53 protein-coding genes (2 of these 53 running past the window's edge) are annotated in these 56,371 nt (G+C 60.2%); 27 read left to right on the forward strand and 26 right to left on the reverse strand.

Annotated features, from left to right (window positions below):
• The 4 genes in view from Q1A20_RS10940 to phnN are tightly spaced (at most 7 nt apart) and all read left to right on the forward strand, a layout consistent with a single transcriptional unit that may run on beyond the window.
• Positions 1 to 824, forward strand: the 3' portion of a protein-coding gene (locus Q1A20_RS10940; protein WP_299916948.1) for an alpha-D-ribose 1-methylphosphonate 5-phosphate C-P-lyase PhnJ. The gene continues 31 nt to the left of window position 1, outside the view; the window shows 824 of its 855 coding nt (coding positions 32–855); its start codon lies off the left edge, out of view; its stop codon occupies positions 822 to 824.
• Between the two features lie 5 nt (positions 825 to 829).
• Complete coding sequence (gene phnK / locus Q1A20_RS10945) at positions 830 to 1,612, forward strand: phosphonate C-P lyase system protein PhnK (RefSeq protein ID WP_299916969.1); 783 nt, start codon at positions 830 to 832, stop codon at positions 1,610 to 1,612.
• A gap of 7 nt (positions 1,613 to 1,619) precedes the next feature.
• Positions 1,620 to 2,300 carry a phosphonate C-P lyase system protein PhnL gene (gene phnL, locus Q1A20_RS10950; protein ID WP_299407567.1) on the forward strand — a complete coding sequence of 227 codons (681 nt, stop codon included), beginning with the start codon at positions 1,620 to 1,622 and terminating at the stop codon, positions 2,298 to 2,300.
• Positions 2,301 to 2,843, forward strand: a complete 543-nt coding sequence (phnN, locus tag Q1A20_RS10955; RefSeq protein ID WP_299407569.1) for a phosphonate metabolism protein/1,5-bisphosphokinase (PRPP-forming) PhnN — start codon at positions 2,301 to 2,303, stop codon at positions 2,841 to 2,843.
• Here the strand turns inward: phnN and Q1A20_RS10960 are convergent.
• Positions 2,822 to 3,487, reverse strand: coding sequence for a DUF1045 domain-containing protein (locus Q1A20_RS10960; protein WP_299407571.1), 666 nt, complete (start codon positions 3,485 to 3,487; stop codon positions 2,822 to 2,824). The genes phnN and Q1A20_RS10960 overlap by 22 nt on opposite strands.
• A gap of 53 nt (positions 3,488 to 3,540) precedes the next feature.
• On the opposite strand from Q1A20_RS10960, the gene Q1A20_RS10965 reads away from it, so the two are divergent.
• Positions 3,541 to 4,686 (forward strand): alpha-D-ribose 1-methylphosphonate 5-triphosphate diphosphatase, encoded by a 1,146-nt coding sequence (locus tag Q1A20_RS10965; RefSeq protein WP_299407572.1) that lies wholly within the window; start codon positions 3,541 to 3,543, stop codon positions 4,684 to 4,686.
• A gap of 87 nt (positions 4,687 to 4,773) precedes the next feature.
• Positions 4,774 to 5,736 (forward strand): NADPH:quinone oxidoreductase family protein, encoded by a 963-nt coding sequence (locus Q1A20_RS10970; RefSeq protein WP_299916949.1) that lies wholly within the window; start codon positions 4,774 to 4,776, stop codon positions 5,734 to 5,736.
• A 45-nt stretch (positions 5,737 to 5,781) separates the two neighbouring features.
• On the opposite strand, the gene Q1A20_RS10975 is transcribed toward Q1A20_RS10970, so the two are convergent.
• Positions 5,782 to 6,759, reverse strand: a complete 978-nt coding sequence (locus tag Q1A20_RS10975) for a DMT family transporter (RefSeq protein ID WP_299407575.1) — start codon at positions 6,757 to 6,759, stop codon at positions 5,782 to 5,784.
• A gap of 123 nt (positions 6,760 to 6,882) precedes the next feature.
• Here Q1A20_RS10975 and Q1A20_RS10980 point away from each other — a divergent pair, with 123 nt between their 5' ends.
• The 11 genes from Q1A20_RS10980 to Q1A20_RS11030 all read left to right on the forward strand — a co-directional run bounded on the left by Q1A20_RS10980 (position 6,883) and on the right by Q1A20_RS11030 (position 16,219).
• Entirely contained in the window at positions 6,883 to 7,407 is a 525-nt protein-coding gene (locus Q1A20_RS10980) for a CoxG family protein (protein ID WP_299916950.1), read from the forward strand.
• A 116-nt stretch (positions 7,408 to 7,523) separates the two neighbouring features.
• The gene (locus Q1A20_RS10985; protein ID WP_299407578.1) at positions 7,524 to 8,462 is read left to right on the forward strand and encodes an ABC transporter ATP-binding protein; all 939 of its coding nucleotides are present in this window, start codon (positions 7,524 to 7,526) and stop codon (positions 8,460 to 8,462) included.
• Positions 8,459 to 9,220 carry an ABC transporter permease gene (locus Q1A20_RS10990; protein ID WP_298973389.1) on the forward strand — a complete coding sequence of 254 codons (762 nt, stop codon included), beginning with the start codon at positions 8,459 to 8,461 and terminating at the stop codon, positions 9,218 to 9,220. The genes Q1A20_RS10985 and Q1A20_RS10990 overlap by 4 nt, the downstream gene beginning before the upstream one ends.
• Before the next feature lie 69 nt (positions 9,221 to 9,289).
• Positions 9,290 to 10,087 carry a S49 family peptidase gene (locus Q1A20_RS10995; protein WP_299916951.1) on the forward strand — a complete coding sequence of 266 codons (798 nt, stop codon included), beginning with the start codon at positions 9,290 to 9,292 and terminating at the stop codon, positions 10,085 to 10,087.
• Positions 10,088 to 10,265: 178 nt separating this feature from the next.
• Positions 10,266 to 11,210, forward strand: a complete 945-nt coding sequence (locus Q1A20_RS11000) for a calcium/sodium antiporter (RefSeq protein ID WP_299407710.1) — start codon at positions 10,266 to 10,268, stop codon at positions 11,208 to 11,210.
• A 22-nt stretch (positions 11,211 to 11,232) separates the two neighbouring features.
• On the forward strand, positions 11,233 to 12,012 hold the full coding sequence (locus tag Q1A20_RS11005) for an SDR family oxidoreductase (RefSeq protein WP_299407582.1): 780 nt from the start codon (positions 11,233 to 11,235) through the stop codon (positions 12,010 to 12,012).
• A 292-nt stretch (positions 12,013 to 12,304) separates the two neighbouring features.
• The gene (gene uvrC / locus Q1A20_RS11010) at positions 12,305 to 14,182 is read left to right on the forward strand and encodes an excinuclease ABC subunit UvrC (RefSeq protein WP_299916952.1); all 1,878 of its coding nucleotides are present in this window, start codon (positions 12,305 to 12,307) and stop codon (positions 14,180 to 14,182) included.
• Positions 14,183 to 14,319: 137 nt separating this feature from the next.
• Positions 14,320 to 14,985 carry a CDP-diacylglycerol--glycerol-3-phosphate 3-phosphatidyltransferase gene (gene pgsA, locus Q1A20_RS11015; protein ID WP_299407584.1) on the forward strand — a complete coding sequence of 222 codons (666 nt, stop codon included), beginning with the start codon at positions 14,320 to 14,322 and terminating at the stop codon, positions 14,983 to 14,985.
• A complete protein-coding gene (gene moaD, locus Q1A20_RS11020; RefSeq protein WP_299407586.1) occupies positions 14,985 to 15,230 on the forward strand; it encodes a molybdopterin converting factor subunit 1 in 246 nt (81 codons plus the stop codon). Before pgsA ends, moaD begins: the two co-directional genes overlap by 1 nt.
• Positions 15,231 to 15,233: 3 nt before the next feature.
• Positions 15,234 to 15,677, forward strand: a complete 444-nt coding sequence (locus Q1A20_RS11025) for a molybdenum cofactor biosynthesis protein MoaE (protein WP_299407588.1) — start codon at positions 15,234 to 15,236, stop codon at positions 15,675 to 15,677.
• A gap of 95 nt (positions 15,678 to 15,772) precedes the next feature.
• Positions 15,773 to 16,219 carry a universal stress protein gene (locus Q1A20_RS11030; protein ID WP_298973403.1) on the forward strand — a complete coding sequence of 149 codons (447 nt, stop codon included), beginning with the start codon at positions 15,773 to 15,775 and terminating at the stop codon, positions 16,217 to 16,219.
• Here the strand turns inward: Q1A20_RS11030 and Q1A20_RS11035 are convergent, their stop codons facing one another.
• The 3 genes from Q1A20_RS11035 to ubiA are packed head-to-tail and all read right to left on the reverse strand — an operon-like array spanning position 16,220 to position 19,475.
• Positions 16,220 to 16,546, reverse strand: a complete 327-nt coding sequence (locus Q1A20_RS11035) for a hypothetical protein (protein WP_298973405.1) — start codon at positions 16,544 to 16,546, stop codon at positions 16,220 to 16,222. It lies immediately after the preceding gene.
• A complete protein-coding gene (locus Q1A20_RS11040) occupies positions 16,539 to 18,452 on the reverse strand; it encodes an OmpA family protein (protein WP_299916953.1) in 1,914 nt (637 codons plus the stop codon). The genes Q1A20_RS11035 and Q1A20_RS11040 overlap by 8 nt, the downstream gene beginning before the upstream one ends.
• A 60-nt stretch (positions 18,453 to 18,512) precedes the next feature.
• The gene (ubiA, locus tag Q1A20_RS11045) at positions 18,513 to 19,475 is read right to left on the reverse strand and encodes a 4-hydroxybenzoate octaprenyltransferase (protein ID WP_299407592.1); all 963 of its coding nucleotides are present in this window, start codon (positions 19,473 to 19,475) and stop codon (positions 18,513 to 18,515) included.
• 24 nt (positions 19,476 to 19,499) lie between these two features.
• On the opposite strand from ubiA, the gene Q1A20_RS11050 reads away from it, so the two are divergent.
• The 3 genes from Q1A20_RS11050 (at position 19,500) to Q1A20_RS11060 (ending at position 22,175) form a co-directional block, all read left to right on the forward strand.
• A complete protein-coding gene (locus Q1A20_RS11050; RefSeq protein WP_299407712.1) occupies positions 19,500 to 20,219 on the forward strand; it encodes a 16S rRNA (uracil(1498)-N(3))-methyltransferase in 720 nt (239 codons plus the stop codon).
• Positions 20,210 to 20,737, forward strand: a complete 528-nt coding sequence (locus Q1A20_RS11055; protein WP_299407715.1) for a hypothetical protein — start codon at positions 20,210 to 20,212, stop codon at positions 20,735 to 20,737. Before Q1A20_RS11050 ends, Q1A20_RS11055 begins: the two co-directional genes overlap by 10 nt.
• A 67-nt stretch (positions 20,738 to 20,804) precedes the next feature.
• Positions 20,805 to 22,175, forward strand: coding sequence for a glutamate--cysteine ligase (locus Q1A20_RS11060; RefSeq protein ID WP_299407595.1), 1,371 nt, complete (start codon positions 20,805 to 20,807; stop codon positions 22,173 to 22,175).
• Positions 22,176 to 22,227: 52 nt separating this feature from the next.
• Here the strand turns inward: Q1A20_RS11060 and Q1A20_RS11065 are convergent, their stop codons facing one another.
• From Q1A20_RS11065 to xdhA, 8 genes are all read right to left on the reverse strand, one after another.
• A complete protein-coding gene (locus tag Q1A20_RS11065) occupies positions 22,228 to 22,692 on the reverse strand; it encodes a cupin domain-containing protein (RefSeq protein ID WP_299916954.1) in 465 nt (154 codons plus the stop codon).
• A gap of 195 nt (positions 22,693 to 22,887) precedes the next feature.
• Complete coding sequence (locus Q1A20_RS11070; protein ID WP_298973423.1) at positions 22,888 to 23,967, reverse strand: BMP family ABC transporter substrate-binding protein; 1,080 nt, start codon at positions 23,965 to 23,967, stop codon at positions 22,888 to 22,890.
• Positions 23,968 to 24,019: 52 nt separating this feature from the next.
• Positions 24,020 to 24,940, reverse strand: a complete 921-nt coding sequence (locus Q1A20_RS11075) for an ABC transporter permease (RefSeq protein WP_299916955.1) — start codon at positions 24,938 to 24,940, stop codon at positions 24,020 to 24,022.
• Entirely contained in the window at positions 24,940 to 26,022 is a 1,083-nt protein-coding gene (locus Q1A20_RS11080) for an ABC transporter permease (RefSeq protein WP_299739676.1), read from the reverse strand. Before Q1A20_RS11080 ends, Q1A20_RS11075 begins: the two co-directional genes overlap by 1 nt.
• A 72-nt stretch (positions 26,023 to 26,094) precedes the next feature.
• The gene (locus Q1A20_RS11085; RefSeq protein ID WP_299916956.1) at positions 26,095 to 27,609 is read right to left on the reverse strand and encodes an ABC transporter ATP-binding protein; all 1,515 of its coding nucleotides are present in this window, start codon (positions 27,607 to 27,609) and stop codon (positions 26,095 to 26,097) included.
• The gene (gene xdhC / locus Q1A20_RS11090; protein WP_299739680.1) at positions 27,606 to 28,541 is read right to left on the reverse strand and encodes a xanthine dehydrogenase accessory protein XdhC; all 936 of its coding nucleotides are present in this window, start codon (positions 28,539 to 28,541) and stop codon (positions 27,606 to 27,608) included. Before xdhC ends, Q1A20_RS11085 begins: the two co-directional genes overlap by 4 nt.
• Positions 28,541 to 30,844 carry a xanthine dehydrogenase molybdopterin binding subunit gene (gene xdhB, locus Q1A20_RS11095; protein WP_299916957.1) on the reverse strand — a complete coding sequence of 768 codons (2,304 nt, stop codon included), beginning with the start codon at positions 30,842 to 30,844 and terminating at the stop codon, positions 28,541 to 28,543. Before xdhB ends, xdhC begins: the two co-directional genes overlap by 1 nt.
• A complete protein-coding gene (gene xdhA, locus Q1A20_RS11100) occupies positions 30,841 to 32,214 on the reverse strand; it encodes a xanthine dehydrogenase small subunit (RefSeq protein ID WP_299407610.1) in 1,374 nt (457 codons plus the stop codon). The genes xdhB and xdhA overlap by 4 nt, the downstream gene beginning before the upstream one ends.
• Before the next feature lie 221 nt (positions 32,215 to 32,435).
• Here xdhA and dnaE point away from each other — a divergent pair, with 221 nt between their 5' ends.
• Entirely contained in the window at positions 32,436 to 35,936 is a 3,501-nt protein-coding gene (gene dnaE, locus Q1A20_RS11105; RefSeq protein WP_299916958.1) for a DNA polymerase III subunit alpha, read from the forward strand.
• Here dnaE and Q1A20_RS11110 read toward each other — a convergent pair.
• Positions 35,933 to 36,127: a SlyX family protein gene (locus Q1A20_RS11110; protein WP_298973443.1), complete on the reverse strand. Its 195-nt coding sequence runs from the start codon at positions 36,125 to 36,127 to the stop codon at positions 35,933 to 35,935. The two genes, dnaE and Q1A20_RS11110, sit on opposite strands and share 4 nt — an antisense overlap.
• Positions 36,128 to 36,257: 130 nt before the next feature.
• Between Q1A20_RS11110 and hisS the strand changes: the two genes are divergently transcribed.
• Genes hisS through hisG form a run of 3 tightly spaced genes read left to right on the forward strand, consistent with a single transcriptional unit; the run spans position 36,258 to position 39,690 of the window.
• Positions 36,258 to 37,922, forward strand: a complete 1,665-nt coding sequence (gene hisS / locus Q1A20_RS11115) for a histidine--tRNA ligase (RefSeq protein WP_299407617.1) — start codon at positions 36,258 to 36,260, stop codon at positions 37,920 to 37,922.
• Positions 37,919 to 39,001: an ATP phosphoribosyltransferase regulatory subunit gene (locus Q1A20_RS11120; RefSeq protein ID WP_299407620.1), complete on the forward strand. Its 1,083-nt coding sequence runs from the start codon at positions 37,919 to 37,921 to the stop codon at positions 38,999 to 39,001. The genes hisS and Q1A20_RS11120 overlap by 4 nt, the downstream gene beginning before the upstream one ends.
• Positions 38,998 to 39,690 (forward strand): ATP phosphoribosyltransferase, encoded by a 693-nt coding sequence (gene hisG / locus Q1A20_RS11125; RefSeq protein ID WP_299407623.1) that lies wholly within the window; start codon positions 38,998 to 39,000, stop codon positions 39,688 to 39,690. The genes Q1A20_RS11120 and hisG overlap by 4 nt, the downstream gene beginning before the upstream one ends.
• A 3-nt stretch (positions 39,691 to 39,693) precedes the next feature.
• On the opposite strand, the gene Q1A20_RS11130 is transcribed toward hisG, so the two are convergent.
• Positions 39,694 to 40,146 (reverse strand): DUF1489 domain-containing protein, encoded by a 453-nt coding sequence (locus tag Q1A20_RS11130; protein WP_299499888.1) that lies wholly within the window; start codon positions 40,144 to 40,146, stop codon positions 39,694 to 39,696.
• A 112-nt stretch (positions 40,147 to 40,258) separates the two neighbouring features.
• Between Q1A20_RS11130 and Q1A20_RS11135 the strand changes: the two genes are divergently transcribed.
• Entirely contained in the window at positions 40,259 to 42,553 is a 2,295-nt protein-coding gene (locus tag Q1A20_RS11135; protein WP_299407627.1) for an adenosylcobalamin-dependent ribonucleoside-diphosphate reductase, read from the forward strand.
• A gap of 121 nt (positions 42,554 to 42,674) precedes the next feature.
• Here the strand turns inward: Q1A20_RS11135 and Q1A20_RS11140 are convergent, their stop codons facing one another.
• Positions 42,675 to 42,920, reverse strand: a complete 246-nt coding sequence (locus Q1A20_RS11140) for a helix-turn-helix domain-containing protein (protein ID WP_299407630.1) — start codon at positions 42,918 to 42,920, stop codon at positions 42,675 to 42,677.
• Positions 42,921 to 42,970: 50 nt separating this feature from the next.
• Between Q1A20_RS11140 and Q1A20_RS11145 the strand changes: the two genes are divergently transcribed.
• Together Q1A20_RS11145 and Q1A20_RS11150 are read left to right on the forward strand one after the other, a co-directional pair.
• Positions 42,971 to 43,426, forward strand: coding sequence for a hypothetical protein (locus tag Q1A20_RS11145; RefSeq protein WP_299407632.1), 456 nt, complete (start codon positions 42,971 to 42,973; stop codon positions 43,424 to 43,426).
• Between the two features lie 94 nt (positions 43,427 to 43,520).
• Positions 43,521 to 43,991 (forward strand): metallophosphoesterase, encoded by a 471-nt coding sequence (locus Q1A20_RS11150; RefSeq protein ID WP_367180887.1) that lies wholly within the window; start codon positions 43,521 to 43,523, stop codon positions 43,989 to 43,991.
• 331 nt (positions 43,992 to 44,322) lie between these two features.
• On the opposite strand, the gene Q1A20_RS11155 is transcribed toward Q1A20_RS11150, so the two are convergent.
• The 10 genes from Q1A20_RS11155 to Q1A20_RS11200 form a co-directional block, all read right to left on the reverse strand.
• Positions 44,323 to 46,128, reverse strand: a complete 1,806-nt coding sequence (locus tag Q1A20_RS11155) for an ABC transporter ATP-binding protein (protein ID WP_299407637.1) — start codon at positions 46,126 to 46,128, stop codon at positions 44,323 to 44,325.
• Positions 46,125 to 46,943 (reverse strand): ABC transporter permease, encoded by an 819-nt coding sequence (locus Q1A20_RS11160; protein WP_299407640.1) that lies wholly within the window; start codon positions 46,941 to 46,943, stop codon positions 46,125 to 46,127. Before Q1A20_RS11160 ends, Q1A20_RS11155 begins: the two co-directional genes overlap by 4 nt.
• Positions 46,943 to 47,884: an ABC transporter permease gene (locus Q1A20_RS11165; protein ID WP_298976896.1), complete on the reverse strand. Its 942-nt coding sequence runs from the start codon at positions 47,882 to 47,884 to the stop codon at positions 46,943 to 46,945. Before Q1A20_RS11165 ends, Q1A20_RS11160 begins: the two co-directional genes overlap by 1 nt.
• A 54-nt stretch (positions 47,885 to 47,938) precedes the next feature.
• Positions 47,939 to 49,483, reverse strand: a complete 1,545-nt coding sequence (locus Q1A20_RS11170) for an ABC transporter substrate-binding protein (RefSeq protein ID WP_299407643.1) — start codon at positions 49,481 to 49,483, stop codon at positions 47,939 to 47,941.
• Positions 49,484 to 49,558: 75 nt separating this feature from the next.
• Positions 49,559 to 51,205, reverse strand: a complete 1,647-nt coding sequence (locus tag Q1A20_RS11175) for an amidase (protein ID WP_299916959.1) — start codon at positions 51,203 to 51,205, stop codon at positions 49,559 to 49,561.
• A gap of 191 nt (positions 51,206 to 51,396) precedes the next feature.
• Positions 51,397 to 52,353: an acetamidase/formamidase family protein gene (locus Q1A20_RS11180; RefSeq protein WP_299916960.1), complete on the reverse strand. Its 957-nt coding sequence runs from the start codon at positions 52,351 to 52,353 to the stop codon at positions 51,397 to 51,399.
• Positions 52,354 to 52,382: 29 nt separating this feature from the next.
• A complete protein-coding gene (locus Q1A20_RS11185; protein WP_299916961.1) occupies positions 52,383 to 53,237 on the reverse strand; it encodes a DMT family transporter in 855 nt (284 codons plus the stop codon).
• An 11-nt stretch (positions 53,238 to 53,248) separates the two neighbouring features.
• Positions 53,249 to 54,661, reverse strand: coding sequence for a M20/M25/M40 family metallo-hydrolase (locus Q1A20_RS11190; RefSeq protein WP_298976889.1), 1,413 nt, complete (start codon positions 54,659 to 54,661; stop codon positions 53,249 to 53,251).
• 12 nt (positions 54,662 to 54,673) lie between these two features.
• On the reverse strand, positions 54,674 to 55,417 hold the full coding sequence (locus tag Q1A20_RS11195; protein WP_298976887.1) for an SDR family NAD(P)-dependent oxidoreductase: 744 nt from the start codon (positions 55,415 to 55,417) through the stop codon (positions 54,674 to 54,676).
• Positions 55,414 to 56,371 carry the 3' portion of a ketopantoate reductase family protein gene (locus Q1A20_RS11200; protein ID WP_298976885.1) on the reverse strand. It continues 62 nt past the right edge of the window, so the window shows 958 of its 1,020 coding nt (coding positions 63–1,020); its start codon lies off the right edge, out of view; its stop codon occupies positions 55,414 to 55,416. Before Q1A20_RS11200 ends, Q1A20_RS11195 begins: the two co-directional genes overlap by 4 nt.

Consider the following 56,371-nt stretch of genomic DNA (forward strand, 5'->3'; position numbering starts at 1 on the left):
AACAAACCAAGCGAATGATCCGGCGGGCGATTTTGAAAGGGCTTGCCGTGCCCGGATACCAGGTGCCCTTCGCCAGCCGCGAAATGCCGATGCCTTACGGGTGGGGCACCGGCGGCGTGCAGGTATCGGCCGCCATCATGACCCCCGCGGATCGTTTCAAGGTCATCGACCAGGGCTCGGATGACACCACCAATGCGGTCTCGATCCGCCGCTTCTTTGAACGCACCGCCGGCGTGGAGGTGACCGAGGCCACCACAGAGGCCACGGTCATTCAGACGCGACACCGCATTCCGGAAATGCCGCTGACCTCGGGGCAGATCCTTGTCTATCAGGTGCCGATCCCGGAACCTCTGCGCTTTCTGGAGCCCTCGGAGGTGGAAACGCGCAAGATGCACAGCCTCGAAGAATACGGGCTGATGCATGTGAAGCTCTACGAAGACATCAGCCAGCACGGCGCGATTGCCACCGCCTACGCCTATCCAGTCAAGGTGGAGGGGCGGTATGTGATGGATCCATCGCCCATTCCGAAATTCGACAACCCCAAGCTGGAAAGCCCGGCCATCCAGCTTTTTGGCGCAGGTCGGGAGCAACGGATTTATGCGCTGCCGCCCCACACCAGGGTGGTCAGCCTGGATTTTGAGGACTTCCCGTTTGAGGCCAGCAAGGCCGATGCCGCCTGCGAGCTATGCGCTGCTGATACCAGCTACCTCGATGAGGTGATCATGGATGATGCAGGCCACCGCATGTTCGTCTGCTCGGACACCGATTTTTGCGCAAGCAGGCGCGCGGCAGGGCACGCCGGTATTCAGGAGGCGGCGACATGAAGGACATGGCGCCGGACGCGGGCGTGCTGCTCTCGGTGCGCGGCCTCTCCAAATTCTACGGGCCTCGGGTTGGCTGCAAGGATGTCAGCTTTGACCTCTACCCTGGCGAGGTCATGGGCATCGTCGGCGAGAGCGGGTCGGGTAAATCGACGTTGCTGAATTGTCTGGCGGGACATTTGCCGACGGATCATGGCGAGGTGCTGTTTTCGGGCCGTGACGGCGGCCTGCGCGACACATTGCAAATGTCGGAACCGGAGCGTCGCATGCTGGGACGCACCGATTGGGCCTTCGTGCATCAGCACGCGCGCGATGGTCTGCGCATGAATGTGTCGGCGGGCGGCAATGTCGGTGAAAGGCTGATGGCCGTTGGCGCGCGTCACTATGGGGCGATCCGGGACAGCGCCATCGATTGGCTGGGCCGGGTCGAGATCGCAGAGGATCGCATTGATGATCGCCCAACGGCCTTTTCGGGCGGCATGCAGCAACGGCTGCAAATCGCGCGCAATCTGATCACCGGGCCGCGGCTGGTCTTCATGGATGAACCCACCGGCGGGCTCGATGTCTCGGTTCAGGCGCGTTTGCTGGATTTGCTACGTGGTCTGGTGCGGGAAATGGGGCTGTCGGCGGTGATTGTCACCCATGATCTTGCGGTGGTGCGGCTGCTGGCGGACCGGTTGATGGTGATGAAAGACGGCCATGTGGTCGAAACCGGCCTGACCGATCAGGTGCTGGACGACCCGCAACATGGCTATACGCAGCTGCTGGTCAGCTCGGTTTTGCAGGTGTGAGGCCGCTATGATTGAACTTCGCAATGTGTCTAAGGAATTCGTGCTGCACAATCAGGACAGCGCGGTCATCCCCGTCATGCAGGGGGCCGAGTTGCAGGTACGCCGGGGCGAATGTGTGGCACTGACCGGCAATTCAGGCGCGGGGAAATCCACCTTGATGCGCATGGTCTACGGCAATTATCTGGCTGATGGCGGGGCTATCGTCGTCGATGGCGTGGATCTGGTGAAAGCGGAACCGCGCGCCATTCTGAGCTTGCGGCGCCAGTCGCTTGGCTACGTCAGCCAGTTTTTGCGTGTGGTCCCTCGGGTGCCCACCTTGGAGGTCGTGGCCGAGCCATTGCTGCGGCTCCGGGGCGAGCGGGATGCGGCGATGGCCCGGGCTGAGGAGCTGCTGACGCTGCTGAACCTGCCGCAACGGCTATGGTCGCTCAGCCCCACCACCTTTTCCGGTGGTGAGCAGCAGCGCGTCAACATTGCCCGCGGGTTTGCCCATAGCTATCCGGCATTGTTACTGGATGAACCGACCGCGAGCCTTGATCCGGTGAACCGGGCCGTCGTCCTGTCGCTGATCGAAGCGGCAAAGGCACGCGGCGCGGCCATTCTGGGTATTTTCCATGACGCCGAGGCGCGCGCGCAGGTCTGCGACCGCAGCATCGACGTGTCACAATTCACCCCAAGGGCCGCGTAGATGGCGGGGCGGCTCATCGGTGTTGTCGGCCCTTCCGGGGTGGGCAAGGATTCCGTGATGGAGGGCCTGTGTGCCATGCGCCCCGATCTGCACCGGGTGCGGCGCTGCATCACCCGGGCCGCGGATGCCGGGGGAGAGGATTTCCAGGCCGTCACCCCGGAACAATTCGCACGTATGCAGGCGCGGGGGGATTTCACTCTGTGGTGGGGTGCCCATGACCTGCGCTACGGCATACCCGCCGGGGTGCATGACGTGCTGGCGCGCGGGCAGGACGCGATTGTGAACCTGTCGCGCGGCGTGTTGCGGGAGGCTCAGGCGAGGTTCGCGCATTTCCATGTGATTTCCCTGACCGCCGCTCCGGAGGTTCTGGCGGAGCGTCTGTCCCGGCGCGGGCGCGAGACCCCGGGCGACATTGCCAACCGGCTGGCGCGTGAGGCGCAGGTCTTGCCCAAAACGCTCGACATCGTCGAGATCCGCAATGACCGCCCGTTGGAGGCCACGCTGGCCGAGATCGCCGCGCTCTATTTTCCGGCCAATGTGTAACGGTGGATTTCGTGAAACATCCCCGCCTCCCCTTCGCCCACAAGTGTGAGGCTATCGACCCCGAAAGGCCGCGGCGGCAGATCGCCGAAATGCGCATTGGCGTCCGCCATCACCTTGCCCCTGAGTTCGCGGGGCAGGGGGCCGGTCAAGGTCATGTGGAATTTGAAGGCCTCCATCACATAAGGATAGCCCCATTGGCGCAGGTTTTCCTCTTGCAATTCGGTCAATCTGGATTGCTTGCGCCGCGCCAGTTCCGCATCGGTGGGGGGGGCGCGAAATGCGTCGAGATCGCGCACCACACAGGCCGCCATGCCCGCCAAGGCGCGCGTATCGCCCACCGGGGTCAGCGCAAGGAACGACCCGAGCTGCGTCAGCGTCAGCCCATCCAGCGCAATGGGTCGCAACGCCTGGCTCAACTGATCCAGAGCCGACATCAGCGCCTCGACGCTTTGCCCTTGCGCAAGCCGAAACGGTGGTTTGAGCGTGCCATGAAACCCGTATTTGCGGGGCCGCGCGGTGATTTCGTCCTCCGGCGCGCCAACGGGGTGCCCGCGCGCAATGTCCCACCCCAGCCAGGCGGCGCCAGCATCCGCAAAAGCCCCTGGGCGGGGCGTGAAATAGATGCCATAGCGGGTGAATTCCATCGGTCTTTGTCCTTCGTCTTCCCAACTTCCTTGCACGTCAGGTTAACACGCCCATGACATCTCAGACCATCTTCGCCAATGCCAAAATCGTGCTGCCCGACGAGGTGGTCCATGGCGCTGTGACCATTGAGGACACGCTGATCACGGCCATTGATCCGGGCGCGACGGTGCCCGCAGGTGCGATTGATTGCGAGGGCGACTTCCTCAGCCCGGGTCTGATCGAGTTGCACACCGACAACCTTGAGCGTCACCTGATGCCGCGGCCCAAAGTGGACTGGCCTCACGACGCGGCGATTGTCGCACATGACACGGAGCTTGCCGGGGTGGGCATTACAACCGTGTTTGATGCGTTGCGCGTCGGATCGATTCTATCCAAGTCCCCCAGCCGCTATCCGCGCTATGCCCGCAAGCTGGCGGATGAGATCGAAAACATGCGCGTCCGCGGCGCCCTGCGCATCTCTCATCATCTGCACCTGCGCGCGGAGGTCTGCTCCGAAACGCTGCCCGATGAACTCAATGAATTTGGCCCTGACGACCGGGTTGGCATCGTGTCCCTGATGGATCACACACCCGGCCAGCGGCAGTTTCGCGACATGGAAAAGTTCGAGGCCTATATCCGCGGCAAACGCGGCATGAGCGCGGATGATTTCCAGACCCATGTGGCCCATTTGACGGATCTGCGCGCCAGATTGGGCACCCTGCACGAAGAGGCCACGGTTTCTGCCACCGCTCGGCTCGGGGCCACCCTTGCCAGCCACGACGACACCACGGCGGGACAGGTCACCACATCTGCGGGGTTCGGCGTCAGCGTCGCCGAATTCCCGACAACGCTGGAGGCGGCGCAGGCCTGTCGTGACCGGCATATTCAGATCATCATGGGCGCGCCCAACCTTGTGCGTGGCGGATCGCATTCCGGCAATATCGCCGCCCGGTCGCTTGCTGAAGAAGGTCTGCTGGATGTCCTGTCGTCCGACTACGTGCCCGCCGCGCTACTTAAGGGGGCGGTGCAACTGGGCGCGATCTGGGGCGATATGGCGCGCGGCCTGGCCACGGTCACCTGCAACCCGGCGGCGGGCATTCATCTGGAGGACCGTGGCAGGATTGCGCCGGGGTTACGCGCGGATCTCACGCGGTTCTGCGTGATCGGCGATGCGCCGATTGTGCGCGGTGTGTGGTCGAACGGGCGCAGGGTCAGTTGACGGCAACGCGCGTCTGAATGCCTCTTGCCAATCGGGTCCGGCTCTGGCCTGATCCGCGCAATTCAGGTCGCTTGGAAGGATCACAGAATGCGCGCGATGCAAGTCACCGAACTCGGCCAACTGCTAAGCCTGCAGGACATTCCAAAACCCGCGCCAGCGGCAGAGCAGGTGCAGGTCAAAGTGCACACCTGCGGGCTGAACTTTGGTGATCTGCTGATCATCAAGGGCACCTATCAGGAAAAGCCGGAATTGCCATTCACGCTTGGCATGGAACTTTGCGGCACGGTGACGGAGGTTGGTGAAGGTGTCACCGATTTGCGGGTCGGACAGCGTGTCGCGGCCTATTGTGGCTTTAATGCTCTGGCGGATTTCGCCGCCATTCCCGCCAACATTTGCGTGCCGATCCCGGATGAGATGACCGACGAGGATGCGGCGGCCTTTCTGATTGCCTATGGCACCAGCCATATCGCGCTCGACTACAAGGCGCATCTGCAGCCGGGGGAGCGGCTCTTGGTTCTGGGCGCGTCGGGTGGCGTGGGGTTGACGGCGGTTGAACTTGGCAAACTGATGGGGGCCGAGGTCATTGCGGTCGCGCGTGGTGAGGACAAGCTGGCCGTTGCCAAATCCATGGGGGCCGATCACCTGATCAATTCGGAAACCGATGACATTCGGGAGGTGGTCAAGTCGCTGGGCGGGGCTGATGTGGTCTATGATCCGATCGGCGGCGATCAATTCAAGGCCGCCCTGCGCGCCTGCAACCCCGAAGCAAGACTCATCCCGCTTGGCTTTGCCTCAGGTGAGGTGCCGCAAATACCCGCCAATCACCTCCTGGTCAAAAACCTGACGGTCATTGGGTTCTATTGGGGCGGATACACACGCGTGAACCCCAAGGTGCTGACTGACAGTTTTGCAGAACTGACAAGGTGGTATGTCGCGGGCAAGATCAAGCCACATGTCAGCAATGTGCTGCCTTTGGAGCAATCGAACGAAGCGCTGGATTTGCTCAAAACCCGCAAGGCGACAGGGAAGGTCGTGGTTCGGGTGGACTGACGGGGGTGTTTTGCCTCCCCGCTGTGTAAGACAATTATCTCGGGATCACCGGCGTCGAACCGGCGCCCGCGCGACGATCCGTGCTTTCTGGCGCTCGCGCAGGAAGACGAACAGTCCCGATCCCAGGATCAGCGCGATGCCCGCCCAGACCTCCCACACTGGCAGCTCCGCAAAGATTGCCCAGCCCCAGAAAACCGCCAAGGGCAGTCCGACATACTCGAAGGGCGCCACCGTGGCGGCATCTGCCAGGCGATAGGCCTGGCTCAGGCAATAGCCGACGACGGCCGCATTGGCGCCCATGCCAATCATCCACCACCAATCCTGCTGTGTAGGCCAGACCCAAGCGCGCAGCAGAAACTGCCAGGACGGGTTATCGACACCTTCAGCAAAGCGGCCATCGCCCGCCACGACGAAAAAGCCCAGCGAGACCACAATAAACGTGGCCTGAATATAGACCGAAAGCGCGGAGGCCTTGCTTTCCACGCCCAGCTTTCGGGTCATCAGCTGGTTCAGCGCATAGGTCAGCGCGGCGAGCACCGGCAGCAGCAGCACCAGCCGCGAGGCCTGCAGGCTGTCCGCGTCTGCCCAGGGGCGCTGCATGATCACGACGCCTGCAAATCCAACGAGCACGGCGCTCATGCGTATGATCCCGACCTTCTCGCCCAGGATCGGGATCGACAGCACGGTGATAAAAAGGGGGGCCGCAAAAAACAGCGCCGTGGCATCGGCGAGCGGGATCGCGGCCAGCGCCACGAAATAACTCATATTGGCAACGACGATCAACAGGCCGCGTAGAATGTGCAGAAACGGCCTGCGGGTTTTCAGGATATGCCACCCGCCTTCCATCTGCACCATGATCAGCGAAAACAAGATCCCGATCCCGGAGCGCAGAAAGACGATTTCATGCAAGGGGTAGCCGCCAGATAACTGCTTGATCAGCATATCATTGATCGAAATCGCGGTTACCCCTGCCAGAACAAACAGGATCGCGAGGCTCGCGCGATTTTGGGGTTGAGCGGTCATGCGCAAGACCTATCAGGCCTGCGGGTGCTGTCGAGCGAAGAAACGACATTGCCGAAATCGCGTTGGCGCATCTGAAAGCTCTGGGCTAGAACGGTTCAAACGCCGCTTGAGAGGAGACAGCCCATGCAGATGTCCGATACCCGCCAGATTGCCGCAACCCCGGCAGAGGTCTATGCCGCGCTGCTCTCGCCCGAGGTGTTGGAGGCCTGTGTGCCCGGTGCCCAAGACGTCACGGGATCGCCCGAAGAAGGCTTTGAGGCGACGGTCGTGCAAAAGGTCGGGCCCGTGAAAGCGACCTTCAAGGGTGCGGTGACGCTATCGGACATGGTGCCGAACGAATCCCTGACCATTTCCGGCGAAGGCAAGGGCGGGGCTGCGGGCTTTGCCAAGGGCGGGGCGGAGGTGCGCATGGTGGCCAAGGATGGCGGCACCGAATTGTCCTATGATGTCCAGGCGAAAGTCGGCGGCAAGCTGGCGCAGCTTGGCAGCCGGATCATCGATGGCTTTGCCAAAAAGATGGCGGATCAGTTTTTCTCCAACCTGCAAAGCACCTTGGAAGGGCCTGCAGCGGAAGGTGAGGCGCTGGCCGAGGATGCCTCCGAAGAGGAGAAAAAGGGCTGGTTGAAGCGGCTGACCGGCAAGTCCTGAGCATCGTATCAGTGCGCAGAAGCGCAATGACGCAGCGTTGTCTGTGCATCGTTGCGCTGTTGTTTCGGCAGGGCGCGCATTAAGTTCCCGCGGAACAGGGAAAGGATCAATCCAGCATGGCGCCCATTCTCAATATTTCTGACCTGCGCAAATCCTACGCTGATGGGTTTGAGGCGCTCAAAGGTGTCAGTCTGCAGATCGAGACCGGTGAAATCATCGCCCTCCTTGGGCCGAATGGTGCCGGTAAAACAACGCTGATTTCCACCATTTGCGGCATCACCACGGCGACCTCCGGGTCGGTGACTGTGGGTGGTCACGATATTCTGAGCGAGTATCGCGCGGCCCGCGCGATGATCGGGCTGGTCCCGCAGGAGATCAACCTCGAACCTTTCGAGAAAGTGATCAACACGGTGCGGTTTTCCCGCGGGCTGTTTGGCAAACCAGCTGATGATGCGGCGTTGGAGCGTATCTTGCGGCAGCTGTCGCTCTGGGACAAACGCGACAACCAGATCCGCGAGCTGTCGGGCGGGATGAAACGCCGGGTGCTGATCGCGAAGGCGCTCAGCCATGAGCCGCGGCTGCTGTTTCTCGATGAGCCCACCGCCGGGGTCGATGTGGAGCTGCGCAAGGATATGTGGGAGATCGTCGAGGGGCTGAAGGCTGATGGCGTGACGATCGTGCTGACCACGCATTACATTGAAGAGGCCGAAGCGATCGCCGACCGCGTGGGGGTGATCGCCAAGGGTGAATTGCTGCTGGTCGAAGACAAGGCCAGCCTGATGGCCCGCATGGGGCAAAAACAGCTCGATGTGCAGCTATCGGAGCCGCTGGATGAGGTGCCTGCGGCCCTGGCCAAGTACAATCTGACCCTCTGCGACAATAACCGCACGCTGACCTACAGCTACGATACGCGGGCTGAACGTACCGGCATCACCAAACTGCTGTCGGATGTCTCTGCCGCCGGTCTGGTCCTGCGCGATGTGGTCACGCGGCAGAGCAGCCTGGAGGATATCTTCGTGGATCTGGTCCATGATGAAGAGGAGGCGGCGTCATGAACTGGACAGCGATCAAGGCAATCTATCTCTTTGAAATGGCGCGCTTCTTCCGCACTCTGGCGCAGAGTTTCATTTCGCCGGTACTGTCGACCTGCCTGTACTTCGTGGTCTTTGGCGCTGCCATCGGCAGCCGCATTCAGGAGGTGGATGGCGTCAGCTATGGGGCCTTCATCGTTCCTGGTTTGATCATGCTCTCGGTAATCACACAGGCGATTTCAAACGCGTCCTTCGGCATCTATTTCCCGAAATTCATCGGCACGATTTACGAGTTGCTCTCCGCCCCGGTGAGCTTTTTGGAGATCGTCGCCGGCTATGTTGGCGCCGCCGCCACCAAGGCGCTGTTCATCGGGGTCATTATCCTGATCACGGCGTTCTTTTTTGTCGACGTGAACATCGCGCACCCTGTCGCCATGATCGCATTCCTGGTGCTAACCTGTCTCAGCTTTGCGCTTCTGGGTTTCATCATCGGCATCTGGGCGGGGAATTTCGAACAGCTGCAACTGGTCCCGCTGCTCATTGTCACACCTCTGGTTTTCCTCGGCGGGTCCTTCTATTCGATCTCGATGCTGCCCCCGATCTGGCAGACGATTTCATTCTTTAATCCCGTCGTTTACCTCATTTCCGGCTTTCGTTGGTCGTTTTTTGGGGCGGCTGACGTGCCGATTGCGCTATCGCTCTGCGCGATTGCCGGGTTCACGACGCTGTGCCTTCTGATCATATGGTGGATTTTCAAAACCGGCTGGCGCATTCGACAATAAAGACGCAGGATCAAACTCAATGGGGTCGCCACCTTGTTTGACAGGGGGTGCCATTCTACATGGGGTCACATGAAACGCTGGATACCCTTTTTGAAATCGGACCCCGTGGTCGCCGTCATCCGCCTGTCCGGGGTGATCAGCGCGTCAGGTCGCGGTGCTTTGAATGATACAAGTCTTGCGCCTGTCGTCGAAAAAGCCTTTTCGCGCGGCAAGCCCTCAGCGGTTGTGCTGGAGGTCAATTCTCCGGGGGGCAGCCCGGTGCAGTCGTCGCTTATTGGCGCGCGCATCCGGCGGCTGGCGGAGGAAAAAGAGATTCCCGTGATCGCCTTTGTCGAGGACGTTGCGGCATCCGGGGGCTATTGGCTGGCGGCTGCGGCGGATGAGATTTACGCGGATGACAGTTCCGTGGTGGGCTCCATCGGGGTGATTTCCGCCTCATTTGGCGCGCATGAGCTGCTGGCACGGCAAGGGATCCAGCGCCGGGTCTATACCGCAGGCAAATCCAAATCCATGTTGGACCCGTTCCGACCGGAAAACCCCGAGGACGTTGAGCGTCTGAAAGGGCTTCTCGAAGATATCCACACCAATTTCAAGGATCACGTCAGCGCCCGGCGCAAGGGAAAGCTGCCCGAGGACCGTGATCTCTTCACCGGCGAAGTCTGGCTGGGTCGCCGTGCAATTGAGCTGGGGCTCATCGATGGCATCGGGCATTTGAAACCGATGATGCAGGACCGCTTTGGCGAAAAGGTCAAATTCCGGCGCTATGGGGTGCGCAAACCGTTTCTGTCGCGCTTCGGCGCGCGCATGGTCGGTGACGCGCTGCACGGGCTGGAAGAACGCAGCGCCTTCGCGCAGTTCGGTCTGTAGCCTTTATGATTTTCAAGATTGTCACCCTTTTCCTCGTCGTCATGGGCGTTCTGGCCATGTTTGGCAAAATGCATTGGCTTGGCGGGAAAAGACTGGCGAATGCCAAATGCCGCCATTGCGGGCGCTACCGTATCGGGCGTGGGCCATGCGGCTGCGGCAAGGGTGATAACGCATGATCATGCCGTGGTTTCTCTGCGGTTTTGGTTTGGTGCTTCTCCTGCTGGCAGGGGATGCGCTGGTCAAAGGTGCGGTTAACCTCAGCCTGCGCCTGGGCGTGCCCGCGCTGATTGTCAGCCTGACCATCGTGGCCTTTGGCACCTCCGCGCCGGAACTGCTGATTTCCATTCAGGCCATCAAGGACAATGCGCCCGGTCTGGCCCTGGGCAATGTCGTGGGGTCCAATACGGCCAATATTCTACTGGTCCTGGGCGTGCCTGCCTTGCTGGCGACCATGCACACCGCCGAGTGTAACACCCGCAAAACCTATAATTTCATGATCCTTGCAAGTGTGCTCTTCATCGGGCTGGCCTTTCGCGGGGTGTTTGATTGGATCGCAGGCCTTGTGCTGCTGACCGGGCTGGCGCTGATGTTGGGGGATGCCTTTCGCGATGCGCATCAGCACCGTCAGGCCTGCAAGGATGACCCGGAAGAAGAGCCGGAAGGCGCCGACCCTGACATGCCCTGGTGGCGCATCTTTGTGTTTCTGGTGCTGGGCCTCATTGGCCTGCCGCTGGGGGCGGATCTGCTGGTGGATAACGCCACGATCATCGCCAAGACCTATGGCGTCTCGGACACCGTTATCGGGCTGACCCTCGTTGCCATCGGGACGTCGCTGCCCGAACTGGCAACCACCGTCATGGCCGCGCTCCGCCGTCAGGCCGATGTGGCCCTGGGCAATGTCATCGGGTCGAACATGTTCAACCTGCTGGCCATCATCGGCATCGCCAGTTTCGTGGGACCCATCCCGGTGGATGCGGGATTCTTGACCTTTGATCTTTGGGTCATGCTCGGCGCCTCTGTCCTTTTGTTCCCGTTCGTCTATCTGTGCTGGAACATCACGCGGTTCTGGGGTGTGATCCTGACGGCCCTCTATGTGGCCTATCTGGTGATCGTTCTCAGCTGACACATCAAAGGGAGTATTCGGTATGGCCACAGCGCTTGTCACCGGGGCCGGCCACCGCATTGGTCATGCCATGGCACTTTATCTGGCGGATCGGGGGTACGACGTGGGCGTGCATTACGCCTCATCCGACAAAGGTGCGCGCGAAACCGTTGCCATGATCGAAGCAAAAGGGTGCCACGCCGTGGCCCTTCAGGCCGATCTGCTGGAGGATGCCCAGACGGAGGCATTGTTTGCCAAGACGGTTGAGCATCTGGGAGGGCCGGTCACCTGTCTGATCAATAACGCTTCGATCTTTGAATATGACACCGTGGAGAGCGCGACCCGCGCGACCTGGGACAAGCACATGCAAAGCAATCTGCGCGCGCCTTTCGTGCTGACGCAGGCGATGGCCGCACAGGGGTTGAAACCGGCTGAGGATGACGCGGGAGAGCCCGTGGCGACAGGATTGGTCATCAACATGGTCGATCAGCGGGTGCGCAAGCTGACACCAGAATTCATGACCTACACGCTGGCCAAGATGGGGCTTTGGGCGATGACGCGGACAACGGCGCAGGCGCTTGCGCCCGCCATACGGGTGAACGGCATCGGACCGGGCCCGACGCTGCAGGGCGGACGCCAATCTGAGGAGCATTTTGCCCAACAACGGGCAAATACAACCCTGGAACGAGGCTCAAATCCGCAGGATATGACCGCCGCATTGGGCTACTTTCTGGATGCGCCCGCAGTCACCGGACAATTGCTCTGTGTCGACGGTGGCCAGCACCTTGCGTGGCAGACGCCGGACGTTCTGGGCGTGGAGTAGGGGTGGGTTGCCGTGCAAGTTTTGCACCGTCTTAACAGGTGTTACAAAACCGTTACCAAAATGTCTTTGTTTTCAAAAACTTGCGCTGGGGAAAAGAAAATACTCAATGAAAACAGAGTGTTGAATATGTGCCTATTTTTTAGGCAAATCGCAGAAATGCCCAAATTAAAACGAAAATTTCCAAATGGCGGGAAGTTATCGTCAGAGTTATCCACACGAATAGTGGACAGCTTATCGCTTGCAGTTGGCTGCGCTAAAGTGCAGCGAAAGCCCAGAATCACCACAGGTTTACATGACAGAGTCGCGTGACACACAGCCCAAGGATGTGCCGACCGGCCATGAGGTAATTCAGGGTTATCTCAAGACCCTCGATACCTCGCCGGGTGTCTACCGCATGCTAGATGCTGAAAGCCGCGTCTTATACGTCGGCAAGGCGCGCAATCTGCGCGCGCGGGTCAGCAATTATGCGCGTCCCGCAGGCCATTCTGGTCGCATCGCGCGGATGATCGCCAATACCGCATCGATGATGTTTCTGACCACGCGCACGGAAACCGAAGCCCTGCTGCTGGAGCAGAACCTGATCAAGCAGCTCAAGCCGAAGTTCAACGTGCTGCTGCGCGACGACAAGAGCTTTCCCAGCATCCTGGTCACGGCGGATCACGATTTCCCTCAGATTAAAAAGCACCGCGGGGCCAAGAAGCAGAAAGGTAGCTACTACGGACCGTTCGCCTCCGCCGGAGCGGTGAACCGGACGCTCAACCAATTGCAGCGGGTGTTCTTGCTGCGCGATTGTTCCAACGCGATGTTTGAGAGCCGGACACGGCCCTGTTTGCAATATCAGATCAAACGATGCTCCGCGCCCTGTGTGGGCAAGATCACCCCGAAAGACTATCAACAGACCGTGCGCGATGCGGAAAAGTTTCTGACTGGCAAGACCACGGATATTCAGGCGCGGTTGGCCGCTGAGATGGGGGCGGCATCGGAGGCTATGGCGTTCGAACGGGCGGCGGCCCTGCGCGATCGGATCAAGGCACTGACGCAGGTGCAGACGGCGCAGGGCATCAACCCCAAGGGCGTCACCGAGGCGGATATCATCGCCCTGCATATGGATGGGGGACAGGCCTGCGTGCAGGTGTTTTTCATTCGCGCCAATCAGAATTGGGGGAACCGGGACTATTATCCGCGGGTCGGTGCGGATGTCGATGCGGCCGAAGCGCTGGAGGCATTCATCGGTCAGTTTTACGACACGAAGGAGCCGCCGCGGCAATTGATCCTGAGCAATGATATTGAAAACCCGGATCTGATGGCCGAAGCCCTGAGCGGCAAACTGGGGCGCAAAGTCGAGCTGGTGGTGCCCAAGCGGGGCGAAAAAGCGGAACTCATCGACGGCGCCTTGCGCAACGCACGCGAATCCCTTGCGCGCAAGATGGCGGAGACCGCAACGCAGGCGCGCCTGATGAAAGGCATTGCTGATGCCTTTGACCTCAGCGCGCCGCCGGAGCGGATCGAAGTCTATGACAACTCGCACATCCAGGGCGCATTCGCGGTCGGCGCGATGATTGTGGCGGGACCCGAGGGGTTCATGAAGAACCAGTATCGCAAGTTCAATATCCGCGGCGACGATCTGACGCCGGGGGATGACTTCGGTATGATGAAAGAGGTGCTGACACGGCGGTTCAAACGCCTGATCAAGGAAGACCCGGATCGCAAGGAGGGGCACTGGCCAGATCTGCTGTTGATCGATGGGGGCGCAGGTCAGGTAAGCGCGGTGCGCGCAATCATGCGGGAATACGGGGTCGAAGACATTCCGATGGTGGGTGTGGCAAAGGGGATCGACCGGGATGCGGGCAAAGAGGAATTCTACCGGACCGGCAAGCCAGCCTTTGCCCTGCGCCACAATGATCCGGTGCTTTATTTCGTGCAGCGCCTGCGGGACGAGGCGCATCGGTTTGCGATTGGCACCCATCGCGCCAAACGGTCAAAAGCGGTTGGGGCAACACCGCTTGATGATGTGCCGGGCGTGGGGGCGGCGCGCAAACGCGCGCTCCTCGCGCATTTTGGATCTGCCAAGGCAGTGGCACGGGCCAACCTGAGCGACCTGAAAGCGGTGGAAGGGGTGTCCGGGGCGCTCGCGGAAAAAATATACGACTTTTTTCATGAGCGCGGTTGATCCGAAGGCCGCGTGTGCCACGCGACACGATGTTTGATTTTGGCGCAGGCTGGAACGGCGCGGGTCCTGTCGCAGAATTGCGCCGGGCTGTGCCGTTGTCGCTTTCACCCCCATTTGCGGCACTGTAAGGTGGGCGCATGACTTTGACGTTGCCCAACCTGCTGACCATCATCCGCCTGATTGCAGCCCCTATGGTTGCGGTCATGTTTTTATATTTCACAAGACCTTATGCGGATTGGTTTGCGCTGGTGCTTTTCGTCTCAGCCGCGATCACCGACTGGTTTGACGGCTATCTTGCGCGGGCCTGGAAACAGGAGACAAAACTCGGCGCGATGCTGGATCCGATTGCGGATAAGGCGATGGTGGTGATCGCGTTGATGGTCATTATCGGGTTTTCCAGTTGGTCACCCTGGCTGGTGCTGCCCGCGACGGTGATCCTCTTTCGTGAGGTCTTTGTCTCGGGATTGCGTGAATTCTTGGGCGACACAGCAGGCACGCTGAAGGTCACCAAACTGGCGAAGTGGAAAACCACCTGCCAGATGGTTGCCATTGCCGTGCTGTTTTCACACGGTGTTTTCGAGCATTATCTGGGGATGTCGGCCTACGGCATGGATCAGACCATGGTGAACGCGATTTTCGCGGGCACGGAGCCGGACCTGCAAGGTCTGCGCTGGAAACATGCTGCGATGGAATGGGCGGGCAGTTCTGGCCTGGTGCTCTTGTGGGTCGCCGCGACGTTGACGCTGATTACGGGCTTGGATTACTTTGCGAAGTCACTGCCTTATCTGAAGGATGATCGTTGATGGATGTACTGTATTTTGCCTGGGTGCGCGAACGCATCGGGCTGCCCCGCGAGAAGCTGGACACCTCGGCGCAAACCGTCTCTGATCTGGTGGATGAACTGGTTGCGCGGGAGGATCGCTATGCGATGGCCTTTGCGGATCGGTCCGCCTTGCGCGTGGCACTTGATCAGGAATTGAGCGATTTTGACGCCAAGTTGGACGGTGTGCGAGAGGTTGCGTTTTTCCCGCCGATGACAGGGGGCTAAGGCATGCGCGTTTCGGTTCAGGAAGCGCCATTTGATCCGGGGCAGGAGGTCAACGCCTTTGCAAAGGGTCGCAAGGACGTCGGCGCCGTGGTCAGCTTCACCGGGGTGGTGCGTGATACCGGGGACGAAGCCCTGCACGCCATGGAGATCGAGCACTATCCGGGCATGACCGAAGCGGCATTGACCGACATTGCCAAAGAGGCGCTGGCGCGCTGGTCTTTGGGAGATGCGCTGGTGATCCACAGATACGGGCGGCTGGTGCCGGGTGAGATGATCATGATGGTCGCAACCGCCGCCCGGCACCGAAAGGACGCCTTTGAAGCTGCGGAATTCCTGATGGACTACCTGAAATCCCGTGCGCCTTTTTGGAAACGGGAGGTGACCGAAAAAGGCGCCTCCTGGGTCGCGGCACGTGACGAGGATGAGGACGCGCTGAGCCGCTGGTGACAGGCGCCAACCCGGCCTATTGACGTGTATCAAGGCGGTGATCGGGCGCGATTGCTACTCTGAAGTCATCAAATGACAACAGAGGAGACAGTTGAATGTTCAAGACAATTACAGTCGGTTTCGATGGATCTGGTCCGTCGGAAAATGCACTGCGCCTGGCGTGTGATCTTGCCGCAAATTACGATTCCGAAATCCATATTGTGCACACGCCAAAGCCTGAAACGGTGGCTTTCGCGATGGGGGCCGTGGCGGGGTATCACGTGGCGACAACCATGCCGTCGCACGAAGAAGTGGCTGAAAGTGCACAGAAACTGCTGGATCAGGCCAAGAAAATCACCGCTGAGGCCGGCCAGACGAAGGTCACCACCGAAGTTGGCGAAGGCGACCCCGCGCAATCCCTCTTGGATCACGCAAATAAGGCGGGGTCAGACCTGATCGTGACCGGGCGGCGGGGCTTGGGCAATCTGACTGCGATGGTTTTGGGCAGCACATCCCAACGTGTCGGCCATCTGGCGCAATGCGCGCATCTTACCGTGATGTAGCTAGCCTGCGCGCTGCCGATCAATGTGCGCGCGCAGCTCTTCGGCCTCGTGGCGCGCGTCGCGCAGGCCATCCATTGCGGCCCTTAGCTCGGCCTCGGTCTGCGCCAGCTGGTTTGTCAGTTCCGCTTCGCGTTGTTGCAGGTAGGTGATCGCCTGATCCCGTGTCTCCTCGGCCTCGTGCAACTCCTGGCTCATGCGGTCCAGCTGTGCGACGTCATCTGCAGCAACGCGGGTGAACCGATGCACGATCCAGTTTGCGAACCATCCCAGACAGAAGGCGACAAACAGGATGATCGCGGTCGCAATGACAAACTCTGTCCTACTCATCGCTGTTTCCTTCCGCCTCGGCGTCCGCGCCGTCACCCTGCGTCCCTATATCACTGGATTCTGCGACGCTTTCCAGTGCTGATTCACCTTCGGGGATAGATGGTTCCGGCCGGATCAGGCGGAATTCGATGCGCCGGTTGGCTTCGCGCCCGTCTTCGCTGTCGTTTTCCGCGATAGGCCGGGCTTCGCCGTAGCCCTTCGCGACGAAGGATCCGGTCAAAACCCGCCGCGCGCGCAATTCGTTCAGCACCGATTCAGCCCGCGCCTGGCTGAGGGCAAGGTTCATCTCCTCGCGGCCCTGGCTATCCGTATGGCCTTGCACTTCGAGCCGCATGTCGCCGCACTCCTGCAACACCTCGGCGATGCTGTCCATTGTGGACAGCGCTGTGGCATCGATGGTGGCGCTTCCCGGCTCGAATACGATCTTGGCCTGCGAGATAATATCGGCAATGGCGACTTCGCATTCTTCCGGTGTTGGTATCGAGGCGACGGGATCCAGCTCTTCGACGTAGCGGATGTCGATCTCGAAGGTGCTGTCCTGACCCAGTTTACTGGCCATCAACTGGGCGACAATCGCACTGGCATTCTGATTGCCCGACTTGCCATTCAGCGTAATGGCATCCGGGGTCACGGTCACGGCGCCGTTGTTGAGGAAAGCCAGCGCCTGAATGCCTGTCAGCACGCGGGCGGACCAATCGGCGGGCAAATCAGGGACAACGCGCGCGGCGGTATAGACGTTTTCAGAACCAAACTTGGCCCGTGCAAAACTGTCCGCGACCTCGCGCATTTTTTCATCCGAAATCCGACCGCGCAATTGCACCTGACCTTCCGGGCTCAGCGTTGCAACGAATTCGGGTGGTCCAATCGCAGGATCCGGCGTTTCCGGCAGGATCGGAAAGAGCGCAAAGACATCCGGCAAACCGGTCTCCAACTCTCCGGTCACGCGGTCAAACAGGCGTTGGTCGGTGCCTTCCGCAGCCACAAGGGTTACATCCGCGTTTGAAAAGGTGATGCTGCCTGCGCCCAATTCGGCCAGCGCGGCGATGGCCCTTTCGACGGCTTCTGCCCAGTTCGCCGATGGCACGCCCATGCCGATCGTGCAGCGACCGGGGCCGGTCAATCCGGCCTCGAAGGCGGCAGTGAGAATGCGTCGCTGGCTGGCATCGGTATCCGCCGAGCAGGCATCGAAACGAGCCCCCGCCTCGTCCATGACAAAGCGCAGGGTAAAGGGCGTGATCACCGGGCGCGGTGCCGTGATGTTCAGCGAGAGGCGCAACGCTGGCGGGGCGGAGCGGATCAGGGTTTGTTCCATCTCGGCCTTGGCCTCGGCGCTGTCGGCGATGGCGGTGATTTCCACGCGCCCGGCGGTGACGGACACCTTTGCACGCGGCAAATCTTCAATCGCGCCGATGGCAAAGGCCAGCGCATCTTCCCAGCCGCTTGGGGGAGGATAGTCGGCGGTTTCCAGCAGGTCAGTGACCGGCAGGTCGCTCATCGCGCTGAAGCCTTCCACCAGCGCCTCCCGATCCGTCGCTTCGGGGATCAGGCCAATGATCGACAGCCCGGCGGTGTTGCGCAGCACTTCTGCTGAAAACCGCGGGGGGGGAATGGCCGCAACCGCCTCGACTTCCATCAGGTCAATCACGCGCGCGGCATCCACAACCGACCCCGCCACGCTCAGCGCCTGAAAGCGCAGCGCCTCGGTTGGCGCGGTTCCGGCCAGGGCGACACGCAGCCCGTCCGCCTCGACCTCGGCCCAGATCAGGCTGTTTTCATCCAGGGCGGTCCGCACGCCGATTTCGGAGGAATCCTCAATCAGTTGCACAGAGGAATTGGCTGCAACCAGAGATACCGCAGCGGCGGCAACAAAGGCAGAAGCGATCATTGTGTAGTAGGACAGGCGCATGTCACCCTGTGGCTGAAACCGAGTCCCCCACGTGATACGCCCCCTGAGGTGTGGATTCAATCACACCACAAGCGCTGCCACAAAAAAGAACAGCGGGATCATGCCTGTATCCCGGTTGGCGCGGAAAAGCTGCAGCAGTTTCGCATTGTCTTCGATGTCCAGACCGCGCAGCTGCCAGGCCATGTGCCAGCCCATGGCCCAGGGACCGGCCAGCACCAGCACCATGGCCATGACGTTCGCCTGTGGCAGCGCGGTGAAGATGACTGCAAGCCCCATCAGCCCCACAGTGGCCATCAGAAAACGCCGCAGCCACGCCGGGCTCTTGTCGCCAAAGAGGCGCGCGGTGGACTTTATGCCGATCAATGCGTCGTCTTCGGTGTCCTGATGCGCATAGATCGTGTCGTAAAACAGTGTCCACGCGATCCCCGCGAGGTAGAGGACAACCGCAGGCGCTTGCAATGCGCCGCTATGGGCGGTCCAGGCCAGCAATGCGCCCCAGTTGAAGGCCAGCCCCAGAAACACCTGCGGCCACCATGTAAATCGCTTGGCAAAAGGGTAGATCGCCACCGGCAGCAGGGCCAGAATGCCCAGGGCAATGGCGGCCAAGTTGAAAGTCAGCAGAATGCCGAAGGCCAGCAGCGATTGTAGGCACATCCAGATCACGGCCCCGCGCACGCTCACCTGACCGGAGGGGATGGGGCGTGAGCGTGTTCGGCCCACGCTGCCGTCGAAGTCGCGGTCGGTGATGTCATTCCAGGTGCATCCGGCGCCGCGCATCAGCCAGGCGCCGAACCCGCAGCCCACCGCAATCCACAGATCATGCCAGCTCGCCTGCTGGTCGTGCAGCATCGCGAGCGTCAGACCCCACCAGCAGGGCAGCAGCAGCAGCCATGTGCCAATCGGTCGGTCCGCCCGGCTGAGGCGCAGGTAAGGGCGTGTCCACGCGGGCGCCGTCGTATCGACCCAATTGTCTTTTACCGCATCTGCAACTTGACCATCTGGTGCTGCCTTGAGGTCTTGCATATGTATCTCTCCATGGACCGTAACGTGATCGCCAAAATCAGGCTTTATGTAGAGCACGCATTGGGGCAGGGGCAATCTGTTCCAGTGTCGCGGGAGCAGGCGCATTATCTCTTTGGTGTCATGCGCCTTGGCGTCGGCGCTCAGGTGCTGTTGTTTGACGGGCAGAGCGGCGAATGGCGTGCGGAGGTCGTGGAGGCCGGAAAACGCGGCGGCACATTGGTGGTTTCGGAGCAGACCAAGCCGCTGCAGATGCCCCCCGATCTGTGGCTGATCTTTGCGCCGATCAAGAAGGCACGCACTGATTTCATTGTGGAAAAATCTGTCGAAATGGGCGTGTCGCGTATTTTGCCAGTGCAGACCGACTTCACCAACGCGGGCCGCATCCAGCGGGACCGGCTGCAGGCCCATGCCGTGGAGGCTGCGGAGCAATGTGGGGGCACCTACGTGCCGGATGTGGCGGAGATGGTCCGGCTTGATCGATTGCTGGCGGATTGGGACAAATCCCGACAGATCATGTTTTGCGACGAAGCAAAGGTGGCCTCAAAGCCCACCTTACCGGCGTTGGCGAGCCCCTGGGCGGTTCTGATTGGGCCCGAAGGCGGGTTTTCCCCGGCAGAGCGGGATCGGCTGCAGCGCCTGGCTCATGCTCATCCCATCTCGTTAGGGCCGAGGATTCTCCGCGCCGATACGGCGGCGGTGGCGGCGCTGACACTCTGGCAACATCAGTTGGGGGACTGGCAGTGATACGCCCGGAGGCCAAAGCGCAGCTTTTGCGCTGGCGCGAAGCTTTGGCGGGGATGTGCCTTGCCGCGCTTGGGGCGTGGTGGCTCCTTGGGCCCGGTCGATTGTTAACGCTGCCCGCCATTGGCCTGCTCGTTGCGGGGCTGGGGCTGATTTGGGTGGGCGTCCAGCGCGCACGGTTCAGAAGCAGCGGCGATGGGCCCGGATCGGTCCGTGTGGATGAGGGGCAGATCACCTATTTCGGTCCGCTCACAGGCGGCGCTGTTGCCTTGCGAGAGATGTCACAGCTCACGCTCGACAAGGCGCTTTACCCGGCCCACTGGCGTTTGCAGCAGCCCGGTCAGCCGGAATTGTTGATCCCGGTAACGGCAGAAGGGGCCGACGCCCTTTTTGATGCCTTTGCGACGCTTGCGGGCTTGCGCACGGAACGGATGCTGCACGCGTTGCACGAGGAGGGCAAACACCAGATCGTGATCTGGCAGCGCGCCTCCGCGAAAAATGCACACCTTTCTCTGCATTGACACCCTGGAAAAATCATCCCATCCCTGACGGTTCAAACGCATCAGTTGAACGAACGGAGCCTCCGATATGTCCATTCCTCAGTCCGGCGGCGGCCCGATCACATCCCATGACCAGCTGGCGCAATATCTCGCCGACGGATGCAAGCCAAAAGACCAATGGCGCATCGGCACCGAGCACGAGAAATTCGGATATTGCAAAGACACCCTGAAACCGCTGCCCTATGAGGGGGAGCGCTCCATCCGGGTGATGCTCGAAGGGCTGCGGGACATGCACGGCTGGGCGCCGGTGACCGAGGGCGGGCTGCTGATCGGGCTGGAAAAGGATGGTGCCAACATCAGCCTGGAACCGGGCGGGCAACTGGAACTCAGCGGTGGGCCGCTGGAGACGATCCACGAGACCTGCGACGAGGTGAACACCCATCTGCGCGAAGTTCAGGACGTGGCTGACAAGATCGGTGCGGGGTTCATTGGGCTGGGGGCCGCGCCGATCTGGACCCATGACGACATGGATCTGATGCCCAAGGGCCGCTACAAGCTGATGAACGAATACATGACCAAAGTGGGCACGATGGGCCGGGTCATGATGCGCCGCACCTGCACGGTTCAGGTCAACCTCGACTTCGCCTCCGAGGCGGATATGGTCAAGAAGATGCGTGTGGCGCTCGCCCTTCAACCTATTGCCACCGCGCTTTTTGCAAATTCTCCCTTCTTCGAGGGCAAGGTGAATGGTCACAAATCCTGGCGGTCCCGCGTCTGGCGCGATCTTGATGCCGCCCGCACGGGCACGTTGCCCTTCGTGTTCGAAGACGGCATGGGGTTCGAGGCCTGGGTCCAATACGCGCTGGATGTGCCGATGTATTTTGTCTATCGCGATGGCAAATACATTGACGCGCTGGGCATGTCTTTCCGCGATTTTCTCAAGGGCCAGTTGCCCGCATTGCCCGGCGAGATCCCGACGCTTTCGGACTGGGCGGACCATCTCACCACCGCTTTCCCCGAGGCGCGCACCAAGAAATACATTGAAATGCGCGGGGCCGATGGTGGTCCGTGGCGCAGGCTCTGTGCGCTGCCCGCGTTCTGGGTGGGCATGATGTATGACGAAACCGCGCTTGATGCCGCCTGGGACATCGCCAAGAGCTGGGATGCTGAGACCCGCGAAGGGCTGCGTGTGGCGGCTTCCGTGGACGGGCTGCAAGCGGAAGTGAATGGCATCAAAATGCACGATATCGCGCGGGAGGCCGTGGCGATCAGTCACGCAGGCCTCAAGGCGCGCGCCCGTCCCGGCGCGGGCGGCATGGTGCCCGACGAGACGCATTTCCTGAACGCGCTGCATGAGAGCATCGAGACGGGTAAAGCGCCCGCAGATGAGTTGCTCGACCACTACCACGGCGACTGGAACGGTGATCTCACACGGATCTACGCGGAATACTCGTATTGATGTCTTGCAGGCGACCTGTGACCACCTGTAGCAACGCTGACCTTGCTGCTGTCTAGAATTTACCGACAAGCGGCGATCCGTCAGTCCGCGTGAAGGTTGACCCGTGTTTATCATGCCGTTTGATCACATCATGATCAGGATAGTGGACCGCGCCTGCTTCGGCCCGCGTGCCCAGAACCAGCATCACCGCGTCGCTTGTCGAACGGTTTTCCAGACAATGGGCTGTCGGTTCCCCGGCCTTCCACCCCGCAGCGTCCCCGGCGTTGAGGGCGGTTTCCTCATCTTCAATCAGCACGAGTTCTCCTGATATCAAATAGATCAACTCGTCTTCGGTCTCGTGCCAATGGCGATGCGACGATCGCGAACCGGGAGGAAGCCGCTCCAGCCGCACGCCGACCTGGGTTAATCCCACAGCATCGCCCAGATGAATTTCTGCATAAGGGCCATCATCCTGTCCGGAGGTCGGGTTTGGCGCGCCGTCGTGCTCGGACCATTCACGGCCAGTGATCTTCGGCATGGCGTCATTTGCTCCACATGTGATTTGTGAACATAGCCTACCAAACACCGCCTGCGCGGTCACCAAGGCACAGAACGGATCGGCGCCTGCCCGCAGAGATATTGGGGCGATGGCAGAATTGTCGAAACTGTTCGCAGGAACGAAAAAGCCCCGGAAGGTACTCCGGGGCTTTCCTATTCTCGCAATGGTGGCGGTCTACTGCGGGATTTCGCCCGTCAGACCTTCGACGTAGAAGTTCATGCCCGCGAGGGTGCCGTCATCGGCCACCTCACCATCCGCCAGCCAGTCGCTGCCGTCCTGCTTTTTCAGTGGGCCGGTGAAGGGATGATAGGAGCCATCGGCAATCGCGGCCTTCATCGCCAGCGCTTCCTCTTTCACATCCGCTGGCACCGCGTCGGAAATCTCGCCGATGGCTACCATGCCAGCGCCGATGCCGTCCCAGGTGTCGGTGCTTTCCCAGGTGCCGTCGATCACCGCCTGCGTGCGCGCGATGTAGTAGGGCGCCCAGTCATCGATGATCGAGGAGACGCGCGGGAAGGGCGCGTATTGGCCCATGTCGGAGGCCTGACCGAATGTCACCACATTGCCCGCTTCTTGAGCGGCAGCCTGTGGCGCGGTGGAATCGGTGTGCTGCAACACCACGTCGGCACCTTGTTCGATCAACGCGCGGGCCGCATCGGCCTCTTTTGCCGGATCGAACCAGGTATAAGCCCAGATGATCTTGAACTCGACATCCGGGTTGACTTTGGCCGCGTGGATATAGGCGGCGTTGATCCCCCGGATCACTTCCGGGATCGGGTAGGAGGCGATGTAGCCGATGATGTTCGACTTGGTCATCTTGCCCGCGATGTGGCCCTGAATGGCGCGGCCCTCGTAGAAACGTGCCGAATAGGTCGAGACATTGTCAGAGCGTTTGTACCCCGTGGCATGTTCGAATTTCACATCCGGGAATTTCGCGGCGATGTTGATCGTCGGATCCATGTAGCCAAAGGAGGTGGTGAAGATCAGATCGGCACCGTCCAACGCCATCTGCGTCATCACGCGCTCGCTGTCCGGGCCTTCGGCGACATTCTCGACGTAGACGGTTTCGACCGCATCGCCCAGGGCTTCTTCAACCGCCAGACGGCCCTTGTTGTGTTCATATGTCCAGCCACCGTCGCCGATCGGACCGACAAAGACAAAGCCGACTTTGGTCTTCTCATGGCCATCCGCATAGGCGCCAGCGGCCAAGCCGAGTGCCACCGCGGCACTGGCCAGAAGGGTTTTGATTTTCATTTCAGGTCTTCCCCATGTTGAACCGCCCCTTATCCGAGGCGTTGATTGGCCCCTAGTGAGAGGCGTGGAACGTTCGGCCCAAAGAGCCGGGTGCAGCACTCTTGTCTGCAGATAAGACGACGAGCACAATGATCGTTATGACGTACGGCGACATTGCCAGATATTCCACCGGAATGGCAACGCCAGCGCCTTGCAGATTCAGTTGCAATTGTGTGATCCCGCCAAAAAGATAGGCACCCAGCAGCACGCGCCAGGGCTTCCAACTGGCGAAAACCACCAGGGCGAGAGCAATCCAGCCGACACCTGCGGTCATCCCTTCGGTCCATTGCGGGACGCGAATGAGGCTGATGTAGGCGCCGCCCATGCCCGCGCAGGCCCCACCAAACATGATCGCTAGCGTCCGGATGCGCACAACCTTGTATCCCAGCGCATGGGCCGCATCGTGATTTTCACCAACCGCGCGCAGGACCAGACCGGCGCGGGTGAATTTCAGAACGGCCCAGACCATGGCGACTAGCAGCAGGCCGAAATACAAAATGGGATCATGCGAAAACAGGATTGGGCCGATCACGGGAATATCCGCCAGGGGACCGAAATTGAAATCGGCCATGCGCGGGGGTTTGATCCCCACATACCCCTGGCCCAGAAGGGCGGACAGTCCCAGCCCAAAAAGAGTGAGCGCAAGCCCTGACGCGACCTGATTGGCCAGCGTGATCTGCGTGAGAAAGGCGAAAAGCAGGCTCAGCACGGCACCGCCCAGAGCGGCAGCGATAAAGCCCGTGAGCGGCGAGCCGGTTTCCACCGCAATCGCAAAGCCGCAAATGGCGCCGAGGATCATCATCCCCTCGACCCCAAGGTTCAGCACGCCCGCGCGTTCCACCACCAATTCACCGGTTGCCGCCAGCAGAATGGGCGTGGCCGCGCTCATCAAAGCAGCGACCAGCAGGATCGGGTTGATCACGGACAAATCCATTACGCTGCCTCCGTCCGACCGAACTGCAGCCGGTAGTTGGTGAAAAGATCGAGCGCCAGAAGGAAAAACAACAGCATCCCCTGAAATACCTGAATGGCGGCGGCGGGCAGGCCAAGCTGGCTCTGCGCGATATCGCCGCCAATGTAGGTCAGCGCCATCAGCAATCCGGCCAGCACGATGCCAATGGGGTGCAACCGGCCCAGAAAGGCCACGATGATCGCGGTAAAACCATATCCGACATTAAAATCGATGCTGACCTGACCCGCCGGCCCTGAAACCTCAAACAGCCCGGCAAGACCCGCAAGCATGCCCGATGTGCCCAGACAAAAGAGCAGCAAACGGCTGGGGTTCACACCGGAAAACCGCGCAGCGCGCGGGGCTTCGCCGGTGACGCGAACCGCGAACCCAAGTCGGTGCCGCGCCAGGAGGACATAGGCAAAGATCACGGCGATCAGGGCGGCCACCACCCCCCAATGCATGCCCGATCCGGCGATGATCTCGGCATTATGCGCGGACGCATATTGTTGCAGGTTGCGACTGCCGGGAAACCCAAAACCTTCGGGGTTTTTCAATAACCCCAATGACATGGAGGCCAGAAACTGCTCCGCCACATAGACCAGCATCAGGGAGACCAGGATTTCGTTGGTCCCGAATTTAACCTTGAGAAGCGCCGGGATCATCGCCCAGGCCCACCCGCCAAAGGCACCTGCCAGAACCATCGCAGGAAAGATCAGCACGCTTTCCGTTGGATAAAACGCCAGCCCCATGCCCGCCCCGAAAAGCGCGCCCATGATATATTGTCCTTCGGCCCCGATGTTCCAGATGCCCGCTTTGAATCCAAGGCTCAGCCCAATTGCGATCAACACCAGCGGCGCGCCTTTGATCAGCAATTGGGGGCGGTAATAAAACGCAAACTCACCAAACAGCGGTTCCCAGAAAATCGTCATGATCGACTGCACCGGGTCCTTGCCGAGGGCGGCAAACAACAGCCCGCCAAACAGAAATGTCGCCAAAACCGCCAATATAGGGGTGACATACGCAAAAAACCGGCTCGGCTGTGGCCGCTTCTCCAACCGGATCATGAGATCGGCCCGCGTTTCTTCTGGCCGGAAATATCCTTGCCGAAGGCAAGAAAACTCTTTTGGTGCAACAGGCTACACATGCGCCACCTCCATCCCATGCGCGCCCCCCATCAGCAGGCCAATCTCTTCCACCGTGAGCCCATCCGTGCTGCGAGGTTCTGACAACCGCCCTTCGTTGAGCGCAGCAAAGCGGTCGGAGATTTCCATCAACTCGTCGAGATCCTGACTGATCACGATCACCGCGGCCCCATCGGTCGCCAGATCCAGCAGTGCCTGACGAATGGCCGCAGCAGCAGACGCATCCACCCCCCAGGTCGGTTGGTTGACCACCAGCACCTCCGGGCGCTGCAACACTTCCCGCCCGATCACGAATTTCTGCAGGTTACCGCCGGACAGCGAACGCGCTGCATTCCCCGCGCCGGGCGTGCGCACATCGAAGGTTTCGATGATCCTATCGGCAAACCCGCGCGCAGCGGGCCAATTGAGAAACCCTTTCTTTTCAAGCCCCTCTCGCGCGACACCGGTCAGCATTGCGTTTTCGGTCAACGACATGTCAGGGGCCGCAGCGTGTCCCAACCGCTCTTCTGGCGCAGCCAGCAGACCGGCAATCCGGCGCGCATTGGGACCCAAAGAGCCAATGTCCACGCCCTTCAGATGAACCATGCCTTCAGGCGCGCGCATTTCGCCCGAAAGAGCGGCAAGCAATTCATCCTGACCATTGCCCGCAACCCCGCCGATGCCCAGCACCTCGCCCTTGCGCAGAGACACGGAGATATCGCGCAACGGCATCCCGAAGGCCGAGGGTGAGGGCTGGGACAACCCGCGCAATTCCAGCAGTGTGTCGCCCAGAGTGACGCTTGGACGGGTAGGCGTGCTCAGCACCTTGCCCACCATCATCTCGGCCATTTCCCGTGCCGTCGTGTCGCGCGGAATACATTCCCCAACAACCTTGCCCAACCGCAGAATGGTCGCGGCATCGCAGAGCGCACGAATTTCCTCAAGCTTATGAGAAATATACAGAATTGCGGTGCCCTCTGCGCTGAGCTTGCGCAGTGTTTCAAACAGAATGTCCACCTCCTGCGGGGTCAGAACGGAGGTTGGTTCATCCATGATCAACAGCTTGGGATCCTGCAGAAGACACCGAATGATCTCGACCCGCTGGCGCTCACCCGCGGACAGATCGCCGACGATCCGGTCGGGCGCAAGCGGCAGCCCGTAAGTGTCGGACACCTTTCTGATCTGTTCGGAGAGGGCGCGCAGTTTTGGCGCATTCTCCATGCCCAAGGCGATGTTTTCCGCAACACTCAGGGCGTCAAAGAGCGAAAAATGCTGAAATACCATGCCGACGCCGGCAGCGCGCGCGGCGCGGGGCTCGAGCGGTGCATAGGGCGCGCCGTGCATCTGCATCGTCCCCTGGTCCGGTTTCACCAACCCGTAGATCATTTTCACCAGGGTCGATTTCCCCGCGCCATTTTCACCCAGCAGGGCGTGGACTTCCCCCGGTGCAATCGAGAGCGACACGGTGTCATTGGCCACGACGCCTGGGTAGGCTTTGGTCAGCCCCTCCAGAGCCAGTAGGGCAGTCATGCGCGCGTCTCCCATGCGGTGGCGTTTGCTTGCCGGGCCGCTATTAGCTCGGAGGCGACGCCAATGGCAATCACATGCGGATGCTTGCCCAACGTCGGTCGTCCAATCGGGCAGGTGATCCGGGCGATCTGGTCAGGCCCATGCCCCAGGCCGCGCAGTCGATTGCGAAACCGTGCCCACTTCGTCGCAGACCCTATCAAGCCTGCAAAGGCGAACCCATGCCCCAGTAGCCGGTGGCACAGTTCCAGATCCAACGCATGTGAAAACGTGACAATCAAATGCTCCGCGTCATGTGGTGCGTATGGTATCAGATCTGCGGGCTTCTGGGCGCAAAGCTGCGTCACGCCATCGGGCATGTCGGCTGGAAACCGTTCGGCTTGCGTGTCCACCCAGGTGATCTGAACATCCGGAAGCGGGTGCAAAACAGCAATCAATGCCCGGCCCACATGCCCCGCCCCCCAAATCCAGATCGCGCGCGTGGGCTGGCTGACGGGTTCCACCATCCAACCATCGCGATATGCCGGTACTGGTCGCTGGCCACTGTTGCGCAACTGGCTGCGTGCCCGTGTGACGCTGAGCGGTTCCGGCCCTTTGCCGCGGGCGATCATGTCCTGCGGCAGCGCCTGCGCGCGCGTCAAATCGTAATATTCCGTCAGCATTTCCACCGCACCTCCGCAACACTGACCCATGTCGGGGCCAAGTGCGTGGCGCGTTACGCTATCCGCGCCGGTTTCCAGCTGCTGGCGTGCCGTCTGCGTCAAGGCGTGCTCCAATGCACCCCCACCCACTGTGCCCGATTGTCCGTCGCGCCACACCAGCATGGACGCCCCCACTTCGCGCGGCGCGGAGCCTTTGACGCTGGCGACCACCACACGCGCCACCCTGCCATGCGCCCGACAGGCCTCGATCAATGTAGCGCGGTCAAAAGACATCAGATGTCCCCCCGTGCCCGCTCAACGCCGGTCAGAACAGCCTCAGCGGTGGCGGGTGTCTGCAGATCGGCATAATGTGGACCACAGGATTGCACCGCATCGCATAGGGCCGAATAGGCGGAGATGCCCAGCATCAACGGCGGCTCGCCCACCGCCTTGGATCGGTAAACGGTTTCCTCGCGATTTTCGCCGTCCCAGAGCGCGACGTTGAAAATATCAGGGCGATCAGAACAGGCCGGGATCTTGTAGGTCGAGGGCGCATGCGTGCGCAAACGCCCGGCGTCGTCCCAGACAAGTTCTTCGGTTGTGAGCCAGCCTGCGCCCTGCACATACCCGCCTTCAATCTGGCCAATATCAATGCTGGGGTTCAACGATGCGCCCGCGTCATGCAGGATATCGGCGCGCAGGATCCGGTTTTCCCCCGTGAGCGTGTCGACCACCACTTCGGTGACCGCCGCGCCATAGGCGAAGTAGAAAAACGGCCGACCTTCTCCCTTGATCCGGTCCCATTCCAGCTTGGGGGTCTTGTAAAATCCGGTCGCCGACAGGCTGACACGCGCGAAATAAGCCATCCGGGCCACCTCGGCGAAACTGTAGGTGGCCCCCGCCACCAGCACCTCACCGTCCACGAACCGGACCTCCATGGCCTCGCACTGATGCCGTTCAGCCAGCAGATCGGCCATACGCGCGCGGATCGTGTCGCAGGCGGCCTGCACTGCCATGCCATTGAGATCGCTGCCGGAAGAGGCCGCCGTGGCGGAGGTGTTGGGCACCTTACCTGTATCCGTCGCCGTGATTTTCACCTGCCCCACATCGACACCAAATCTCGCGGCGGCGACCTGGGCAACCTTCTGAAACAGACCTTGCCCCATCTCGGTGCCACCGTGGTTCAGATGGATGGAGCCGTCCTGATAGACATGCACCAGCGCACCCGCCTGATTGAGATGCGTCAGCGTAAAGGAGATGCCGAATTTCACGGGCGTCAGCGCGATGCCTTTTTTCAACACGGGGTTTTGCGCGTTCCAGTCCAAGGCCGATGCGCGCCGCGCCGCGTAGTCGCTGCTGTCAACAAGGCGTTCGATCATCTCGGGCAGGACGAAATCCGCGACCTCCTGACCGTAAGGCGTGGTGTTGCGTTTCTTCTGGCCGGAAATATCCTCGCCGAAGGCATAGAAGTTTTTCTGCCGTACCGCCAAGGGATCCAACCCCAGATGTGTGGCGATATGGTCCATGACCCGCTCGATCCCCAACATTCCCTGCGGCCCGCCAAACCCGCGAAAGGCCGTTGCACTTTGAGTGTTGGTTTTCAGCCGGTGACTGGTGATGCGCACGGCGGGCAGGAAATAGGCATTGTCGGCGTGCAGCATGGCACGGTCCGCCACTGGCAGCGACAGATCCTGCGCCCAGCCGCACCGTGCATAATGGGTGAAATCAATGCCTTCGATCCTGCCATCGGCATCAAAGCCCACGGTGTAGTCGATGCGAAAATCATGGCGCTTGCCTGTGATGATCATGTCGTCATCCCGATCATATCGCATCCGGCAGGGGCGTCCCGTTTGCGCGGCCACCACGGCGCAGGCCACGGCCAGCGCATTGCCCTGACTTTCCTTGCCGCCAAACCCACCGCCCATGCGCCGGGTTTCCACGCGGACGGCGTGCATGGGTTTGCCCAGGGCCTCTGCCACCTTGTGCTGGATTTCCGTGGGGTGCTGGGTGGAGCTCATCACCACCATATCACCCCCCTCCTGGGGCAGCGCGAGCGCGGCCTGGCCTTCGAGGTAGAAATGCTCCTGTCCGCCCGCATGCAACCGGCCTGTGATGCGGTGGGATGCTTGCGGCAAGGCCGCCTCGACATCGCCGCGGGTGTAGACACGGGGGCCGTCCTCAAAACGGCTGTTCTGCGCCATCGCATCGTCAATGGTCAGGATCGCGGGTGTCTCGGTGATGTCGATCTGCCCCAGCCGCGCGGCCTGTCTTGCGGCCAGATGCGAGCGCGCGGCCACCACAAAGAGCGGCTGCCCCACGTAGTGCACGCGGTCCGTGGCCAGCAGCGGTTCATCATGGTTCGACGGCGATACGTCATTGTCAAACGGCAGGTCCGACGCGGTCAAAACGGCAACCACACCGGGGGCATCGCGCACCGCAGTCAGATCCATCCCCTTCAACTGTCCCGCTGCCACCTGCGACATGCCAAACGCCAGATGCAACGCGTCTTTCGGCACAGGGATATCGTCGATGTAACGTGCAGCCCCCGTTACGTGCAAAGCGGCGGCGTCATGGGGCAGGGACTTGGCCACGCTCATGGCATCACCTCAAGCGCATTTGCCGCAACGCCCTGATCTTCATGCCAATATCTCAGCAGCATGTTCTGCGCGGTTTTCATCCGGTAGGTCGCGCTGGCGCGCATGTCTGACAGGGGCTCGAAATCCGATGCCATGGCCCGCATCGCGGCGCGCACGGTCGCCTCAGACCAGGGCGCGCCGATCAGAGCCGCCTCGGCACCAGCTGCCCGTTTCGGGATGCCGGCCATGCCACCAAATGCAATACGGGCCGCAGTGACGCGCCCGTTTTCTGTGGTGATCGAAAAGCATCCGCAAACGGCGGAGATGTCCTGATCATAGCGTTTCGACAGCTTGTAGCACTTCAGGCGGCCCGGGCCGCGCGGGATTGTGATGGCTTCGACGAATTCACCAGGTCGGCGATCCTGCTTGCCATAATCAATAAAGAAGTCTTCGAGCGGCATATCCCGCCGCTCACTTCCCAACCGCAAGTGCACGCGCGCGGCCAGCGCGATCAGCGCCGGGGGGCCGTCACCAATCGGCGAGCCATTGGCTATATTCCCGCCGATGGTGGCGGCATTGCGCACCTGAACCGACCCGTAGCGCCGGATCAACTCGGCGAATGAGGGGTGATGCCGGGCAATGGCATCTTCCAGTTCAGTCAACGTTGTCATCGCGCCGATGCGGATGGCGTCGTCTGTCTGCGCGATGCCGCGCAGGTCGGCACATCCGTTCAAAAACGCCACAGGGCTCAGCGGACGGAATTCTTTTGTCACCCAAAGACCGACATCCGTTGCACCGGCGATCAGGGTGGCATCGGGATGGACCTGATACCAGGTGGCCAGATCATCGCTGGTTTCAGGTTGGAAGAGGGCATCGCTACCTTTGTTTTTAGATTTTGCGACCGGCACATCCCGCATATGATCAGGGACGGGTGCTGCCTCTGCCGCCTCCGCGGCGCGCACAATCGGGGCATATCCGGTGCAGCGGCACAGGTTGCCTGCAAGCTGCGTGTCATGATCCTTGCGATGGTTCAAATGGGCCGTGGCCATGGAGACCACAAATCCCGGGGTGCAAAATCCGCATTGGCTGCCGTGATGGTCAATCATCGCCTGCTGCACCGGATGCAGCGCGCCATCTGGTGCGGCGATCCCCTCGATGGTGCGCACCGCTTTGCCGTTCAACTGCGGCAGGAACAAGATACAGGCATTGAATGTCCGGGCACCGTGCGCATCCGTGATCATGACCGAACACGCCCCGCAATCACCCTCATTGCAGCCCTCTTTGGTGCCTGTCAGTCCGCGGGCCTCTCTGAGCCAGTCCAGCAAGGTGGTGGTCGGCGCCACATCTCGCAGCACCACTGTTTCTCCGTTCAGGCGAAACGTTATCTCCATTCGGTCAGATCCGCCGCGGTACCAGGGGCTCTTGATGCCCGTCGTTCGATGCGGCGTAGAACGACAGACGAGTAGGACGATCCAGAGGCTAAGCGGGTGCGCAGTTGATTTGCAAGGGAAAAGGCGTCCGCCCGGCGCGCGCAGCAGGCTCAATGTCTAAAATTACGCGTGGCCCATTCTTGGTACTGGCGGGTCGGACATGGCTGATCTAGGTTTGACGCATGAGCACATCCCCCCGATTCATTCACCTGCGCAGCCACTCGGAATATTCCCTGCTGGAAGGGGCGCTGCGCCTGAAGAAACTGCCCGGATTATGCGCCGATGCGCAGATGCCGGCGCTGGCGCTGACCGACACCAACAACATGTTCGCAGCTCTGGAGTTTTCAGTTGCGATGTCCGGCGCCGGGCTGCAGCCCATCCTCGGCTGCCAGGTAGATGTTGCTTATGTCGAGACCCGCCCGGGTGAGAAGCCCCGCGCGCCTGCCGCACTGGTGTTGCTGGCACAGTCAGAGGCCGGGTACGAAAATCTGATGAAGCTCAACTCCTGTCTCTACATCGACAAGGGCGGGGCCTTGCCGCAGGTTTCGCTGGATGAATTGCAGGCCCATGCGGCGGATGTGATCTGCCTGACCGGTGGGCCGGAGGGGCCCGTGGGCAAGTTGCTGCAGGCCGGGCAACGCCCCGCGGCACAGGATCTGATGGACCGGTTGAAATCCGTCTTTGCCGACAGGCTCTATGTTGAATTGCAGCGTCACCCGAACGAGGGGGGCCAGCCGGAAGCGGAGCGTTTGACGGAGCGCGGGTTTGTCGAGATGGCCTATGCGATGGATGTGCCGCTTGTGGCGACAAATGATGTCTATTTCCCCAAATCGGACATGTATGAGGCACATGACGCGCTGATCTGTATTGCCGAAGGCGCCTATGTCGATCAGCAGGATGCGCGCCGCCGTCTGACCGCCCAGCACTATTTCAAATCACAGACCGAAATGGTGACACTTTTTGCCGATCTGCCTGAAGCGATCGAGAACACGGTTGAAATCGCAAAGCGTTGCGCGTTTCAGGCCTATCGGCGCGATCCGATCCTGCCGAAATTCGCGGATAATGAGATTGAGGAGCTGCGCCAGCAATCCCATGCGGGCCTCAGGGACCGGCTGGCGGTCATCCCGCATGCGGCCAGCGTTGAGGAGTATGAAAAGCGGCTCGATTTCGAGCTTGGGATCATCGAGGGGATGGGGTTCCCCGGATACTTCCTGATCGTTGCGGATTTCATCAAATGGGCCAAAGACAATGACATCCCCGTGGGGCCGGGGCGGGGCTCGGGTGCGGGTTCGCTGGTGGCCTATGCGCTGACCATCACGGACCTCGATCCGCTGCGCTACAACCTGCTGTTTGAGCGGTTTCTGAATCCCGAACGGGTATCCATGCCCGACTTCGATATCGACTTCTGTATGGATCGGCGTGAAGAGGTCATTCGGTATGTTCAAGACAAGTATGGCCGTGATAAGGTTGGGCAAATCATCACTTTTGGTGCGCTTTTGTCAAAGGCTGCGGTGCGCGATATTGGCCGCGTACTGCAAATGCCCTATGGTCAGGTGGACCGATTGTCCAAAATGATCCCGGTGGAGGGCGTCAAACCTGTATCCATCGAAAAGGCGCTGGCCGACGAGCCCCGCCTGCGTGAAGAGGCGCGCAACGAAGAGGTTGTTGCGCGGCTTCTGGAATATGGTCAACAGGTCGAGGGGTTGCTTCGGAACGCTTCGACCCATGCGGCGGGTGTGGTGATCGGGGACAGGCCGCTGGACGCGCTTGTCCCGCTCTATCAGGACCCGCGTTCGGACATGCCTGCGACCCAGTTCAACATGAAATGGGTGGAGCAGGCCGGGCTGGTCAAATTCGACTTTCTGGGCCTGAAAACGCTGACCGTGATCCAGAATGCGTTGGATCAGATCAAGGCCTCGGGCCGGCATTTGCACATCGCTGCAGATGGGACGGAGCTCTTTGAGCCGCCCGAAGGGTTGGAAGACGATATTGGCACCATCCCGCTGGATGATGAAGCCTCTTTCAAGCTCTATGCCTCCGCCAAGACGGTTGCAGTATTTCAGGTGGAAAGCTCGGGCATGATGGATGCGCTCAAGCGCATGAAACCCACCTGCATCGAGGACATCGTGGCGCTTGTGGCGCTCTACCGGCCTGGCCCGATGGAAAACATCCCGACCTATTGCGAGGTCAAGAACGGGTTGAAGGAGCGCACCTCCATCCATCCGCTGATCGACGACATTCTCGAAGAAACGCAAGGGATTATCGTTTATCAGGAACAGGTGATGCAGATCGCGCAGGTTATGGCGGGCTACAGCCTGGGCGGCGCGGATCTGCTGCGCCGCGCGATGGGCAAGAAGATTGCGGAGGAGATGGCCAAGGAGCGCCCGAAATTCGAAAAGGGCGCACAGGAAAACGGGGTGGACAAGAAAAAGGCCACCGAAGTGTTCGACCTTCTGGAGAAATTCGCCAACTACGGTTTCAACAAGTCCCACGCCGCGGCCTATGCGGTCGTCAGCTACCAGACGGCCTGGCTCAAAGCGAACCACCCGGTGGAATTCATGGCCGGGGTGATGAACTGCGATATCCACCTCACGGATAAGCTCGCGGTTTATTTTGAGGAGGTGCGCAAGCGGTTGGAGCTGCCTTGGGTGCCGCCCTGCGTGAACCGGTCGGATGCCACGTTCAAAGTGGTCGATGGCGCGCTGGTCTATGCATTGGGCGCGCTCAAGAACGTCGGTGTTGAGGCGATGAAACTGATCACGGACGGCAGGGGGGATAAACCCTTTACCACGCTCTTTGATCTCGCCCGCCGGGTGGATTTGAAGCGCGTTGGCAAACGTCCGCTGGAGATGCTAGCGCGGTCCGGCGCTTTCGATCAGTTGGATCCCAACCGCCGCCGTGTGTTCGGCGCGCTTGATCCGCTGGTCGGATATTCTGCGGCCATTCACGAGCAGAAAGCCTCCAACCAGGTGTCGCTTTTCGGCGAGGCAGGCGATGACCTGCCCGAACCGCGGCTGCACCCCGTGGACGATTGGTTGCCCGCCGAGCGGCTGAGCGAAGAATTCAAGGCCGTGGGCTTTTACCTCTCCGGCCATCCGCTCGATGACTATATGGGGCCGCTCAAACGCAAGGGCATCCTGACGCTGGATGAGGTCATGGCCAAAGCCGAAAGCGGGCCGATGAACGCAAAACTGGCGGGTGTTGTTGCCGGGCGGCAGGAGCGCAAATCGGCGCGTGGCAACCGGTTCGCGTTTTGCCAGATGTCCGACACAACCGGTGCCTATGAGGTCACGCTCTTTTCTGAAACGCTGGAAAAATCCCGCGAGCATCTGGAAACCGGTGCCAAAGTCGTGGTGGCGGTGGAGGTGACGCTGGAGGCGGATCAGCTGAAGCTGCTGGCGCGGTCGGTGTCGCCCATTGATGCGGTGGCAGCAGATGCGGGCAGCATGGGGATCAAGGTCTTTGTCGACGCGCCGGAAGCGATTTCGGCCGTGGCCAGTGTGCTTGAAGGCGCGGCGAATGCGGTCAAAACCGCCGGGCGTGGTCCGGTTGAGTTTTGCCTGATGGACCCGACCCTACCGGGCGAGGTCGAGGTCGCACTGGGGCAGGACTTTGTGGTGAACCCACAAATCAAGGGGGCGATCAAATCCTTGACCGGTGTGCTGGAGGTGGAGGACCTCTAGTAATGCGGCGGGCGCTCATCGCCCACCACGATGCCCCCTGAGGATTGCGCCTCGCGCTCTCCTTCGCGCTGCATCAGCATGTGGACCCGGCGTGTCAGGGTCGCAATCTCCGCTTCCTGTCTGGCAACCACATCGGACAGGTCATCGACGGTCCGCGTCAAATGCGCAATCTGTTCTTCGAGCTTTTCCATGGCGATGTCCTTTTTGACGCCCTGCGCCTACCACGCGGTGTGGATGCGATAAAGAGGTCGCATCGCCGCCTTGTCTGTACCAGCCCCATCCGCTAGACCGCGCGCGAACCCAAAAGCCAAAGGTAGATCCATGGCCAAGCCCAAGAAGACCCCGCGCCCCAAGGCAGAGACGCCCAAGGGTTTCCGTGATTATTTCGGTGCTGAAGTGACACAGCGCACCGAGATGCTGCGCGCGATTGCGGGGGTCTATCATCGCTACGGGTTTGATGCCTTTGAAAGCTCCGGGGTGGAAACCGTCGAGGCTCTAGGCAAGTTCCTGCCCGATGTGGACCGCCCCAACGAAGGTGTGTTCGCCTGGCAGGAGGACGCAGAAGGCGACAAACCCGGCGATTGGCTGGCGCTGCGTTATGATCTGACAGCGCCTTTGGCGCGCGTCTACGCCCAGCACCAGAACGACCTGCCAAAACCCTATCGCCGCTACGCAATGGGTCCTGTCTGGCGCAACGAAAAGCCGGGGCCGGGGCGGTTCCGCCAATTCTATCAATGTGATGCGGATACGGTTGGCGCGCCTTCGGTGGCCGCTGACGCCGAGATTTGTGCCATGCTCGCCGATTGCCTCGAAGAGGTTGGCATACCGCGCGGTGACTACGTGATCCGCGTGAACAATCGCAAGGTGCTGAACGGCGTCCTCGAAGTGGCAGGCCTCTCCGGCGACGACAAGGAACGTGAGCGTGGCATCGTGCTGCGCGCCATCGACAAACTGGACCGATTGGGCGTTGAGGGTGTACGCGCCCTGCTGGGTCAAGGCCGCAAAGACGAGAGCGGGGATTTCACGGCAGGTGCCGGGCTGAGCGACAACCAAGTAGACACAATACTATCGTTCGCAGAAGCCAAGCAGCGCATTGGGCAGAACTTGGGGCGCGTCGCAGGAGAAACTATCGAACGCGGCGAACCCCACAGTCGCCTTACAAGGGCCTATTACTCAACAGTTACGGAACAAGGTGACTCAAGTTTCGTTCCGACTGACCCAGAGTCCGAGCAGTATCGATTTGGAGCCACAATCGCGTACCTGAAAGAAATTGTAAGTGACTCGAAAGTTGGAGAAGAAGGCGTTGCCGAACTCGAAGAGATTTCTGCACTCCTTTCCGCCGCCGGCTACGGCCCTGACCGCATCGCCATCGACCCGTCAGTCGTGCGCGGCCTTGGCTATTACACCGGCCCGGTCTACGAGGCGGAACTGACCTTCGACATTCAGGACGAGAAAGGCCGCACGCGCAACTTCGGTTCTGTCGCGGGCGGCGGGCGTTACGATGATCTCGTCAAGCGCTTCACCGGGCAGGAAGTGCCCGCAACTGGCGTTTCCATCGGCGTCGACCGGTTGCTTGCTGCCTTGCAGGCCAAAGGACGGATGACCGCCGCTGACGCAGGCCCGGTGGTCGTGACCGTCATGGACCGTGACCGCATGGCGGACTATCAGGCCATGGTGGCGGAGCTTCGGCAAGCGGGCATCCGCGCGGAAGTCTACCTCGGTAACCCGAAGAACTTCGGTAACCAGCTGAAATACGCGGACCGTCGGGGCAGCCCCGCGGCGGTGATCGAAGGCGGCGATGAGAAAGCCAAAGGCGTCGTTCAGATCAAGGATCTGATATTGGGCGCAAAAATTGCCGAAAGCGCGACATTAGAGGAATGGAAAGACCGCCCCAGCCAGTTTGAGGTGCCACGCGATCAGCTGATCGCGAAAGTCCGCGAGATACTGGCGCAACATGATCAGGCGGCGGGCGACGCGGGGCCATGATCACCCGGGCCGAGACCCTTGCGCGGGCGGCTGAACTGCGCCGGTATTTCGAAAATGCCGGGGCGCAACCGGTGGAAACACCGATCCTTCAGCCAGCACGCACCCTGCTTGACCTCTATGGCGAGGACATTCGCGCGCGGGCATATGTGACCTCGGATGCCTTGCGCGGCGAGCAGATGCTGCGCCCGGATTTCACCGTGCCGGTTGTGCAGATGCACATGGCGCATGGGGCCGAGCCTGCGCGCTACACCTATGCTGGCGAGGTTTTCCGGCGGCAGGAGCATGATCCCGACCGGGCCAACGAGTTCGTTCAGGTGGGCTATGAGGTGTTTGATCGCGCTGACCCCGCGGCAGCAGATGCCGAGGTCTTTGCCCTGATTTCGGATGTGACCGCGCCATTGAACTTGCGCGCTGCCACCGGTGACATTGGCGTCTTGATGGCAGCGGTGCAGGGGTTGCGCACGACCGAGCCGCGCAAGGCAGCGCTTTTGCGTCACATCTGGCGGCCGCGCCGGTTCCGGGCGTTGCTGGACCGATATGCAGGCCGCGTGCCCGTGTCGCAAGAACGGCAGGATTTGCTGGCCAAAGCCGATGTTCGGATCGAAGCACCGGTGATTGGGAAACGCTCCGCCAGTGAAATCATGGCGCGGATGGAGAGGCTGCGGGCGGATGCACAGGCACCATCGCTCAGTTCAGGGGAAGTCGACCTGCTGGACGCCCTCCTGAATGTCCGGGAGACCATCCCCTTTGCCTTGGAGCACCTGCGCGACATCGCAGTTGATCTGTCGTCGATTGTCAGCGCGGTGGAGCGTATTTCCAGACGGGCCGACGCCCTTGCATCGCGAGGTGTGGATATCGAAAGCCTATCATTCGAGGCCAATTTCGGGCGGACATCCATGGAATACTACGACGGGTTTGTCTTTGGCTTCTTCAATCCGGCGCGCCCCGACCAGCCCGCCATTGCCACCGGCGGGCGCTATGATGCGCTGACCCGGCGTCTGGGGCAGGGGACGGAAATTCCTGCTGTTGGCGGTGTGCTGCGGCCCGGCCTGATCTTGGAACTGGAGGCGCGGCCATGACGATCAAGCTGGCTGTCCCGTCCAAGGGCAGGTTGATGGAAAAGACATTCGACTGGTTTGGCGAGCGCGGGATTGTGCTGACGCGCACCGGATCGGATCGGGAGTATGCCGGGGCCGTTGAAGGGATCGAGGGTGTGTCGCTGGTCTTGCTTTCAGCAGGCGAGGTGCCGCGGGAATTGGCGGCGGGGCGCATTCATTTTGGCGTCACGGGCACTGATCTTGTGCAGGAAAAGCTGCCCCTGTGGGAGCAGCAAATCGAATCCATGACGGAATTGGGGTTCGGGCAGGCGGATCTCGTTCTGGCGGTGCCGCAGGCCTGGGTGGATGTGGACACGCTCGATGATCTGGATGCGGCGGCAACGGCGTTTAGGAGCGTGCACCACATGCGGCTACGGATTGCGACCAAATACCACCGCCTCGTGCGTGACTACCTGCGGCATGGCGGGGTGGCCGATTACGCGCTGGTCGATAGTCAGGGCGCGACCGAAGGCACGGTGGCCAATGAAACCGCAGAGGCCATCGCCGATATCACCTCCAGCGGTGAGACCCTGCGCGCCAATCACCTGAAGATTCTGACCGAAGAGCCGATCCTGCGGTCGCAGGCTACGCTGTGGCGCAGCCGAACCGCGGAGGTTGCTGAAGCAGACCGCGGGGTAATTTCGGAATTTGTCGAGCGGCTGTCGGGGTAGCTGTCAGAGCACGCCGATTTCTGCGAGCGCCCGGTTCAATTCCACCGGTAGCGGTTCTTCGGAGGATCGGCCTTTGGGCAAATCCGGTGGCGCGTCGCTGACCGGCAGGTAACGCCAGCCCTGAAACGGACGCTTGAGGCTACCCTGGGTGCGGATCACTTCCGGGTCCAGCACGATGGCACAGCGACGGATGCCGTCGTTACCGATCACCTCGTCAAGGCGAAGCACTTTCTGACGACACTGCACAACGCCCTTCACGACCCAATAGATGGAGCCGCCGTTGAGAATTTCCGCCTCGCGCTTGGGCCACATACGGGTGATGTGACGCGGCAAACCGTCGCCGCCCTGCGCACGTTTCGTTGCTTGCCAGGCGATCAGGCTTTCCACATTGTCCGACCCGACCGAGAGCTTGATCAGGTTGACCACCGATTGGTCGCGTTTTTGCTGCTTCGCCATTGATTGATTCTGCTTGCTCATGCTGTATATTGTAGTTCGTAACTTCAAAGCCTCAATGGTTAGTAGTTTTTTCCACAGCGATCTGTGGATAACTCAGCAGGAGACAGCATAGATGTCAGCTTTTGCGGCGCCCATCGCCGAACAGATCTGGGATATGAAATACCGCTTCAAAGAGGCGGATGGCACTCCGAAGGATTTGACGGTTGAAGACACCTGGCGACGTATTGCGCGGGATCTGGCGCAGGTTGAGAAGGACCCGAGTGTCTGGGAAGACCGGTTTTACGCAGCCCTTGAGGACTTCAAATATCTGCCTGCCGGGCGGATCACGGCGGGCGCTGGCACGGCGCGGTCGGTGACATTGTTCAACTGCTTTGTGATGGGCACGGTGCCGGACAGCATGGCAGGTATTTTTGACATGCTGAAAGAGGCCGCCCTGACCATGCAGCAAGGCGGCGGCATCGGCTATGATTTCTCGACCATCCGGCCCAAGGGTGCGGACGTCAAAGGGGTAGCCGCGGATGCCTCTGGCCCTTTGAGTTTCATGGATGTCTGGGACGCGATGTGCCGGACAATCATGTCCGCAGGCTCTCGCCGTGGGGCGATGATGGCCACCATGCGGTGTGATCATCCGGACGTCGAAGACTTCATCGCCGCCAAATCCGACCCCGCGCGCTTGCGCATGTTCAACATGTCTGTCCTGATCACAGACCCGTTCATGGAAGCGGTGAAGGCGGATGCGAGCTGGGATCTGATCTTTGACGGCAAGGTCTATCGCACAGTACAGGCGATCGATCTGTGGAACCGCATCATGCAGGCGACCTATGATTATGCAGAGCCCGGGGTGATTTTCATCGACCGGATCAATGACGCCAATAATCTGAAATATTGCGAAACCATTGCCGCGACAAACCCCTGCGGCGAGCAGCCCTTGCCGCCTTATGGCGCTTGTTTGCTGGGATCGATCAACCTGTCGCGGTTGGTGGTGAACGCATTTGAAGACGCGGCGGCGCTGGATGAAGCGGCGCTTGGCGATCTGGTCGCCACGGCGGTGCGCATGATGGACAACGTCGTCGATGTGTCGCGGTTCCCCCTGGACGCACAGGCGGGCGAGGCGCAGGCCAAACGGCGGATTGGCCTAGGGGTGACAGGTCTGGCGGATGCGCTGTTGATGGTGGGATTGCGCTATGGGTCCGACGCGGCGGCGCGTCAGACCGAGCGCTGGCTGCACCAGATCGCCCGCGCCGCATATCTGGCGTCGGTGGATTTGGCGAAGGAGAAGGGCGCTTTCCCGCTCTTTGACGCTGAGGCCTATTTGGCGTCGGGCACCATGCAGGCGATGGACGATGATGTACGTGATGCAGTCCGCAAACACGGTATTCGCAACGCGCTGCTGACGTCGATTGCGCCGACCGGCACGATCAGCCTCTATGCGGGCAATGTGTCTTCCGGGATCGAACCGGTGTTCGCCTATGCGTATAATCGCAAGGTCCTGCAAAAGGACGGATCGCGTACCGAAGAAGAAGTGGTGGACTATGCGGTGAACCTGTGGCGCGAGAAATTCGGGGGGGCCGAACTGCCCGAATATTTTGTGAACGCCCAGACGTTGGCGCCGTCAGATCACGTAAAGATGCAGGCCGCTGCCCAAAAGTGGGTGGACAGTTCAATCTCGAAGACGATCAATTGCCCGGAAGACATCAGTTTCGACGCCTTCAAAGATGTTTACATGCAGGCCTGGGACACGGGCTGCAAAGGCTGTACCACCTATCGGCCGAATGCCGTCACCGGCTCTGTTTTGAGCGTGTCGGAGGAAAAGCCGTCCGCAGATGCACCGGAAGTCATCACCAATTCAGACGCAGAACCGGCAACGCCGCATGGCGATGTCATCTATATGTCGGAGCCGCTGGATCGTCCGAATGGGTTGGAGGGCAATACCTATAAGGTCAAATGGCCTGACAGCGAACATGCGCTTTACATCACCATCAATGACATTGTGATGGGCGGGCGCAGGCGGCCCTTCGAGGTGTTTATCAACTCCAAGAATATGGAGCACTTTGCGTGGACTGTCGCCTTGACACGGATGATTTCGGCGGTGTTTCGTCGGGGCGGCGATGTTTCATTCGTGGTTGAGGAGCTAAAGGCCGTATTCGATCCGCGTGGCGGGGCGTGGATGCAGGGGAAATACATTCCCTCAATTCTCGCGGCGATTGGCGGTGTGATCGAGCAGCATATGATCGCAACGGGCTTCATCGAAGGTGAAGGTATGGGCTTGAAGTCCGACCCCCAGGCGCAGGTTGTTGGCCTGGATGCACCGCGAGGTCAGGCGTGTAGCAGTTGCGGCCAATACGATCTGCGCATGGTTGAGGGTTGCATGACCTGTGGGAGCTGTGGGTATTCCAAGTGTAGTTAGCCAGCTGGGAGGTAATTGTAGCGAAACGGGTCATGAGACATGGCGTTTTGGGTCACGAAACGGCCTCTGGCGCAAGTGTCCATAGTCGCTGAAGCTAAAAAGCCATCTTTTTTTCAAGCGATTAGGTTTCGCGAAGCAGCTCTTCGATCTCGGAGACAAGCGTAGTCATTGTGGTCTCAAGTCCTACGCTGAGCCCATTTATCGCATCAAGCGTAGGTTGGTGCATTTGCGTCTCCAAAAGAGATATGTAGCGCATCGAGACACCTGCCCTGTGGGCCAGTTCTTCTTGAGTAAGACAAAGTTCGACCGTGCGCCTGCGCACCGCAAATGTAAATGAACTGAGTAACTTATCCGATTGCTCTTCCATGCAATCGGCTTCTTGGGTCTCTACGATTTCGTCTATGAAGTATACTGTGAATGAGCGGAATTGTTTGCCTAGCTGGCCTCTCGGTTGAAGCTCCGATAAGGCTCTGTTTGCGGCAGTTTCGGGAACAAAAAACAGCGAAATTTGGTAAACGTAAAACCCCGCAATCAGCACCAGTTCTTGGGGGGAAGCTCATGACTCAAAATGATTTCGAGACCAGGTTTGCCCCAGTATTTGCGCTGAAGGCTGTCGCTGGTTCCATTTCACGCGAAGCCAAGCGGCTGAAATCACAGGAGAGGCAGCGGCGTTGGGACGTGTTTATGGAAGCATTGCCAACCATACTGTCAAAGTGTTCAGGGATAGATTTTCACCCAGAGAATGCCGACTACCCGAACCCGCGGCGCTTTTGGGACTTTTTGAACGGTCGTGAGATACTGGTCAGTTCCAACAAACGAGATGACTATGATCTCAGTATCAACGCCGAAAGTGGGGAGTGGACCGAAACTTAGCCACCGCTAGATCTGATCTTACTGAAGTTGCTGGTCCTCTATTAAACACCGGAAGAACCCGGGCTTTCCAAGCTTAGCATCGACTGATTTCTTAATGGCAATTTGGTACACAGCCGACACTCATTTTGGGTATGAGAATGTCCCACGCTTCTGCCAGCGCCCATTTTCTTCAGTGGCGCAAATGGGCGACGAACTTCTTGAAAACATGTGGAAGGTTGTCGGCCCCGAGGACCAGCTTTGGATACTTGGCGACTTCGCATTCGGACCCAGAGCCAAGGATCGAGGCTTTGTAAATGGCGTGTTCGATAAACTCCCTGGAGCCGAAAAGCATCTGGTAATTGGGAATCATGATAGCGAGGTGACACTCCAATTGCCTTGGAACTCAATAGGCCACTTTGCTGAGGTGCGCGATGGCCCCCAGAACCAGCTCAATACCTTGTGTTATTATCCAATGATAACCTGGAACCATGCATGTTGTGGTGCTCTGCAGTTCTTTTGTCATGTGCGCGAGAACTGGCAGGGTTCCAGAAACTCGGTCAATGTTGGAGTGGATGTTTGGGACTAAAGACTAATTAATTATACGCAGATTGCCGACCGAGCGGCAGCACTGCCGTTAAACAAGCATTGGGATGATGTAGAGCCTGCTACTGACTTTGCACGATGACGGGTCTGTGTGTTGCGTTTGCCCGTTTGATGTTTACGCACACGACTCTCTGTTTTTCTTGAGAAACGGCGGAAAGCGGAAGTTCGCTGCAGGCTCACTAAGGCCAGGCACTAACGTGCTGAACGGACATTAATCTGATCCGAAAGGAACTTTGGATACTGGGCATCTGATGCTTGGCAAGATCAAGCACAATGGTTTGGAAAACGCAGCCGCGCGATGCGGTTCCGAGACTTTAGGAAACGCGCAGGACTTTGTGTTCTGGCGTGATCTCTTCGTACTGTGAGGGATCGGGGGTAAAGGTCAAAGGATGGATGGGCGACGGAATGGGTTTGAATTTCAGATCATCCTCCAGTTTGCGGCGCGATGGGTCGGCAATCGGGACTGCGCGCATCAAGGCTTTGGTGTAGGGGTGCCGGGGATCCTCGAATATGGCGGCGCGCGGCCCGATCTCGACAATCCGGCCCAGATACATCACGGCGACATGATGGCTGACGCGCTCCACCACGGCCATGTCATGGCTGATGAACAGAAACGACAGTTCAAGATCGGCCTGCAACTCCATCATCAAGTTGAGCACCTGAGCCTGAACAGAGACGTCGAGGGCGGAGACCGCCTCATCCGCGATGATCAGCTTGGGGGACACAGCCAAGGCGCGTGCAATCGCAATCCGCTGGCGCTGGCCGCCGGACAGTTCATGCGGAAAGCGGCGCATATAGTCGCGTGGCAGCTCCACCCGATCAAACAATGCGGCGACCTTGTCAGTCAGTTCCGTGCCGGAGGCGAGACCGAAGTTCTTGAGGGGCTCGGCAACCTGCGCAGCCAGGCGCATATAGGGATTGAGCGAGGCGAACGGGTCCTGAAAGATCATCTGCATTTGCCTGCGCAGACGACGCAGATCGCGGGGGTTGGCATCAAGGACATTCTGGTGATCCAGGATGACGGTGCCTGAGGTCGGTTCCACCAGGCGGAGGATGGATCGCCCACAGCTGGATTTACCGCAGCCGGATTCACCGACAAGCGACAGCGTTTCACCCTTGTTGAGCGTGAATGACACGTCTTCGACGGCATGCACATTTGCCACATGACGGCGCAAGGGTCCGCCTTTGACCGAGAAGTAGGTGGTGAGGTTCTTCACTTGCAAAAGCGGTTCCGGATCCTTCTTGGGCAGCAGTGGTTTGGGTTCAGAGGTATCCCCCACCAACCGCAAGGGTTCCGGTGCCGGTTTGCTACGCATCTCTCCCAGACGGGGCACGGCGGCCAGCAAGGCCTTGGTGTAGGCCGCCTGCGGATCGGAAAAGATCTGATCAACGGGCCCTTCCTCCACCACTTCACCGCGATACATCACCACCACGCGATCGGCGATTTGGGCCACCACGGCCATGTCGTGGGTGATGAACATAACCGCCATACCCGTTTCGCGTTTCAGCCGATTGATGAGCGCCAGGATCTCGGCCTGAATAGTAACGTCCAGCGCCGTTGTGGGTTCGTCCGCGATCAACATGCGGGGGCGGCAGGCCATGGCGATGGCGATGACAACGCGCTGTCGCATACCGCCCGACAGTTCGTGCGGGTATTGTTGCAGGCGTTGTTCCGGCTCCGGGATGCGGACCTCCTTGAGCAGTTCCAGCGCGCGGTCACGCGCCGCCGGACCGCTGATGCCGCGATGTACGCGCAAGCCGTCCGTCAGTTGCCGTTCGATCGTGAAAACAGGATTCAACGAGGTCATCGGCTCCTGGAATATCATCCCGATCTCGTCCCCGCGCACGTCCCGCATCGTGTCGCCGTCCGCTGTGGCAATGTCGAGCGGTCCTGTCTCACGGTGTAGTGTCAGGCGTCCGTCCATGATCTGCCCACCGCCAAACTCCACCAGTCTCATCAAAGACAGCGAGGTGACCGATTTGCCTGAGCCGCTTTCGCCCACGACACAGACCGTCTCGCCGGATGCAATGTCAAAGCTGACGTCCTTGACGGCCTCAACGGTGTCCGCGCCCGATCCAAAAGTCACCCGCAGTTTGTCGATGCTCACAATAGGGGTCATGTCTCGGTCCTCGGATCCAGCACGTCGCGCAGAGTGTCGCCAAAGAGGTTCAGCCCCAGCACGGTCAAAGCCACGGCGGCACCGGGCACAAGTGCGGTCCAGGGTGCTACATCAAGGTAGTCGCGGCTGGCCTGGATCATCAGGCCCCAACTTGCATTGGGCGGCTGTGTTCCAAGACCAAGAAAGGACAGCCCCGCTTCGGCCAGAATGGCGAAGGCCAGGCTGATCGTGCCCTGAACAATGATCGCCGGCATGATATTGGGCAGGATATGGCGCAGGATCATCCATGCGTCGGTTGTGCCGGCGGCACGGGCCGCTTCAACGTATGGCATTTGGGTGACGCGCAGTGCCTCGCCTCGAATGATCCGCGCCAGAAAGGGTGTAAAGGCAATCCCGATGGCGATGATCGTGTTGGTCAGGTTTGGGCCCAGAACGGCGCTGATCGTTAGGGCGAGCAGAAGGGCGGGAAAGCTGAGCAACGTGTCGACAAGCCGCATCAGCACGTTATCAATGACGCCGCCGAAGTAGCCGGAGATGATGCCAAGCGGTAGCCCGATCACGATGCTCATCAGCACGGCTGCCCCGGCGATCATGATCGAGGTTTGCGCGCCTAAAACAACCCGGTAGAAGAGATCACGCCCCAGTTGATCCGTGCCAAAGAGGTGATCCCATGTTGGCCCGGACAGCCGAGCACGCATATTCATCTGGGTGGCGTAGCTGTCGGGAATGACCAAAGGGGCCAGCAAAGCAACCAGCAGCACCGCGATCACGATGAAGGTTCCAACCAGTCCTTTGCCCTTGAAAAACCGACGCATCAGGACAGACGTATCCGCGGGTCGATGGCCATATAAAGCAGATCGACGAAGAAGTTGGTCAGCATGACCACGGCGGCGATGACAAAGACGGTGCTTTGGATCAGCGGAATGTCACGGTTCAAAAGTGCTTGATAGGTCAACCAGCCCATGCCGGTGAAATTGAACAGGCTTTCGATCACGATAATCGACCCGAAAAGGTAGCCAATCTGCAGGCCCGCAACTGTCAGCACCGGACCGATGGCATTGCGCAAACCGTAGCCCCAGACCACTTCACGCTCCGTCAGACCCTTTGCGCGGGCGACCCTGATAAATTCCTGCCCGAGAATACCGATCATGGTGGCCCGTGTCATGCGCGTCAGATGCGCCATCAGCCCAAGGCCGAGCGCCAGGGAGGGCAGGAAGGCGTGGCGGATTGCCCCCAGAAAATCATCTGCGGGGTGCACGAAACCGCTGGAGGGCAACCACCCCAGCGCACGCGCGAAAAGCAGGATCAACATGATGCCCCAGAAGAAGTCGGGCAGGCTAACCCCCACCAGAGCAGCGGTGCTTGATGTGCTGTCTTGCCAGCGGTCGCGGTGAACAGCGGCCCAGACCCCCAGCGGAATGGCCGCGATCAGTGCAATGGCCATCGACATCACCACGATCAGGCTGCTTGCGACAACCTTTTGCGCGATCAATGGGCCAATCGCCTCTTTGAAGACCAGCGATTGCCCCCAGTCCCCGGTCAGCACCCCTCCGATCCAGCGTCCGTATTGCACCAAAAGCGGGTCATTCAGGCCCAGAGTTTCGCGCAGGCCTGCAAGCGCTTCAGGGTTGGATTGCGTGCCCATGATCATCATCGCCACGTCACCGGGCAGAATATTGGTGACGGCAAAAGTAATGACCGAAATCAGGAAGAGCGTCAGAAGGACTGACAGAAATCTATTGAGGATATAGGCCATGCACGCTTTCTGAAAATGCGGATTGGCCCGGACAGGTGGCCCGGGCCAAGGGGATCAGGCGTTCAGCCAGACCTTGTGGAAGTTCAGGTTCGACCCGTTGGGATGCACAACCGTATCGAGGCCACCCACATCCGGTTGCGCCCCGATCGTTCCATTGCGGAACCACAGGAAGATATCGTGGGTCTCATCAAAGACCCGCTGCTGCACGGCCTTGTAGACATCGGCCCTCGCGGCGGGATCAACGGTGATCCGCGCCTCTTCTGTCAGCTTGTCGATCTCCGGGTCGTTGATCCCCCGATAATTGAAGGCACCGGTCGAGTTGAACAGGCTGTAGTAGAGGAAATCAGGCTCCCACAATGTGAAGAAGTTCATCATGGTCATCTGATAGTCCTTGTCGACCCAGCATTGTGACAGCCAGTCTGCCCATGTCAGCTGTTCGATGCTCAGGTTCACGCCAGCCATACGGAACCATTCCACGAGGATCTGAGCACTTTCGATGTGGTAGGGGTAGTTCGTCGTGGCTTTGAACACGATATCAAGGCTGCCCTGGGGATAGCCCGCCTCGTCCAGCAGGGCGCGCGCGCCCGCAATGTCCTGCGCACGTTGGCTCAGATCGCTGTTGTAGCTGGCAGAGGTCGGATAGCTTGGCGACGCCGTCGTGGCCCCCTGGCCCCAAAGCGCGCCCTCCAGCAAAACCTCCTTGTCGATGATCAGATCGAAAGCTTTGCGCACGCGGGCATCCTGAAACGGCTCGAACGTGTGATTGAGATTGACGAAATCCCAATTCAGCGGGAACCACTTGACGACCTGCAACTCGCCAGCGCCTTCGATCTCTGCCATCCGGTCGGCCGGGATGTCATTGATCATATGCAACTCACCCGTGCGCAGACCTGTCAGGCGCACCGTGGGTTCGGGAATTTCGCGGGCGACGACCTTGTCGAGGTAGGCTGGGCCATCCCAATAGTCATCAAATCTTTCCAGTTCCACTTCGTTGCCGAATTCGCGGCGCACAAATCTGAAGGGGCCGGCGCCGATCGGGGTTTCGCCCTGAACATCACCGCTGCCCATCGGCATGATGACGCCCGCACCATTTTCGGCAAGGCGCGACAGGAACGGCGCATTGACCGTATTCAGTTTCACCACCACCGTTAGCGGATCAGGGGTTTCGATGGAGTCGACCGCATTAAAGACCTCGAAGTTCACGGCACCCGTGTCTGGGTTTGCACAGCGTTCAAAAGAATACTTCACATCCTCAGAAGTCATTTCGGCGCCATTGTGAAATTTCACACCAGCGCGCAGCTTGAACGTGTAAACCAAGCCATCGTCACTTTGATCAAAGCTTTCAGCCAGCATGGGGATGACATTGAAGTCCTTGTCGACGGTGACAATGGAGTTGTGCACATTCTGCAGCACGCGCCCCGTAGAGGCGGTGCCGGTCTGATGCATGTCCAGGTTTTGCGTCGTCTCTGAATGACCCCAGATCAAGGTACCACCGGTCACAGGCGTCGTTTGCGCCGATGCGATCATAGGGGCCGCTCCGGAGAACAGCGTGGCGCCCAAAAGAGCGGTGGTGTTTGACAGAAAGTCCCTGCGTTTCATTCTTCATCTCCTTGCGAGAATTGCGTGTTGAACAAAGTCTTGAGACGCCCGCCTGAGGCGGATCAATTCTTGGTCTTAGCCTGGGAATGTCGGGCGGTGATCTGCCACACCCAACTTCTGCTCTAACGCCATGCCAAGGGACAACAACGGTCCCTCATCAAACAATTGGCCCCAGAGCGAGATGCCTTGGGGAACGGTAAATGTTGTCTCTCCTTCCGCTTCGCCGGTGGTAAGTTTGCCCGCGCCCAGTGAGGCGGCTGTACGGCTGGCAATATCTTCAAACCCGGCCCGAAGATGCAAACAAGGGTGGCCGGTGAAGTTCGAAGCAACCAGCATCGGTCCGGTTGAGAAGGGGCCGATCAGCGCATCGACACCGCTCATCATCTCACCCAAGGCCTGCATCACCCGATACCGAAGCCTGTCGGTCTGGACCAGATCAACGGCTGAGAGGAACCGTGCCTTGCGGAAGGTGTTTGGCCATGCACCGTCATCCTGCCAGCGCAGCGTATCGTCGGTATCCTCCAGCGTCAGCGCCTCGAACGCTGCTGCCGCTTCGGCGTAGACAACTGTCATGAGCGATGGATACGGCAGCTCTTCGAGCGTCACTTCCTTGACCGTGATGCCAAGATCCCTTGCTGTTTCAAGCGCGGCACGGTCGATGTCGGTGGCCCCTTCTTCAAACGCCTCGGGCAGGTAACCAAGGGTCATCCCCTCAATGGACGCCTGCGCATCAAACTGAAACGGCGCGGCGATGGACCCGCGGTCGGTCGTGTCGCCGCCATTGATTGCCGCAAGCACCATTGCGGTGTCTTCGACATGGCGACAGATCGGACCCACCTTGTCCAGCGACCAGCACAATGCCATTGCGCCTGTGCGGCTGACGCGCCCAAACGTTGGGCGCAGCCCAGTCGTGCCGCAGCGTTGCGATGGCGAGGTGATGGAGCCAAGTGTCTCTGTCCCGATCGAGAATCCGCACAGACCTGCGGCTGTCGCGGATGCGGACCCCGCGCTCGACCCGCTTGATCCTTCGTTCAGGTTCCATGGATTGCGTGTCCAGCCGCCGTACCACAGGTCATTGTAGGCCAGCGCCCCAAGCGTCGTTTTTCCCAGCAGCACCGCGCCCGCCGCGCGCAGCTTTTTCGTCACGACTGCGTCCGTTTCGGGTACGCGGTCCTGAAAGGGTTCAGCACCCCAGCCCGTGGTGATACCTTTGGTGTCAAAGAGATCTTTCAGCCCGTAGGGAATGCCATGCAACGGACCCAGCCAGACACCGGCGGCCAAAAGACTGTCCATCGCGGTCGCTTCGGCACGCGCCAGTTCGTCCGTGACGGTGGCGAAACATTCAAGCTTCGGGTTCAGGCTGGCAATACGCTCAAGGTAGAGTTCTGTCAGCGCCAGTGATGTAATCTGCTTGCTGCGTACCCAATGGGACAGGTCCGTGAGAGGTGCGAACGCGATGTCTTCGTCGTTGTCGGGCAGTTTGCACGTCACGTCCGAGAAGCGGAGCGCATCAGCCCCTTGCGGCATGGCAAACCCCGGTAGCCGCGGATCAAACCGGCTGGCCATTGGTGTGCTGTTGTCCAGTGCCAGACCTCTACGCGCGACAGCCAGGTCGCGCTGGCCATCCAGATTGTCCAGCATCTGCGCCCGTTCAGTGGCGGTATAAGCAAGGCCCAAAAGCCGCTCTGCGCCTTCGATGTCAGCGAGTGAGATAGTACCCAAAACAGCTGGCCCCCCGAGCTTCAAGCTTGTCCCACAAACCGGCAATGGCCTGAGTTGGGCACAGGAAAATGTAGCTAAACAAAAAACTAACAGCAGTGTATCGGCGCTGTGCATTTCTTTTGCAGACCAGGCGCCGAAAAAGCGTAACCCAATTTATAAATGCTTCAGATTTACGCATCGTCAAGCAAGCCTCAGGTCGTCGCAGCATTGAGGGGCACCATTGCGGCCTCCATCATCATGTGCACGCCCTTGTTTCCATTAACCGTTTGCGTGATCCGCAAGTCTCCCGCCAGAGAACACAGCATGTATGCATCTTCACGGGAGATCCCTGTGCGCTGAACGATCCAGCGGATCATGTCGCGCAAGGCCATTTCAACGCAGCGGTCCAGGTCCTCGTGCATGCCCATCGTGATCAGATGCGTCGGCGTTTTGGCACGGGGGTACGTCAGCGTGAAATCCGAGCGTGTGGTCAATCGGAAGGTTCCGGTCAGCGCGGTTTCTATCGCGGTGACGCAGACTTCACCATCGCCCTGCGCGGCATGCCCGTCCCCGCAGGAGAACAGCGCACCTTCGGTGAAGACAGGCAGGTACAGGGTTGCGCCTGCGCCAAGTTCCTTGTTGTCGAGATTGCCGCCATGGGCGCGCGGCTGGATCGTCGAGATGCGTCCCCAGTTCGGCGGCGGCGCCACCCCCATGACGCCAAAGAACGGATGCAGGGGCAGTTCAAGGCCCCAGGACAGTCGGGCGCGCATGGCCTCCGGATCAAGCGGAATGATTTCGAGCCGGGAATTCTGGAAATCATCAGGCAGCGTTCCGGCAAGCGGACGAATGATGTTCCAGCCCCAGTTCTGCCGTAGCTGGACATCCAGAATTTCGACTTCAAGCACATCGCCCGGTCTTGCGCCTGCAACCGCAACGGGCCCGGTCAGAATATGCCCCGGTAGCTGTCGTTCAGCCCTTGTGTGAATGTCGGGCAGCTCGGGGGGAATGTCGAAACCCATGCCTTGCTGCGGGATCTGATCAGGCCCGCCCGAAACCGTTTCTATCGTGACGGTATCGCCGCTCTCTATCTCCAGCACCGGTGGCAGGCTGGCATCAAAATAACCCCATGCACAGGTCTCTGGGCTGGCGTGCAGTGTCTTCCCCATTGTGTTCATCCCTTTCGAAGCGTCGCCGGTCATCGCAGTGCCGCTCTTTCCTTGCTGCCGGCATACATGCCGCAGGCCACAACGATGATCGCGCCAGATATCTGCCGCCAGGAGGCAGTTTCGGCAAAGAAAACGTAGCCAACGACCAATGCAAAGAGAATGCGCAAGTACGGAAATGACGCGAGTGCGGAGACTTCACCAAACCGATAGGCTTCAACCGTCAGAAGCATGCCGAGCGTGGCGAGCGTTCCCGCCGTGATCAGCAGCAGGAAATCATCATAGGCAATGTCAGAAAGGCCAGCGGCGGCCATAGGGAACGTTCCGAAGCTCGCCACCAGTCCAATCCAGAACATGATCGTCGCAGTGTGTTCGGAACGGGCCAGCGCGCGGTTCTGAAAAATCAGCAAGGCCGCCACGAAGGCGGAGCCCAGACCGTAAAGAACGCCTGGCTCGACGTTTACCCCGCTGACCTCGCTGGCAATGACGACACCGACAAAGCCCAGAACCGCGCTCAGCCCACGCGAGAGGCCGATCTGTTCGCCAAAAACGAATGGGGCCAGTGAAACAACGAAAAGCGATGTGGTGAAGGTCAGGACAGAGGCCAGCGCAAGATCCAGCATCTGGAAGCTGGCATAGTAGAGCCACCAGCATACCAGACTGGTCAGTCCACGCAGAACAAGTCGTGGCCAGCGCGGCGAGACAAAGCGCGCCGGTCGTGTCGCTGCGATCCACGCCGCAACGATGACCAGCTGGCTGAGGGAGCGAAAGAAGACGATCTGCGCAAAGGGGACATCGGGCGACACGAACCGCAACACGCCCACATCAGCGGTGAAGACTGCAGCCGCCGCGACCAGCAGGATCGCACCGTAGCGATTATCGATCACGGCTTGCCCGTTCATCTTGGCCGAAACGGCGCAAAGCGATCTGGCGGGATCAATGCGATCTCGCGCAGGATCTGCACCCAGGCCGCCAGACCCTCGCTGATGGAAGACAAGCGAAAAAACTCGTTCGGCGCGTGGAAATTCTCGTCCGACAGGGCAAAGGAAAACATCACTGTATCCAGCCCCAGTACGCGGGACACGACTTCGGTGAGCGGCAGGGATGCACCAATGCGCACCTTGAGCGGCGTTTCTCCGGTTGTGTGTTCAAGGGCAGCTACGGCAGCGCCGAGCAACGGATGATCGTCCGGCACCGCATAGGCTCCGCCTTGACCCCGATCCCCGCTGATTTCGAGCGACGCGTAGGTCGGAAGCTGCGCCTTGAGGCGAGCGATCACCGCCTCCTTCGCGGTCTGGGGGTTCTGACCCGGGACCAGCCGCATGGTCAGCTTGGCAAAGGCTTCGTTTGGGATCACGGTTTTTGAGCCCGCACCGGTATAGCCGCCCCACATGCCGTTCACATCCACTGTGGGTCGCATCCAAAGCCGCTCCAGCGTGGAAAACCCTTCCTCGCCGACAGGCTGCGCGCCAATGGCTTCGAAAGCGGCCTTTTCATCATGAGGGATCGCCGCGATCTCGACGCGCTCCGCATTTGTCGGCTCTGCCACGCCATCATAAAACCCGGGTGCTGCGATATGGCCCGCTTTGTCATGCAGGCTCGCCACAAGCTGAGCGAGAACATGCAACGGGTTGGCGACAATCCCGCCAAATCTCCCCGAATGCAGGTCTTGGGATGCCGTCTGGACCCGCAACTCAAACCCCGCGTTCCCGCGCGAGCCAACGTTCAGCGCCACCAGATCAGGCCGCCAGCGGGCGCCATCTGCGGAGAGCACGGCGTCGGCAGTCAGCAGCGTGCGGTGCGCCTCCAGTATACCGGGCAATGAGGGCGAACCGGTTTCCTCTTCTCCTTCAATCAGCAGTTTCACATTGACCGGCAACCGACCTTCCACCGCGATAAATGCCGCCAGAGCGTCGAGCGCGATCAACATCGGTGCTTTGTCGTCCGATATGCCGCGTCCATAAAGCCTGCCGGAGCGTTCGGTCACGTCGAAAGGAGGGTTTTCCCACTTGTCCAAGGGGTCAGGTGGCTGCACGTCATAATGGGCGTAGACAAGGATGGTCGGTGCGCCGGGTGCGTCCAGACGTTCTGCAAAGAGCGACGGCTCGCCGCTGCCGTCCGCAGGCGTGAGGCGCTGGCGGTTCTCAAAGCCCATCGCGTCAAGGCGGGCTTCAATCAACTGGCGCGCATCTTCCATGCCCTGTGCCATGGCAGGGTCTGCCCCGACGGAGGGACAAGCGACAAGCGCTTTCAATCCTTCGACAAGATCGTGCTGGTGCGCAAGGGCATGGGCAATAACGGGGTCGCTCATATGGTTCCTCATTCAGGTGATGCCACCATCGACGCTAAGGATTTGCGCGGTGATCCAACTGGCCTCCTCAGAGGTCAGAAAAGCGGCGGCGGCCGCGATATCCTCAGGCTGGCCTAACCGGCGTGTGTGAATGCGATGAACAAGCTCGGCCTGGCCCTTTGGCCCATAAGCCTCCCACTGCCGCTGCGTGGTGAGGTTTGACAGCACAAATCCTGGCGCAATCGAATTGACCGTGATGCCATGCGGGGCCAGTTCCAGGCTCAGCTGTTTCGTCAATCCGATCAAAGCGTGTTTTGCGGCAGTGTAGGCGTGAATGCCCGTCAGGCTGGGCCTGAGTCCGGCACCGGAGCTGATAGTGACAATGCGGCCCCAACCAGATTGCTTCATCGCTGGGACAAGCGCTTGGGAAAGGTACAAGGACGCATCCACATTGGCGGCAAAAATCCGGTGCCAGGCCTCCGGCTCGACGTCCTCCAACGGGGTGCCGACCTGGCCGCGCACGCCGCCTGCGGCGTTGACCAGAATATCCGGCGCGCCGTGATCTGCAACCAGTTGAGCGTGCATGTCACTGACGGAAGCTGGATCGCCAAGGTCTGCGGCAAAGGCGGGCAGGCCCAAACGGTTGGCCGCCTCCTGCAAGGCATCGCCGGGCAGGTCGCTGACGGCAACCCTTGCCCCATCCACGGCAAGCCGCGCCGCAATGGCCGCGCCAATGCCACCGACCACGCCGGTCACCAAGGCGACGCGCTTCGTCATCCGATCACCTTGGTCAATTCGTGAAACGTCTCTTGCGACATCTCGCGGCGGCCTTCCTCGATGTCGTGGATCAGGTCGACCAGCCTATTGAGCAATGGGGCTTGAACATTGTGCCCAGCCGCGATCTCGGCCACAGCGCCCACCTGAGGATCGACCTCTGTCTTGCGTTTGCGAACCGCCAGATCGCGGTAGATGCCGGTATGGGTCTTGGCCGTTTTGGCGTTGAATTCCGCCAGATCAGCAAGGCTCTGCAAAGCGGCTGCGTCGCTGGCGCCGGGGAGAAAGGCCGCAGGATCAAACCCGTTGAATGGTTTAGGGTTGACGCCCTCAGCCACCGCCGTGCGCATTACTTCGCGGGCCAGCCCCATCAGCGCCGGGCCTCGGGCGGGATCAACGAAATTCGCCGTCATGCTGTCGGGCGTCAAGGCGGTGGCAAACAACATCGCGCCATAGCCAAGCTTGCCCCAGAGATAGGCCCAGATGTCTTCGGTCAGCACCGCATCGGGTTCAAAAATCTGCAAAAGCGCATGCATCTCGCGCGTGCGTGCGCGCATGGACCCATCAATCTCGCCCACGACCACCGCACCACGGTTGCCGAAGAGGATACGGCCCGGGCCGATCCAATCCGCGCCATAGTTCACAAAGGCCCCCATCGTGCGCTCGGCCCCCGCAAGATCGGCAATCACCCGTTCGTTCAACCCATTCTGCGCCGAGAGAACAAAGCCGTCCGGGGCCAGGTGCGGCAAAAGCTGCACCATTGCCTGCGGTGTCGCCTGGGCTTTGACGGCGAGGACAATCCGTCCATAAGTGCCGCTGAGACGATCCGGCGTCACACAGGGCACAACCTGGCGGAATTCCTCGACCGGGCCCGTGATGGTGAGGCCCTCTGCGCTGCAGGCCTCGGCATGTTCAACAACAATATCGACCATCTGCACCGGCACACCCGCCCGCGCC

This window comes from uncultured Roseobacter sp., assembly GCF_947501835.1.
Lineage (GTDB): Bacteria > Pseudomonadota > Alphaproteobacteria > Rhodobacterales > Rhodobacteraceae > Roseobacter.

What these genes read in the sequence shown, in the direction of transcription:
- phnK (WP_299916969.1), top strand. Translation starts at nt 830, where the DNA reads ATGGCGCCGGACGCGGGCGTGCTGCTCTCGGTGCGCGGCCTCTCCAAA.
- phnL (WP_299407567.1), top strand. Translation starts at nt 1,620, where the DNA reads ATGATTGAACTTCGCAATGTGTCTAAGGAATTCGTGCTGCACAATCAG.
- phnN (WP_299407569.1), top strand. Translation starts at nt 2,301, where the DNA reads ATGGCGGGGCGGCTCATCGGTGTTGTCGGCCCTTCCGGGGTGGGCAAG.
- Q1A20_RS10960 (WP_299407571.1), bottom strand. Translation starts at nt 3,487, where the DNA reads ATGGAATTCACCCGCTATGGCATCTATTTCACGCCCCGCCCAGGGGCT.
- Q1A20_RS10965 (WP_299407572.1), top strand. Translation starts at nt 3,541, where the DNA reads ATGACATCTCAGACCATCTTCGCCAATGCCAAAATCGTGCTGCCCGAC.
- Q1A20_RS10970 (WP_299916949.1), top strand. Translation starts at nt 4,774, where the DNA reads ATGCGCGCGATGCAAGTCACCGAACTCGGCCAACTGCTAAGCCTGCAG.
- Q1A20_RS10975 (WP_299407575.1), bottom strand. Translation starts at nt 6,759, where the DNA reads ATGACCGCTCAACCCCAAAATCGCGCGAGCCTCGCGATCCTGTTTGTT.
- Q1A20_RS10980 (WP_299916950.1), top strand. Translation starts at nt 6,883, where the DNA reads ATGCAGATGTCCGATACCCGCCAGATTGCCGCAACCCCGGCAGAGGTC.
- Q1A20_RS10985 (WP_299407578.1), top strand. Translation starts at nt 7,524, where the DNA reads ATGGCGCCCATTCTCAATATTTCTGACCTGCGCAAATCCTACGCTGAT.
- Q1A20_RS10990 (WP_298973389.1), top strand. Translation starts at nt 8,459, where the DNA reads ATGAACTGGACAGCGATCAAGGCAATCTATCTCTTTGAAATGGCGCGC.
- Q1A20_RS10995 (WP_299916951.1), top strand. Translation starts at nt 9,290, where the DNA reads ATGAAACGCTGGATACCCTTTTTGAAATCGGACCCCGTGGTCGCCGTC.
- Q1A20_RS11000 (WP_299407710.1), top strand. Translation starts at nt 10,266, where the DNA reads ATGCCGTGGTTTCTCTGCGGTTTTGGTTTGGTGCTTCTCCTGCTGGCA.
- Q1A20_RS11005 (WP_299407582.1), top strand. Translation starts at nt 11,233, where the DNA reads ATGGCCACAGCGCTTGTCACCGGGGCCGGCCACCGCATTGGTCATGCC.
- uvrC (WP_299916952.1), top strand. Translation starts at nt 12,305, where the DNA reads ATGACAGAGTCGCGTGACACACAGCCCAAGGATGTGCCGACCGGCCAT.
- pgsA (WP_299407584.1), top strand. Translation starts at nt 14,320, where the DNA reads ATGACTTTGACGTTGCCCAACCTGCTGACCATCATCCGCCTGATTGCA.
- moaD (WP_299407586.1), top strand. Translation starts at nt 14,985, where the DNA reads ATGGATGTACTGTATTTTGCCTGGGTGCGCGAACGCATCGGGCTGCCC.
- Q1A20_RS11025 (WP_299407588.1), top strand. Translation starts at nt 15,234, where the DNA reads ATGCGCGTTTCGGTTCAGGAAGCGCCATTTGATCCGGGGCAGGAGGTC.
- Q1A20_RS11030 (WP_298973403.1), top strand. Translation starts at nt 15,773, where the DNA reads ATGTTCAAGACAATTACAGTCGGTTTCGATGGATCTGGTCCGTCGGAA.
- Q1A20_RS11035 (WP_298973405.1), bottom strand. Translation starts at nt 16,546, where the DNA reads ATGAGTAGGACAGAGTTTGTCATTGCGACCGCGATCATCCTGTTTGTC.
- Q1A20_RS11040 (WP_299916953.1), bottom strand. Translation starts at nt 18,452, where the DNA reads ATGCGCCTGTCCTACTACACAATGATCGCTTCTGCCTTTGTTGCCGCC.
- ubiA (WP_299407592.1), bottom strand. Translation starts at nt 19,475, where the DNA reads ATGCAAGACCTCAAGGCAGCACCAGATGGTCAAGTTGCAGATGCGGTA.
- Q1A20_RS11060 (WP_299407595.1), top strand. Translation starts at nt 20,805, where the DNA reads ATGTCCATTCCTCAGTCCGGCGGCGGCCCGATCACATCCCATGACCAG.
- Q1A20_RS11065 (WP_299916954.1), bottom strand. Translation starts at nt 22,692, where the DNA reads ATGCCGAAGATCACTGGCCGTGAATGGTCCGAGCACGACGGCGCGCCA.
- Q1A20_RS11070 (WP_298973423.1), bottom strand. Translation starts at nt 23,967, where the DNA reads ATGAAAATCAAAACCCTTCTGGCCAGTGCCGCGGTGGCACTCGGCTTG.
- Q1A20_RS11075 (WP_299916955.1), bottom strand. Translation starts at nt 24,940, where the DNA reads ATGGATTTGTCCGTGATCAACCCGATCCTGCTGGTCGCTGCTTTGATG.
- Q1A20_RS11080 (WP_299739676.1), bottom strand. Translation starts at nt 26,022, where the DNA reads ATGATCCGGTTGGAGAAGCGGCCACAGCCGAGCCGGTTTTTTGCGTAT.
- Q1A20_RS11085 (WP_299916956.1), bottom strand. Translation starts at nt 27,609, where the DNA reads ATGACTGCCCTACTGGCTCTGGAGGGGCTGACCAAAGCCTACCCAGGC.
- xdhC (WP_299739680.1), bottom strand. Translation starts at nt 28,541, where the DNA reads ATGTCTTTTGACCGCGCTACATTGATCGAGGCCTGTCGGGCGCATGGC.
- xdhB (WP_299916957.1), bottom strand. Translation starts at nt 30,844, where the DNA reads ATGAGCGTGGCCAAGTCCCTGCCCCATGACGCCGCCGCTTTGCACGTA.
- xdhA (WP_299407610.1), bottom strand. Translation starts at nt 32,214, where the DNA reads ATGGAGATAACGTTTCGCCTGAACGGAGAAACAGTGGTGCTGCGAGAT.
- dnaE (WP_299916958.1), top strand. Translation starts at nt 32,436, where the DNA reads ATGAGCACATCCCCCCGATTCATTCACCTGCGCAGCCACTCGGAATAT.
- Q1A20_RS11110 (WP_298973443.1), bottom strand. Translation starts at nt 36,127, where the DNA reads ATGGAAAAGCTCGAAGAACAGATTGCGCATTTGACGCGGACCGTCGAT.
- hisS (WP_299407617.1), top strand. Translation starts at nt 36,258, where the DNA reads ATGGCCAAGCCCAAGAAGACCCCGCGCCCCAAGGCAGAGACGCCCAAG.
- Q1A20_RS11120 (WP_299407620.1), top strand. Translation starts at nt 37,919, where the DNA reads ATGATCACCCGGGCCGAGACCCTTGCGCGGGCGGCTGAACTGCGCCGG.
- hisG (WP_299407623.1), top strand. Translation starts at nt 38,998, where the DNA reads ATGACGATCAAGCTGGCTGTCCCGTCCAAGGGCAGGTTGATGGAAAAG.
- Q1A20_RS11130 (WP_299499888.1), bottom strand. Translation starts at nt 40,146, where the DNA reads ATGGCGAAGCAGCAAAAACGCGACCAATCGGTGGTCAACCTGATCAAG.
- Q1A20_RS11135 (WP_299407627.1), top strand. Translation starts at nt 40,259, where the DNA reads ATGTCAGCTTTTGCGGCGCCCATCGCCGAACAGATCTGGGATATGAAA.
- Q1A20_RS11140 (WP_299407630.1), bottom strand. Translation starts at nt 42,920, where the DNA reads ATGGAAGAGCAATCGGATAAGTTACTCAGTTCATTTACATTTGCGGTG.
- Q1A20_RS11145 (WP_299407632.1), top strand. Translation starts at nt 42,971, where the DNA reads ATGAGCGGAATTGTTTGCCTAGCTGGCCTCTCGGTTGAAGCTCCGATA.
- Q1A20_RS11150 (WP_367180887.1), top strand. Translation starts at nt 43,521, where the DNA reads ATGGCAATTTGGTACACAGCCGACACTCATTTTGGGTATGAGAATGTC.
- Q1A20_RS11155 (WP_299407637.1), bottom strand. Translation starts at nt 46,128, where the DNA reads ATGACCCCTATTGTGAGCATCGACAAACTGCGGGTGACTTTTGGATCG.
- Q1A20_RS11160 (WP_299407640.1), bottom strand. Translation starts at nt 46,943, where the DNA reads ATGCGTCGGTTTTTCAAGGGCAAAGGACTGGTTGGAACCTTCATCGTG.
- Q1A20_RS11165 (WP_298976896.1), bottom strand. Translation starts at nt 47,884, where the DNA reads ATGGCCTATATCCTCAATAGATTTCTGTCAGTCCTTCTGACGCTCTTC.
- Q1A20_RS11170 (WP_299407643.1), bottom strand. Translation starts at nt 49,483, where the DNA reads ATGAAACGCAGGGACTTTCTGTCAAACACCACCGCTCTTTTGGGCGCC.
- Q1A20_RS11180 (WP_299916960.1), bottom strand. Translation starts at nt 52,353, where the DNA reads ATGGGGAAGACACTGCACGCCAGCCCAGAGACCTGTGCATGGGGTTAT.
- Q1A20_RS11190 (WP_298976889.1), bottom strand. Translation starts at nt 54,661, where the DNA reads ATGAGCGACCCCGTTATTGCCCATGCCCTTGCGCACCAGCACGATCTT.
- Q1A20_RS11195 (WP_298976887.1), bottom strand. Translation starts at nt 55,417, where the DNA reads ATGACGAAGCGCGTCGCCTTGGTGACCGGCGTGGTCGGTGGCATTGGC.